Origin of the sequence: Bacillus sp. TH30 (assembly GCF_016650875.1) — a bacterium.
In the GTDB taxonomy this organism is placed as follows: domain Bacteria; phylum Bacillota; class Bacilli; order Bacillales; family Bacillaceae_G; genus Bacillus_A; species Bacillus_A mycoides.
Genome location: NZ_JAEKEY010000002.1, coordinates 2,447,501 through 2,497,500 on the forward strand (window position 1 = coordinate 2,447,501; position 50,000 = coordinate 2,497,500).

Consider the following 50,000-nt stretch of genomic DNA (forward strand, 5'->3'; position numbering starts at 1 on the left):
TTGCAAGTTCACGCGCTTCTTCTACACTCATTGGATTCCAGAAATCTGCTCCAGAGTGTTGCTTAATTGCATCTACCATATGAAGACGTGTCCATTCTGGCTCTAGATTAATTTCATAATCACCATATTGGATTGTTGTTGTACCCAATACTTTTTTCGCGATATGAGCAACCATATTTTCTGTTAGTTTCATAATATCATTATAATCAGCGTACGCTTCATATAATTCAATCATCGTAAACTCAGGGTTATGACGAGTTGATACACCCTCATTACGGAATACACGGCCGATCTCATAAACCTTTTCTAATCCACCCACAATAAGACGTTTTAAATGAAGTTCAATTGCGATACGCATATATAATTCCATATCTAACGCATTATGGTGTGTAGTGAAAGGACGAGCAGACGCTCCACCTGCAATCGCGTGCATCATAGGCGTTTCCACTTCAAGATAACCGTTGTCATCTAAATATCTTCTCATTTCACGAATGATTTTACTACGGGTAACGAACGTTTCACGGCTTTCCATACTTGTAATTAAGTCCAAGTAACGTTGACGATAGCGTTGTTCAACATCTTTTAATCCATGGTATTTATCCGGTAATGGACGAAGGGATTTCGTTAAAAGTGTAAATCCTATTGCTTTTACTGAAAGTTCTCCAACGTTTGTTTTGAACACTTTACCTTCAATACCTACTAAGTCACCTAAATCTGCTGTCGTAAATAACTCGTACTCTTCATCTCCAACAGTATCTTTACGAACATAAATTTGAACTTGCCCCTGTAAATCTTGAATATGCGCAAATCCCGCTTTTCCTTTACCGCGTTTTGTCATAATACGACCAGCGATAGAAACAGTGATTTCTTTCTCTTCTAATTCTTCTTTAGAGAATTCTCCATATAGACTTACTAAGTCAGTTGTTGAATTTGTGCGTTCAAATCGTTTACCGAACGGATCGATTCCTTGCTCACGTAAATTATGTAGCTTTTCACGACGAACAAGCAATTGGTCGTTTAATTCTTCGTGGTTCATGTTATCCATGATATTAATATCACTCCAGCTCTATTAATTTTTACAATATATACAGTATAGCATTTTCTACTCAACTAGAAAAACTGCCAGCAACTAACTGGCAGTTCTTCTTTCTTTCACGTAATTATAGGAAGTGTATAGAAGAATGTCAATCTCCTATGCCCCCTTATTAACCAACATAAATTGTTTGTTGTTTCGCTTCTACTTCTTCTACAAATGCACCTAATACATTCGCAAGGTCTTCACGTGTGTCGCAAGTATTGATACCATTACGCACACTCGCATTACCACGAACACCTTTTAAATACCAAGCTGCATGCTTTCTCATCTCTCTTACGGCAACATTTTCGTTCTTTAAATCGATAAGACGATCTAGATGCAACATACATACATCAATTTTCTCACGCACTGTTGGTTCCGGCATTAACTCACCTGTCTCTAAATACTTTACCGTACGATAAATCATCCACGGATCTCCAAGAGCAGCGCGACCAATCATAACACCATCTACACCAATTTCATCAAGCATACGCTTTGCATCTTGTGGTGTTTCGACATCACCATTTCCGATAACCGGAATATTTACAGCCTGCTTTACTTGTTTAATAATATTCCAATCCGCTTTACCTTCATACATTTGCACTCGTGTACGCCCATGAACAGCTATCGCTTGTCCACCAGCACGCTCAACAGCTCTAGCATTTTCTATTGCGAAAATATGTTCTTCATCCCAACCAATACGCATTTTAACTGTAACTGGCTTTTCAACAGCATCTACAACCGCCGCTACCATCTCATATATTTTATTTGGGTCTAAAAGCCACTTTGCTCCTGCATCACACTTAGTGATTTTCGGTACTGGGCACCCCATATTAATATCAATAATGTCTGCTGTCGTATATTTATCTACGTATTTCGCAGCATCTACAAGAGTTTCTTTCTCTCCACCAAAAATTTGTAAACTTAATGGCTTTTCTCTCTCATCGATATATAACATATCTAATGTTCTTTTGTTATTAAGTAATATTGCCTTATCACTTACCATTTCAGCACAAACTAAACCTGCACCAAATTCTTTTACCGTCAAACGGAATGCAGAGTTACACACTCCCGCCATCGGTGCTAGTACAACTGGATTTTTCATCTCAATATTTGCAATCTTTAACACCCGACTTACTCCTTCCTTTACGGTCACTTTGGCATCAATTCGTCTATTGAAACGTTTAATGTTTTAGCGACTTCTACTACAAAATCTTGGGAAGGTGATCTATTGCCCCTCTCAACTTCACCTAAAACCGATACAGATACCCCTAATTCTTTCGCAAAACCTTCTTGCGTATAGCCTTTTAGCTTTCGAAAAGCACGAATGCGTCTTCCCCATTTTTCTGCTTCCATACCGTTACTCCCTCTCGCCTTTTCATTTCTTCTACTTGTGAACGTGAAATGTCTTGTTTTATATCTTGATTGATTTCTAACAACGGAACGATAACAAAAGCTCTTTCGAACATCCGCGGATGCGGAACAATAAGATTCTCTGCTTCAATATTTTCTTGATTATATAGTAAAATGTCAAGGTCGATGGTCCTCGGGCCCCATCTAATTTCCCTTTTTCTTCCTAGGTCATTCTCTACCCTTTGTGTTACTTTCAATAATTCTTGCGGTGATAAATTGGTAGAAATTTTTATAACTAAATTTAAAAAGCAATTTTGGTCAGTATAGCCAACCGGATCAGTTTCATATACAGACGAAACATCATCAACTTGGATATGCTGGTTTTTATTTAAAAACTGAATCGCTTCAGTTAAATAAGTATAACGCTCCCCAATATTGGAACCTAATGCAATGTACGCTATATTATTCATGGACGCTCTCTCGTAATTTCTACCGCTACAGCACGATAATGTCCTGGTATCGGCGGATCCGGTTTAATTACCTTAATTGTACACCGTGAAATACTCTCATATTGTTTCAATATATCTGTAGCGATATTTTCAGCGATACTCTCTACAAGCTTATACGTTCTATCTTCAACAACTTTTCTACACAGCTCAAAAAGTTCCCCGTAATTGACAGAATGCTCTAAGTCGTCACTTTCTCCTGCGCGTTTTAAATCCAACTCCACCGTTAAATCTACTTTAAATCTCTGACCTAATTTATTCTCTTCTGGGAATACACCATGATAACCGTAAAACTCCATATCATGGATATAAATTTTATCCAATTACTTTACCCCCTTACCAATCATCGCGTCCATCATCTTAGCCATACGCGCCATTTCTTTCACATCATGAACACGGATAAACTCACAGCCCTTTTCAATACCAAGACAAACGGTAGCTCCCGTTCCTTCAAGACGTTCCTCCACTGGTAAATCTAACACATGGCCAATAAAGGACTTTCTTGAAGTACCTAAGAGAACTGGGTAACCCAGTACATTTAACTGTTCTAAATTGCGCATCGCTTCTAAATTTTGCTCAGGTGTTTTCGCAAAACCGATACCTGGGTCTAAAATAATATTCTCATCTCGCACACCAGCATCTTTAGCAATTTTAATACTTTCATACAAATCAGCAATCATATCGGCCATTAAATTGCGGTAATTCATATTATCTCGGTTATGCATTAAGATAATGGGCACATCATAATAGGCTGCAACTTCAGCAATCCTCGGTTCCGCCTTCGCTCCCCAAATATCATTAATAATATGAGCACCAGCTTCAATCGCTTGTTTCGCAACCTCAGCTTTATACGTATCAATAGAAATAGGTAGCTTTACTTCTTTTGACACTGCCTGAATCATTGGAACAACTCGCTTTATTTCCTCTTCTACTGAAACTTTAGCGAAACCCGGACGGGTAGATTCGCCGCCAATATCAATAATATGGGCACCTTCACTTTTCATTTCTTTCGCATGTCGCACCGCAGCATCTACTTCGTTGTAACTCCCACCATCAGAAAATGAATCTGGCGTTACATTTAAAATCCCCATAATTAATGTCTTTTCATTTAAGTTCAATGTATATTCGCCGCAGCGCAAATCATAATCCCACTTCAAACTACACATCTCCTCTTCGCAATTCATTTCTGCTCCACAATTTCTCTCTCTGCACTCCATAAAGATCCATAAGTCTTTTTGTAACCACTCCCACTTTACCCGGGAAATCTTTCTCCTCTATACGATAAAGGGGGACAATCTCTTGAATAGAGTTCGTTACGAACACTTCATCCGCTGAAAGCAATTCATCTTTTGTAAAGAAACCTTCCTTTACTTCTATATCTAGCTCTTCAGCAGCCTTTATAATAAACGCACGAGTGATTCCGTTTAAAATCCCTGTTTCTAATGAAGGAGTATATAAAATATCTCCTTTAACAAAAAAGAGATTCGAAACAATACCCTCTGCAACATAACCTGTTTCGGTAAGAAAAATACCTTCCTTATTCACAACATTTCCAATTTCGCGTTTCCCTAAAATATTATTTAAATAATGATGGGACTTCAAGCGAAATGCACCCTCTGGTGTATTTCTCACTTGCTTTAAAATAACTCCTTCTTTTTCCACTACATTCCCTGGAGCTGCTAAAGGTTTTATAAAAACAATAACAGACGGTTCTTCATATACTTCCGTTTGTAATCCTATTTCATCTATACCCGCCGATACATTTAAGCGCACATATGCATGCTTTAACCCATTCTTAACAAGTAGATTCTTTAAAATAAGCATCACTTCATCTTTTGTCATTGTCCATTTGATTTGCAATATATTGAGCGCATCCATTAAGCGTTCATAATGATCATCCAATAAAAAGAGATGACCATTATAAATACGAAATGTCTCAAAAACCCCAAGTCCATATAGGTAACCGTGGTCATAAGGAGAAATTTTCGCTTCACTCGCTTCTACATACGCGCCATTTACGTAAATTAACACGATGTCACACTTGGGCTATATTTGCGAATGAAATTCTGTAGCAATTCTTTCCCGTGAGAAGTCATAATAGATTCCGGATGGAATTGTACCCCTTCAATCGGCAACGTTTTATGACGAAGCGCCATAATTTCACCTTCTTCAGTCCAAGATGTTATCTCTAAACAATTCGGTAACGTCTCTTTTTTAACGATAAGAGAGTGATAACGTGTCGCGGTAAATGGATTTGGGATATCAGAAAAAATCGTCTGCCCATCATGATGCATTAAAGATGTTTTTCCATGCATCAAACGCTCTGCCCTGACAACATCCCCTCCAAATACTTGTGCAATTGATTGATGTCCAAGACAGACCCCAAAAATCGGAAGCTTACCTGCAAAATATTTAATAACATCCATACTGATTCCCGCCTCATTAGGACTACATGGACCTGGCGAAATCATTAAAAAATCCGGTTTCATATTCTCAATATCCGAAATAGTAACTTCATCATTACGCCTAACAACAAGCTCTTGTCCAAGTTCTCCAAGAAACTGCACTAAATTAAATGTAAAAGAATCATAATTATCAATCATTAATATCATTTCTCTCACCTAACCGTTTCTTCGCTACTTTCTTTTGCACGCCATAAAGCGATTGCTTTTTTTAACGACTCTTTATATTCATTTTTTGGATTTGAATCAATTACAATACCCGCTCCAGCTTGCACATGCGCTTGTCCATCTTTAGCAAGTAGTGTTCGGATTACAATATTCAATTCCGTATCTCCAGAATAACCAATCCAACCAATTGACCCTGTATAAATTCCTCGGCGAACAGGTTCTAATTCTTCAATAATTTCCATCGTACGTATTTTCGGGGCACCGGTAATTGTCCCACCAGGAAATACAGCCTTCACCAAATCGAAAGCATCTTTATCTGCTTCCACCTCACCACGCACATTAGAAACAATATGCATAACGTGTGAGTATTTTTCAATCACCATAAATTCATCTACTTCAACAGTGCCATATTTACAAACCCGGCCCAAGTCATTTCGTTCTAAATCCACAAGCATTACATGCTCTGCTCTTTCCTTTTCATTTTCAATTAATTCTTTCGCTAATTCTTCATCCTCTTGCTCACTTGCTCCTCGAGAGCGCGTACCAGCAATCGGTCTTGTACTCACTTCTTTTCCTTGCTTTTTAATTAGCAATTCAGGCGAAGCACTAACAATTTGAAAATCTCCAAACTCCAAGTAACCCATATATGGAGATGGATTAATTTCACGAAGACTTGTATATATTTCTAGTGGATGTGTTTGTAATGTTCTTTCTTGTCTTGTCGACAAGTTTACTTGAAACACATCACCCGCTCCAATATATTCTTGAATACGTTCAACGGCCTTCATAAAGCCCTCTTCCGTAAAAGCGACTGCTTCATTTTTCTTTTCAGGAGATTCAAACGGCATAGTCACTTCGGGGGCTCCTTTCATCCAAAGACCCTTCCATTCATTTAATCGTTCTTCTGCCTCTTCACACTCATCTACATAATGCGTAATAATCCATAATACTCTCTCCTGTTGATCATACACAAACACGTCATCAAATAACAAAAAGAATATGTCAGGTATATTAATATCATCCTTCGCAAGAGAAGAAAGTTTTTCAATATAACGGATACAATCATAACTAAAGTATCCAATTGCCCCACCCTGAAAAGGTGGGTACTCCGGATTATAATCCGTTTTCCATTTCTCCATATACGCTTGCATTAAATCTAACGGATTCCCTCGCTTTATTGTTTCCTTACCACTTTCACTTATATGTAACGTCTCATTCTTACCCTGAATTACCGCTACTGGATCCAGCCCAACAATATTATAACGACCACCACGTCCACTTTCTAACAAAATATGTTGCGGCTTATCCTGAGAAAGAAATTTATATTGCTTAAAGAAATCTAACTGATATGGAATAGAAAGCGCTAAAGATTTTCTTCGTTGCATATCAACACCCCGTCTTCTGTTATCCCACCCTCTTAAGCCAATCAAATCAAACTACATAAAATTATTTATATAGAGAATGATTATACTTGAGGGCTAGTGAAAATAAATTAATTATACTACTTCTTATTTTACATGAAGTTTTCTAGTCATTCACTCTTTTCCTTTTTCCAATCAAAAAAGAAAAAGCATCCTTTTTTAAGGATGCTTTTCAAATCACATTCACTTATGACTCAAATTGATAAAGTGGTGTACTTAAATAACGTTCACCGTTACTTGGGATAATAACAAGTACCTTTTTCCCTTTACCTAATTTCTTCGCAACTTCTGTCGCTGCATAAACGACTGCTCCCGAAGAGATACCAACTAAAATACCTTCTTCTTTAGCCACTCTTCTCGCATATTCGAACGCTTGCTCCGTTTTCACTTGAATAATTTCATCATATACCTCTACATCCAATGTCTCCGGAACAAACCCCGCTCCAATTCCTTGAATCTTATGTGGTCCTGGCTTTCCACCAGATAATACTGGTGAATCCGCAGGTTCTACCGCGTAAATTTTGATATCTTTATAAGCCTCTTTCAGCACTTCACCAGCACCCGTAATTGTTCCACCTGTACCAATACCTGCGATAAACGCATCTAATTGATCACCCATCTGTTCAACAATTTCTGGACCTGTTGTTATACGATGGATTTCTGGATTCGCTTGATTTTGGAACTGTTGTGGTATAAAGTACCCATGTTCTTCTGCTAATTCAGTTGCCTTTCGAATTGCTCCGCCCATTCCTTCAGGTCCTGGAGTCAATACTAATTCAGCACCGTAAGCGCGTAATAAATTACGACGCTCAATACTCATTGTTTCTGGCATTACTAAAATTGCCTTATATCCTTTAGCAGCTGCTACCATCGCTAAGCCAATACCTGTGTTACCACTTGTCGGCTCAATGATTGTATCGCCCTCTTTTAATAATCCTTTATTTTCAGCATCTTCAATCATAGCTAACGCGATACGATCTTTAACACTGCTCCCCGGATTCATAAATTCTAATTTTAAATATACATCTGCGCTGTCTGATTCTACGATGCGGTTCAACTTAACGATCGGCGTTTTCCCGATTAATTCTGAAACTGATTGTGCCACTCGCATTCCTGTCACTCCTAACACCGAGTATTTTTATTGGTTTTATCTATATTTAGATTTTGTCAGAAAATTCCCTGTTTGTCAATCTATTTGGGCGGCTGATTCTCCACCTAAACTTCTTTATTACAGCTTCTCAATTAGACTTGTAATATCTTCTTTAGCGAATTTATGTCGTTCATTACAGAAGTGACAGTGAACTTCCGTCTCTTCTTCTTCTGCACGAATTTGTTCTAACTCCGCTTTACCTAAACTAATTAGCACACTTTCAATACGCTCACGTGAACATGTACAATTAAATTGAACATCCATTGTTTCTAGCACTTTCACTTTATCTTCTCCAAGCACTTCATACAGTAATTCTTCTGGAGAAAGACCTTGTTCGATTAATTGTGATACCGGCGGGATTTGTTGAAGACGCTCTTCAATAAATGAAATTGTTTCTTCCTGCGCACCTGGCATAATTTGAAGAATGAATCCACCCGCCGCTAATACGCTATCATCTCCATTTACAAGAACACCAACACCTACAGAAGAAGGTGTCTGCTCAGAAACCGCGAAATAATATGTGAAATCTTCCCCTAGTTCTCCTGAAACAATGGGAGATTGACCAATAAACGGTTCACGCATACCGATATCTTTAATTACCGTTACAAATCCTTCTGTACCTACCGCTTGATATACACGTAATTTTCCTTGTTCCGTTCCTTCAAAATCAACATGCGGATTCGTTACATAACCACGTACATCCCCATTTGCATGAGCATCGACTAAGATAGGACCAATCGGGCCGTTACCCTCTACTTTAATCGTTAACTTCTGCTCGCCTTTTAACATAGCACCCATCATTGTACCCGCAGTTAAAGAACGACCAAGTGCCGCTGAAGCTGTTCTCCATGTATCATGACGCTTTTGCGCCTCACTTACTGTATTTGTTGTACGTACACTATAAGCACGAACCTCTCCATTAAACGCTAACGCTTTTACTAAATAATCTTTCATACTTATTTATTCACCCTTCTCATGTTGTAAATTTGCATTACGCTCATATAACATATACAAACCTTTTAACGTTAAAAACGGATCTACAATATCAATTACATTTGATTCTTCTGAAATTAATTTTGCTAATCCACCTGTTGCAATAACTTTCGGTTCCTGCTTAGCTTCTTCCTTCATACGCTTAACAATACCTTCCACTTGTCCAACGTATCCATAAAGAATACCTGATTGCATTGCACTTACTGTATTCTTCCCGATAACACTACCCGGTTTTGTAATTTCAATACGAGGAAGCTTTGCTGCCCTGCTATATAAAGCCTCTGCCGAAATCATAATTCCTGGCGTAATGACGCCACCCATATAATGCTTCTCTTCGTTAATATAACAATATGTAGTAGCCGTACCAAAATCAACAATAATAAGCGGACTTCCATATAAGTGGATTCCTGCTACTGCATTTACAATTCGGTCCGCGCCTACTTCACGTGGATTTTCATATTTAATATTCAAGCCAGTTTTTATCCCAGGCCCCACTACAAGCGGTTTAATTTTAAAATACTTTTCACACATACGCTCTAAAGCGAACATAATTGGCGGTACGACTGAAGACACAATAATACCTTTCACATCTTCAAAAGAAAGACCTTCATGCTCAAGTAACTGCTTTACAAGCATCCCATACTCATCTTCTGTTTTATGACGATCTGTTTCCATGCGCCAATGCTGACGAAGTTCTCCCTCTTCAAACACACCTAGTACCGCATTTGTGTTCCCTACATCCAATACAAAAATCATATTCTCACCACTTATCTTATTTAATCTATATTTGCGCAGTATGTATAAAACTTATAAAAACATCATATCACACATACTTATATAATCAGTTTTTCTATACTCATCATTGTACAAAAAGATTACTCTCTATTTCAATTTTTAATACTAGTTTCATTCAATTTTTTTTGCCACTTAAATTCATTCCACAAAAAAAAGGAGTGACTATTGTCACTCCTTTTTTTCTTACTTATCTTCTGTATCTTCATCGTCTTTCTTCATATTGATGTTTACTTTCACATCATCTGAAGATGTTGGACGCTCAGGTAATCTGCCATAATCATATAAATGATTAATTTGCTCTGCATCTAATGTTTCTACTTCAAGTAACGTTTTCGCGATAATATCAAGCTTATCTCGTTTTTCAGTAAGAATTTGTTTCGCACGAGCATAACAGTCTTTAATAATTATTTGCATTTCCACATCAATTTCATGCGCGATTGCATCACTGTAGTTTTGTTCTGAATGGAAGTCTCTTCCTAAGAATACCTGACCACCTTGTGAGCTACCAAATTGCATCGGTCCAAGCTTATCACTCATCCCGAATTCTGTAACCATACGTCTTGCAATACCAGTCGCACGTTGGAAGTCGTTGTGAGCACCTGTACTTGCTTCACCAAATACAATCTCCTCAGCTACTCGACCACCAAGTAAACCAGTGATTTTATCAAGTAACTCTGGTTTTGTCATGAAGTAACGATCTTCCTTCGGAAGCATTACCGCATATCCACCAGCTTGACCACGAGGGACAATTGTTACTTTATGAACGATATCTGCTTCATCAAGGACAACACCAATTACAGTATGGCCGGCCTCATGGAATGCAACGATATTACGTTCTTTTTCAGAGATAACGCGACTTTTCTTAGCTGGACCTGCAATAACACGATCCGTCGCTTCATCGATGTCACTCATATCAATTTTCTTCTTATCTTGACGCGCAGCTACTAAAGCAGCTTCGTTTAATAAGTTTTCAAGATCGGCACCAGAGAATCCTGGTGTACGAGTTGCAATTGCTCTTAAGTTGACATTCTCATCAAGCGGTTTATTACGAGCGTGTACCTTAAGTACAGCTTCACGACCATTTACATCTGGACGATCTACTGTAATTTGACGGTCAAAACGACCTGGACGTAATAACGCTGGATCAAGAATATCAGGACGGTTTGTCGCAGCGATGATAATAATACCTTCATTTGCACCGAATCCATCCATTTCAACAAGCAATTGGTTCAACGTTTGTTCACGCTCATCATGACCACCGCCAAGACCCGCGCCACGTTGACGTCCTACTGCATCAATTTCATCAATGAAAATGATACAAGGAGCATTTTTCTTTGCATTTTCAAATAAATCACGTACACGGGATGCACCGACACCGACGAACATCTCTACGAAGTCAGAACCACTAATAGAGAAGAACGGAACGCCTGCTTCACCTGCAACAGCACGTGCTAGTAAAGTTTTACCTGTACCTGGAGGTCCCACTAATAGAACACCCTTCGGAATACGGGCACCAACTTCAGCGAACTTACGAGGGTCTTTCAAGAATTCAACTACCTCAACAAGTTCTTGTTTCTCTTCATCCGCTCCAGCAACATCTCTGAAACGAATTTTTTTCTTTTCATCATTGTATAGCTTCGCCTTACTTTTCCCGAAGTTCATAACACGGCTACCGCCGCCCTGAGCTTGGTTTAATAAGAAGAAGAATAAAATGAAGATAATGACAAACGGAATGATAGAAGTAAAGAACGTTACCCAAGCACTTGTTTCTTCTGCTGGTTGATACTTAACTTCAGCCCCTTGCGCTTTATCATTAATTTTCTTTTGTAATTCCTCAGTATTTGGTGCATAAGTAACAAATTGTTCTCCTTGGCTAGAAGTCTTGAATTGTCCCTTTACCTCAAACACACCATTTTTCGGTTGAAGCTGCACATTACGCACTTCACCTTTTTCAAGTTGAGTAATGAATTTATCGTAGCTAACTGATGTCGTTTTTTGCGTCGAACCATTAAAATAGCTCACGATTCCAATTACTACTAAGAATATCAGTAAATAAAAGATGGTATTACGGAAGATACGATTCATTCCTAACCTCCTCTCACGGCATAAACACTATAGTAAATCGTAACATAAAAAAAATTTCCTATACAATTGTAACGCCTATATTTAATTAATTTGAGTAAACACTTGGTTTTAATACTCCTACATAAGGAAGATTACGGTACTGCTCTTTATAATCTAATCCATATCCTACAACAAATTCATGAGGAACAGTAAATCCAACATAATCTGCTTTCAGATCAACCTTACGGCCTGTTGGCTTATCTAATAAAGTAACAATTTTTACAGATTTCGCTTTACGATATTTAAACAGATCCACTAAATAGCTTAGTGTAAGACCGCTATCAATAATATCTTCAACGATTAAAATATCGCGACCTTCTACCGAAGTATCAAGATCTTTTAAGATTTTTACTTCGCCTGTCGAAACTGTAGAGTGACCGTAGCTAGATACAGCCATAAAATCCATTTCAAGATATGTATCTGTTCTCTTTAATAAATCTGCCATAAATGGCATTGCACCCTTTAGTACACCAATCGCAAGAGGTACTGTATTTTTGTAATCCTCTGCAATAACTGCACCTAGTTCGTGCACCTTTTCTTGTATTTGTTCTTCAGAAATTAATACTTTTTCGATATCTTGATTCATCATTTCATTATCCTCCCGGAAGACTCCTTGCTTTTGTAGTGAATAATCATGTATTTACCCTTCTTTGCTAGCTCTTTCGAAGTAGCAAACGCAGATCGTTTCAACAAGGGTACCCAAATAATATTTCCACTTGCGTCACAAACGATCGGCCATTCTTCTCTTTTTTCTTTTGGTACTTTCGCTTCGATAAAAACAGCTTTTATCTTTTTTGTACCATCCATACCTTGCATTGACATGCGATCTCCATTTTCCCTAGACCGAATACGAAGTGGATACGATATATCATTATACTTAGCAACAAATACTGTTTCATTCATGTTACTCGGTATATCTTCGCTCACCTCTGTTACAAGTTTATCCCCATTCGGCAATATAATTGTCCCAGGTACTGATAAATCTTGCGAAAAAGGAGAAACAATTTCTTGTTTAAATCCAAAACCACATTCTTCGTATGTGCGAACAATTTTCAAACCACCTGGAAAATCTAGTGAACCTGAAGGTTGTGCCCGCTTAAAAAATTCAATCACCTTGTCAATATGTATAGAAGAAAGCGAAGATGGAATCTTATATTCATAAAGATAGTTTAATATTAGTTGAATCCCTCTTCTTTGTAAAGGCATAGACATGGATTCAAAGGCAGGAATTGATAAGCTAATTTGTTTATCGCTTTTTTTTGTAATTACTTTATTCATTTTCTCAAAAGCTAATTCCTGCAAATAAGCCTCATCCTCTTGCATCTGCACGCTAAATTTTTGAAATTTCTCATGCATTTGTGGATTTTCTTCTTTCAAATAAGGAAGGACATATTTACGTAATCGATTCCTTGTATATACTTCTTTTTTATTACTCGGATCTATACGCGGAATAACTTTTAATTTATTACAGTAATCAACAATTTCTTCCTTAGTTACCCCAAGTAACGGCCTAATTAAATATCCATTATGAAAAGATCGCTTCACTGCAATTCCTGCGTATCCTTTCGGAGTACTCCCTCGTACAAGGCGCATTAAAATCGTCTCTACTTGATCATCTCCATGGTGACCAAGAGCTACATACCTCGCATCATATTTCTTCATTATTCTTTCCAAAAATGCATATCTGCATTCTCTAGCTGCAACTTGTGCATTCATTCCATATTGCTGTTGATATTGCGACACATTAATCCTTAGCGTTTCACAAATAACTCCTAGCTCTTTGCAAAGACCCTGTACAAACTGTAAATCCTCATAAGATTCATTACCTCTAAACATATGGTCCACATGTGCTACTACAATTTCTAGCTGTTTTTCTGCCCTTTTTTCTAACAAATAATATAAAAGAGCCAAAGAGTCAGGACCACCAGAAACCCCTACAACAATTGTTGAATGTTTCTTTAATACATCATGCTGCTTTACAAAGTCATCTACTTTTTCAACAAATGCATCTTTCAACTTCGCAATCACCTTTCATTAAACAAGAACAACAACATTAGTTACCTTGTATATAATGGTACAACTTTTACAAACATTGTGCAAAAAAAAGATGTACAAAATCCATATTTTTATCTTACATCCCTCCTGTATATTTAACAAAGTAATCACATTACCTTTTTAATCAAAAAAACCTAGGCATCTACCTAGGTTTTTTGATTATTTTATTGCGCCTGCATTCCTACTATTGGAATCGTAGCCCACTTCGGCATATTTTTCTTTACTTTCGCCACCACAATAGTCATATCATCATTTATATAACCATCACCAGAGCGAATTACTTCTTCCATAATAATATCAGCGATTTCCTGTGGGTCCTCTGTTTGTAGTTCTTTAATTTTACGTTTTATCCATAATTCGTGATTCTCCACATGTTGCGCTCCCTCAAAGATGCCGTCACTCATCATGATAAGAAGATCACCCGTTTTTAATTGCTCACCAACCACATCAACTTCAACATCTTCAATGATTCCCATCGGCAAATTACTTGCCTCAATTTTCAAAATATTATTTCCGCGTTTAACAAAACTCGGCGTCGATCCAATCTTTAAAAACTTCGCACTCGCATCCCGTAAATCTACCATAGCCAAGTCAAGCGTTGTATACATCTCCTCTGTCGTCCTTAAAGAAAGAATCGAATTGATGGACTTAATCGCTATTTCTTCATCAATACCTGATTGAAGTATCTTTTGTAATAATTTTACCGTTTCCCTACTCTCCATATGAGCCCTTTGTCCATTTCCCATACCATCACTAATCGCAAGTGCATATTTACCAACGCTCAAATCCATCATCGCGTAGGAATCACCTGAAATAAACCCACCACCTTTTGCAGCTGTGGCCAATCCTGTATCAAGAGAATACGTCTTCGCTGAACCAAATGATATTAAACTGTGCCCATTTGGATATGAGGATTTCTCTTCATGCTTAACGACGATATTCTCTTTTAAAATATCTGAAAGCATTGGAGCAACCAACTTCTCACATTCCCCATGTTCATTAGATGCAGCCGGAATCAACATTTCAATATCAATACTTCCTCTATCTAAACAATAAATATCAACATGCTCCACTTCGACACCAAAATCACGAAACGCTTGTAAAATTTGCTCCTCCTGCGCTTGATGGTTCTCTCTTTCTCGTTGTATCTCCTTAGCGAAATCCTCCATCACTTTTGATACACCTAGTAATTGCTCCGCTACAATTCTACGATTTTCCTTCATTTGTTTTCTTAATTTCTGCCCCTCATAGAAGTGATCTAATTCACCCGCTACTAAATCCGTTACTTTCTTCCCTCTCACACAATGCTTGTCCCATTCACGAACTAACTTCCGATTATGCTGCAGCGTTCCTTCTTCTGTTTCACTCATTATTTGTTTCATATAATCGTATGTTTTATCAAAATTAACTACCCAACATTGATCCTTCTTAAAGCATGTTTGACATGTTTTTGCAGTAATTGTACTTAAAAATAAATCAGCTTCTGTTTCTTTATCTTCCTCCTCCACATACCCGTATACAGAAAAGCTATTAGACAAAGCAGCAAATACATTAGCAAATTGATTGATTTTGTTTGCTGTAACATCGCGCACTCTTCTTAAATATTGTTGTTGATCCTGTGAATGTTCCTGTGTACCCGGCATAAATTTAGCAATACGATCCATAACAAGCTTCGGTGTTAATAAGAAGAAAACAATCGCTACACCAGATTCAATTAAAGTTGTTACAATACTTGTTTGCTTGTCTACATATAATGTAATTAAGCTTGTACCAATTAATAAACCTAAACTAACTCCTATACGCTTCCCTTCTTTTAACAATCCCCCAAGCAATCCTGAAAAGGCAAGGAGACTAAGTTGAGACAAGCTCGCCACATTTGCTAAACTTAATATTAACCCAGTGACAACTCCTACCGTGGACCCTGTAGCTGCCCCTGCAATAAAGGCAAATACTAATACTAAATATCTAGTGAAAATATGTTGAATAGAAGCATCATAAACAAACCAATCCGTTGTGCCCGTTAAAACAGATGCTAGTAATATAATTAAACAAACAATTTCTTCTGTTTCTAACGCTTGTTGCTTCCCTTTCCTTTCCACTAAAAGCGGAACACTTTGTAAAAATATCATCGTTAATACGAAGCTAAGCCCCGCTTCGATCGTACTGACGAGCAGATCATACATGGTGACGGTTTGCTGTGCAAAATATACAACAACTAAATGTGCGGTTAATGCGGAGATAAATACTTGGAATGGTACAAGTCCAACAGTTTTACGTGTAAACCGACTAAAGAAGATATTATAAATAAAGAAGGTAAAGATAGATGCAAAAGTAAAAAATAAATTATCTATTGAAACTGAAAGTGCTCCCCCCATTAGGGCTAAGAACGCGAGCGGCATTTTATCTCGCTTCATAACATAAACAGCAGCAAAAAACGGCAATGCAAACGGTAAAATGTTTGTTAATATATATGCTCGTCCCAAAAGAAAACCAATAACAGCAATAATGAATCCCCATCTAAAGAAAACTTTTTCAAACTTCATTCGCAACTTACTCGTCCACTTTATTGTTCCTAGCTGACTTTCATTCATCGCCAATGCACTTGTATTCATAGTATTCCTTCCTGCTTTAGGCATATTTTTAACACCACCTGCATAGTTTAATTACTGTTATTATAAAAGATGATTATTGGTTTTTTTGTCAAAACAACAGTTTTGACTTTTATAATCGTTCGACTTTTTATTCGAAATAAATCTACATATATACATAGTATTTAATTTATTTAAAGTGAGTTGAAAGAATGTTCAGAAAATATAGGGTGATTTTGTAGAAGTATTGTACGTCTTAATTTATATTTAACAAAAAAAGACCATGCAAATTTGCATGATCTTTTTAGATGACCCGTACGGGATTCGAACCCGTGTTACCGCCGTGAAAGGGCGGTGTCTTAACCACTTGACCAACGGGCCGTTAAATTAAATATAGCGGCGGAGGGGATCGAACCCCCGACCTCACGGGTATGAACCGTACGCTCTAGCCAGCTGAGCTACACCGCCATGTCGTCGTATTTAACGGACAATTAGTATATTACATCAGATATATTTTAAAGTCAATACATCTCAAAAACTTTTTTAAAAATATATTCTCTCACATAAAAAAGTACCCGAGTAATTACTCTGGGTACCTCTCTATATGTTAAGAATTAAACGGACTTATTATCCGCGACGTGCGCCACGGCCACCACGTTTAGATTCTGTGTTACGCTTTAAAGAAGTTAAACGATCTTCACTATCTTTTAAAAAGCGTGCCATCTTTTGCTCAAATGTTTCTTTTGGAGCTCGTTCGTTACCGCCACCGCGGTTATCTCTGTTGGAAGAACGATTATTACGTTGTGGACGTCCAGAACGTTGTTGATCACCACCACGTTGGTATTCACCACGTGGACGATCTCCTTCTGTTTTTTCACGTTCTTTCGCTTTCTTAATAGATAGGCCAATTTTGCCATCTTTTTCAACATTGATAACTTTTACTTCTACTTGGTCGCCTACTTTTAAGTGATCGTTAATATCTTTCACATAATTATCAGCAACTTCACTAATATGAACAAGACCTGTTAAGCCTTCTGGCAGCTCCACAAAAGCCCCAAAATTTGTAATACCTGTTACTTTACCCTGTAACTTGCTGCCTACCTCGATTGACATAAAAAAAATGCTCCTCCTTAGTGGTTAAAAAGTCAAATTTTACTTTATTATATATAATCCTAAAATGTAGTGTCAATAAGACATACTCTACTTAGAAACAGGAAAAATTATCTCCCCTTTTCCGGAGAAGAAATAATCCCTTCTAGCAATCTTTAAAACGTACTCTTCATCATTCAACTTTTGAACTTCATCTTTTAGATTCTTTTCTTTTTTCGTTAATGAATCCAGTTCTTTTTTCATGTCCTTAACTTTTGCTTCTTTTGCTTTAATGGAACTGTTTTGTTGATAAAACGTCACACTAATACTAGCAATAATTGTAAAAGCAAAGACAAGAAAAACCGCTAAACGGCGATAAAGTCGCTTCCTGTTCTCATCCGTTTGTATTATATGTTCTTTAACAGGATTTGGACTCTGTTTGTCGATTGTTCTTTGTCTCAGTTCCCTCATTTCCGAGGTCCCCCTAACTTCTTTTTTATACGCACCCATAATTGGAAGATATGTCCCTTCAATTTTGCTACATATTGCAGGAACCCTACATGCTTCATTATAAAAAGTTTAACACGATTAGGGAGAAGTTTCCATATGAGCGAAGCAATAAACCGAACAGGCGAGAAAAAAACTTTCCATATGAAAAGTAATATCCAAATCACCATTTTCCATAACACATGTCCAATTGAAAGCAGTATACGAAATAAGAATAATATAAATGCAATAAATAGCTGTGCTATAATAATAACAGGTTTTATCATGAGTAGCTGTATAATTCGAACAAAAAATTGTGTTGTTTGTACAAAAATATAGATGAGAAAATTTAACATCTTCATGTATAGTGCTTTCAATAAGCTTTGATATGCTGCAAAACCACATAGTAACGCCAAAAATACATATATACGTAGTTCGGCTTCATTTACACGCAGTAATACATAAAAAACGAATAATGCTTGGACAATCCAAAATAGTATATCATGTATAAATACAAGCCAACGTTTACGCTCTTGGCGTTTTAAAAACCGTTGGTATGTATCTAAAGAAGCACCAATCCAAGCACCCATTCCAATCATCGAAAGCATTGTATACAACTGAATTGTTAGGCTCATTTAAACAGCTTACTAAAGAAGCCTTTAGTTTTCTCCCCTTGGTTCTCATCAATATACAGCATTTCATGAACTTTCCCTTTAATTGATACAACACCCTTTTCTACATCTAAATTCTTCATTTGCAAATTTTGACCACGAATTGTTAAAAAACCCATTACAGTCTCGAGTAAAAACTCTTCGCTATCAAAACTCTCTACTTGCTTTACACCAGTAATATCGATTACACGCCTGCCACGCATGATAATATCATGCTCTACAGAAACATTTTGTTGATTAGAAGACATAGGTGAGTAACCATTATTCACGAAAATCCCCCCATAGCTTTATACTAGCTAATAGTAATGTATGAAGGGCTAACCTATTTTAGAACAAGCCTTCTTCCGCTTTCACTTTTTCCTCACGAACGAGACTATACATGTTTGCTGCATCTTCTTTTTTAGTTGTTTCTTTCAATTCATTTACTTTCACAGTTACTATTTTTTGCCCGAAACGAATTGTTAATTCATCCTCTACCTTCACATCTGAACTCGCTTTTGCCACTTGGCCATTAATCGAAATTCTTCCTTGGTCAGACACTTCTTTTGCTAATGTTCTTCTTTTAATTAAACGTGATACTTTCAAAAATTTATCTAGACGCATATCAAATCCCCCTATTAACGCTCTGTTTGTTTTGCCTCTTCCCATAAAATATCTAACTTTTCTAATGATAAATCTTGCATTTCCTTATTCATTTCAGCTACTTTTGCTTCCATGTATAAAAAGCGATCCATAAATTTCTCATTAGTTGAACGTAACGCTTCTTCTGGATCTAATTTATAATGACGAGCTATATTCACAAATGCAAATAGTAAATCACCAAATTCACCTAGCATCTTTTTCTCATCCATGTTTACAACTTCTTGTTGGAATTCTTGCCATTCTTCTAAGGCCTTCTCTATCATCGGCTGCACATCAACCCAATCAAATCCAACCTTTCCAGCTTTCTTCTGAATTTCATAAGCACGCATTAGTTGTGGCAAGCTTTTTGGAATACCCGCTAAAACAGATTCTTTCACGAATCCCTTTTCTTGTTTTTTAATTTCTTCCCAATTTGCAATCACTTCATCAGCATTATTTACATCCGTATCCCCAAACACATGCGGATGACGACGAACCATTTTCTCAGCTAAAGTCCGAATAATATCATCTATAGAGAACCAACCTTCATCCTCTCCAATTTGGGCATGAAGCATAACTTGTAATAATATATCACCTAGTTCTTCTACTAAATGATCATCATCCTCTTCATCAATTGCTTCTAGCACTTCATACGCTTCTTCAATTAAGTATTTCTTTAAAGATTGATGAGTTTGCTTTTTATCCCATGGGCAACCATTCGGTCCACGAAGATCAGCAATAATTGCTCTAAGCACATCAAACTGCTGATATAAGGACGCACGTTCCTTAACTGGCGGTACATACACACTCGTTAAATTATTTAATTCTGTTTCGTGATCTAACATGTATAACGATACCTTTTTCACTTGCTCGAATGAAGTCCCTGCAGCTGTTACGATATACACTTCGTAATCATCTGGCAAAATCTCCATTAACGTTAGCTTCACATCTGAAGCAACGAATGCATCATACACTTGGCAAAAGATTAAATGTTGACGTAATTCTAATTGTCCTCTTTCAAATGATGTAGCATCAATTAATTGGAACCCTTCAATCGGATCAATTTTTAGACTTGCAAACATCGGATCAAGGAAACTTTGTCCACCTTCAATTCGCACTTCAATATTTGCTGCTTCTCCTTTTTCCAAAAGTAGCTGAACTGTTCTTTCTGCTACAAGCGGATGACCTGGAACAGCATAAATAATTTCTGCGCCTTTAGCTTGTTCTAACAATGTATTCGCAATTGTTTCATATACGATTTCAAATGTATCATGTGCCTCATATACATTATCAAAGGCCGTATACTTTATAGCTTCTTTCTCCAATTCTTCTATAACTGGGTGTTCCTTCGTTCTAACAAACATATGGTCCGCTTCTTTTATCTTTCGATATACACCCATCGTTAACTGATCTAACTCACCAGCACCTAATCCTAAAATAGTAATGATTCCACTCACAACCAGTCACCTCTATCCACTCTTCTTCAATGAACCTTCTTTTTTCTCTTGTTTCATAACGGTTCCTAATTCTTCTTTTGTAAATACACGTAATTTTAAAATTAAAAACATATATGCTAATCCACCGATAGCTACACCTAACAGCGCTTCAAGCGTCGCAATTCCTCTATGTCCTGTATCAATTACTAATCCGGACATTCGCAACATACGCATAAAGATTATTAATACAAACCCCATACCGATACCACTAATAGCTACACCTAACATATTCCGCCTATCAATAAGCGGCTCCGATACAGCTCGCATAAGTAACACACTATTTAGCAAGGCAATTACAATAAGCGCAACTAAAGTTGCAATTGCAGCTCCCTTTACACCAAAATACGGCATTAATATATAGTTTAAAACTAACTTCAAACAACCTCCAAATACAACGAATATTGCTGGTTTTAATGTTTGTCCCACTCCTTGCAAAATGGAAGCAGTTGTAATTGACAATGAACTAAATAAAATAGATAAAGATAAAATCGATAACACATCTGATCCATCACTATTTTCAAACAACATAATATTTGTAGGTTGAATAATACAAGTTAATCCAATAGCAGCTGCAGATCCAATAACAAATGTTATTTTCATTGCTAACTTTACCTTTTCTTGAATAAATGAAAGATCTCCTCTTTCTTTCGCCGCTGTAATAATAGGAATAAGTGACAATGAGAAAGAAGTTGTCACAACAGTACCTAATTGCATAAGCGGGATACTTCTATCATAAACACCTTTTAGTACCTTTGCATTTTCAACTTGCTCTCCCGCACGAATGAGCAAAGTATACAAGGAAATAGAATCCGCCATTTGTATAAAAATAAGGACTAAATTACTAACACAAATCGCTAATCCCTGCCAAAAAAGGATTCGAACAATCCCTTTTTTATTTCTAATTCCCTTCCATCTTTTGAAGAAAATAGCATGGAAATCATGACGCATATAAAGTAAAAGTACGATAATCCCAATAAGCCCGCCTGCAATTGAACCTAGCATGGCACCCGCACCAACTGTATATAAATCAAATCCATGAGCAATAAGGAATAGTGATAAAAATACAATAATAGAAACACGAATCGTTTGTTCAATTACTTGCGAAACAGCCGTCGGCATCATATTATTGAAACCTTGAAAATATCCTCTCGCTACAGATAAAAATGGCATTAGTAGGAATGAAAACGAAATAACACGTAATAATTTATCTAAATGTATATCGCCCATAGCCGATGCAATTGTTTCGGCCCCAAAGAATAATGTGAAAAACCCTATAAATCCAATTCCTAATAAAAACCAAAAAGATACACAAATAATTTCTTCTGCTTCTTTTTGTTTTCCTCGTTCTAATCTTTCTGCGACCATTTTTGAAATAATAATGGGAAACCCATAAGTAGCTAAAATCAAACAAAATCCATAAAACGGATAAATTTGTTGGTAAATATAAAAACCAACATCACCCGCTATATTTTGATATGGAATACGGTAAAAAGCGCTTAATACCTTCGTAACAAAACTTGCGATTGTTAATATAATAGCCCCACGCCAAAAGGCTTGGTACTTCTTCGCTTCCATACAAGAAAACTCCTTTTTCTATTCTCACCCCTCGTATTATATCACAAAGAAAAACTGGCTCTCCTTCATATTCCTTACATTCACTGACTTCTTTCAACAGCAAAAATATTCAATGAAAAAAGGTAGCAAAGCGCTACCTTCGTTCAATATACTTATATCTCCAAATAGTTAATTTCTCAAATAGAAATATCATAATTAGGAAAGATTGCTACTTATAGAAATTACACTTCGCTACTGCTCCATTTGTTTCGCTAAAAAGCTTGCAGCTGTATTTACTGATTTATGCTCTACTTCACTTATAATAGCCTCTTTAGAGAAGATAACGACAGCTCCGATTGGATCTCCATTTGCAATAATCGAGCCAATTGTATAAGAGCTCACTTTTTCTGTTACTCCATCAATAATTGAAATTTCGCTTTCATCTGTCATAATTACAGACTTACGCTCTTCCATTGTCTTCTCAATTAAATCGCCAACACTTTTATTTAAGTATTCTTTTTTAGATGCGCCTGCTACTGCGATAATAGAATCACGATCGCATACAAGCACATTATGTCCTAAGCTATCGTATAAAGCTTCCGTATATTCCTTTGCAAAATTACCTAGTTCACTAATTGGAGAATATTTTTTCAAAATCACTTCTCCATCGCGATCAACAAATATTTCTAGTGGATCTCCCTCACGAATACGTAAAGTTCTACGAATTTCCTTCGGAATTACTACCCTGCCTAAATCATCAATTCGACGTACGATTCCAGTTGCTTTCATTCTAATGCTGCCTCACTTTCTACTGATGATCAAAGTGGTGAATTTACCTGTTCATGTAAAAATCACCAACTATTAAACATAGTATTTTACACATTAGTTCTTCTATGCACGTCGAATTGTATTTTTTATCTTATATTAGGCATTTATTACTTCTTTTTTTACATCTGGCAAGCCTTTTAATAAATTTTCAGCAATTGTTAACCATTTCGACGTCTCTAATCCATTCGTTTTCATCACAATTTTCAATTGTGACCCCTCCATACCAAGACCGATCATACGGCCAAAACTACTTCCTAGCATGAATAATTTTCCACCATCTATATTTTGGCTCGCTTGTTCAGAAAACAGGAACGTTACTTCAAATTTATTTTGCTTAATTAACTCAATTTGTTCTTTCATTGCCAACACTTTAATATTTGCAATTTGTAATAAATAACCAACTTCTTGTGGATAATCACCAAATCTGTCGATCATCTCTTCCTGCAACTCTTCAATATCTTCAATTGCAGAAATACCTCTAAATTGTTTATACATCATAATTTTTTGTTTACTATCTGAAATGTACGCATCCGGTAAATATGCATCTACTTCTAAATCAATTTCAACATTAACGGTATTTTCAACTCCGTCTGTTCCTCTACGTTGCTCAATTGCATCTTTTAACATTTGAGAATATAGATCAAATCCGACAGAATCAATAAATCCATGTTGTTCTGCCCCTAACAAATTACCCGCACCACGAATTGATAAGTCTCTCATCGCAATTTTGAAACCAGATCCAAGCTCTGTAAACTCTTTAATTGCTTGCAGACGCCTCTCTGCAACTTCCGATAACACTTTATCACGTTTGTATGCAAAGTATGCATACGCGACGCGATTAGAACGCCCAACACGACCACGAAGCTGATACAACTGCGATAATCCCATACGATCTGCATCAAATACAATTAATGTATTTACATTCGGAATATCTACACCCGTCTCAATAATTGTTGTACTTACAAGAACATCATGCTGCCCTTCTAAAAACGATAGCATAACAGACTCTAATTCACCTTCATTCATTTTCCCATGTGCGTATGTTACACGAGCATCTGGAACTAACATCGAAATTTCATCTGCTTTTCTTTCAATATCCTCCACACGGTTATATAGGAAGTAAATTTGACCGCCTCTTGCTAACTCCCGCTCTATCGCTTCTCGCATTAACGCTGGATTATACTCTACTACATATGTTTGTACTGGGAAACGATTCTCTGGTGGTGTCTCAATAACAGATAAATCGCGCACACCAAGCATAGACATATGAAGTGTACGTGGAATCGGAGTTGCCGTTAATGTTAACACGTCAACATTTGCTTTCAATTGTTTAATTTTTTCTTTATGTGTAACGCCGAATCTTTGTTCTTCATCAATAATAAGAAGTCCTAAATCTTTATAAGTAACATCTTTAGATAAAATACGATGCGTTCCGATTACAATATCCACCGTTCCATCTTTTAAACCTTTAATCGTTTCATTTTGTTGTTTTCGTGTGCGGAATCTACTTAGTAACCCTATATTAATCGGGTAATCTTGAAAACGCTCTCGAATTGTTTCATAGTGTTGTTGTGCAAGGATTGTTGTTGGTACTAAAATCGCAACTTGTTTTTCATCCATAATTGCTTTAAATGCCGCACGAATAGCTACTTCCGTCTTTCCATATCCTACGTCACCACAAAGAAGCCTATCCATCGGACGTCCGCGTTCCATATCTTTCTTAATCTCTTCAATAGAACGTAATTGATCCTCTGTCTCTTGATATGGGAATAAAGATTCAAACTCTTGTTGCTCTGCCGTATCTGGTGTATATGCATAACCTTTCGAAGCTTCACGCTCGGCATATAATTTAATTAGGTCATCTGCAATGTCTTGTACAGATTTTTCAACTTTCGTTTTGACCTTCTTCCAATCATTTCCGCCTAATTTATAAACTTTTGGTTCCTTACCTTCAGACCCTACGTATTTTTGCACTTGATCAATTTGTTCAATTGGAACGTATAACTTATCATTACCTTGATATTTAATATTTAAATAATCTTTATGAACACCATTAATCTCTAATGTCTCAATACCTAAAAATTTACCTATACCATGATTTACATGAACTACATGGTCTCCAACTTTTAATTCCGAATAACTTTTAATACGTTCAGCGTTAGATAACTTTTGCTTACGTTGTGATTTTTTAACCTTCTTATGAAAAAGCTCCTTTTCAGTAATGACAACAAACTTTTGCATCGGCATTTCAAAGCCTGCATGTAAATCACCTACAGCAATTTGTAACCTTCCAGGCAATAAGATATCTGTTGCCTCTACAATATCTGCATCAATATCATAATCACTTAAAATATGTTGTAGTTTTTTTACACGTTCATCATCTGTTCCAAGCACAACGGTCGTAAAATTACCTTCATTCCATCTATCAATTTCAGTTTTTAACAAATGCATCTGTCCGTGGAAATCTTGCATCGTTTTACATGTCACATTTACAATATTTTGAGGATGTGTGTGTGCTATATGGCGTAAGAATAACGTTAAATATACAAAACTTCTTTTTTTATTATGAAGAAACTCCTCAAACGAGTGGGAGAAAGATAAATCCTGAATAATTGTTCCTTCGCCAAGAAGTGAGATATACCATTCCGCTTCTTCTGTTTCAAGATGTGATGCTGTTTCTTGAATACGGGAAATCTCATCTAAAATTACAACACCATTTTCTGGTAAATAATCTATCAGACTAGCAGGTTCTTTATAGAAAATAGATAAATATTTAAACATTTGTTCTATACTTTGCCCGTTTTTCAACATTTCAAGTTCATGACTAACCGTCTCAAGCACAGTAGTCTTTAATTTATCATCGGAAAGCTTTTGCATCGTCTTAGTCAAACCTTCTTCAAGATGCTTAATTCCCGATTTCAATTCTTCCTGTGAAAATAAAAACTCTGTTGCCGGACCAAACCGAACACTTTCCCTTTTATCTTGAGAGCGCTGTTCTTCCACATCAAATAATCGAATAGAATCAACCTGTGTATCAAAGAATTCAATACGAAATGGTAATTCTTCAGTTAATGGGTAAATATCTAATATTCCCCCGCGTAGACTAAAATCTCCTGGAGCTTCTACCATCGACTTACGCTCATAACCAATATGATGTAAGGTATGCAAGAGTGCATCTAAATCAATCTCTTGCCCTAGATTGATTTCAATTTGCCTTTGCTTCCATAATTCTTTTATTGGTAAAAACCTACGCAGCCCTGCAACTGGCGCTACAATAATCCCATTCTCTCCTGCAGCTAAGCGATTTAGCACTTCAATACGCTGTGCCTTCAATTCTGGACTTGCAACACCAACCTCCGATGCTATCAATTCATTTACCGGATATAGCCAAACATCTTTTTCACCAAGTAACGCCACTAAATCTTCATGTACTTTTTGTGCTTGGTATAAATTGTGCGTCACGATAAGTTGTGATTGCTTTGTCTTTTTATATAAAGCTGCCATTAATAATGAACGAGAGGATGTTGCCATACCCGATACAAGTTGTTCTTTCAACCCATCTTCTAGCCCATTAATAACCGATTGTATTTCTTCATTTTTATAAAATTGCTCTAATAAACCTATCATTTTCAAAACTCCTCTCAACATAAAGAGCAAGTTACTATATTTTATGCAAATATTTTGGAAAAAGAAAACAGAAAAATGCTTTGGACACGCCAAAGCGACAACATTTTATTGCAGAAATTTTTCATATTCATAATACTCAGGATAAGATGCGAGCGTTTCTTGACACGATTCACAAATCGTTTTTATATATATATTTCCATTCTCATGAAAATGAATCATATCCACTACTTCTTGCTCTGTTAGTTGAAACAAAACGTCGCTATATACTTTTTCTGCGATAATGGAGCCCACATTACTTCCACAATGTCTACAGTAATAATAACCTTCCATACTAGCCTCCTAAATATCCAATTGCTACTAGTATGGGATAAAACAAAATAAAATATTCCAGATTGTGCGCTTAACTATTAAAAGTATTCATGATTTGGAGAAAAGGTTTATTTAACCATTCCTCACATGCATCTGCTGCATTTTCAATGGATTGATTAACGCCAGATATTTCTTCAGATGTAAAACGTCCTAATACGTAATCCACTACTTTTATCCCATTTTTCGGACGATCGATTCCCATGCGGATACGTTGAAATTCTTGTGTTCCTAAATGTGAAATTGTTGACTTCACACCATTATGTCCACCCGCACTACCTTTCATGCGAAGGCGTAATTTACCTACAGGAATATCTAAATCATCGTACATAACAATGAAGTCCTCGACATCAATTTTATAATAATCCATGAGTGGACGGATACTTTCCCCAGATAAATTCATATATGTAAGTGGCTTTAGTAAGATTACTTTTTCCCCATTAACAAAACCTGCGCCAAATACCCCTTTAAACTTTTGTTCATTCAAAGAAATACTCCAACGTTTTGCAAGTTCATCGATTGCCATAAATCCAATATTATGCCTTGTTAATTCATATTCTCTACCTGGGTTCCCAAGTCCTACTATTAATTTCATTCTTGTACCACTACTTTCTTTTTTCGATACGAAAAGACGTAACCAAGCTTGGTTACGTCTCATTCTATCCAATTAATTGAATAATACACTTACAGATTCTTCTTCGTATACACGAATGATTGCTTCTCCGATTAATGGAGCAACTGAAAGTTCATGTACTTTATCAATTTTCTTCTCTTCTGGTAATACGATAGAGTTCGTTACAACTAACTCTTTAATATTCGAATTTTGAATACGCTCAATTGCTGGACCAGATAATACTGGGTGTGTACAGCAAGCATATACTTCAGAAGCACCGTTCTCAACAAGAGCGTTTGCCGCTAATGTAATTGTACCAGCTGTATCAATGATGTCATCAATTAAAATTGCTGTTTTGCCTTCGATGTTACCGATAATGTTCATTACCTCAGATACATTCGGACGAGGACGACGCTTATCAATAATAGCGATTGGCGCTTTTAGGCGATCTGCCATTTTTCTAGCACGAGTTACACCACCGTGATCAGGAGATACGATTACGATATCTTTAAGGCCTTTTGCTTCAAAGTAGTCTGAAAGAATCGGTACACCCATTAAGTGGTCAATCGGGATATCAAAGAATCCTTGAATTTGCGGAGCATGTAAATCTAGAGTGATTACACGAGTTGCACCTGCTGTTTCAAGCAAGTTTGCTACAAGTTTCGATGTAATTGGTTCACGAGAACGCGCTTTACGGTCTTGACGCGCATAACCATAGTAAGGAATAACAATATTAATTGTTTTTGCAGATGCACGTTTTAATGCATCAATCATAATAAGTAATTCCATGATATGTTCGTTTACTGGGAAGCTTGTAGATTGAATAATGAATACATCGCAACCACGGATACTTTCTTCAATGTTAATTTGAACTTCTCCATCACTAAAACGATCAACAGAACATTTTCCTAGTCCTACTCCAATATGCTTTGCGATTTGCTCAGCAAGTTCCTTATTAGAGTTTAAAGAGAATACTTTCAAATTAGAATTTAGATATTGAGTCGACATCTAGATTAACCCTCCACATTATGATTTTTTCTTATTCAGCAATTGATCAACATAGTCTTCTTTGTTAACTTGACGTGCACGTGCTACTGATAATGCTTTTGATGGAACATTCTCTGTTATTGTAGAGCCTGCTGCCACATAAGCACCATCTTCAACTGTTACAGGCGCAACAAGGTTTGAATTACATCCAATAAATACCCCGTTACCAATTACAGTTTTAAATTTATTCTTGCCGTCGTAGTTCACCGTAATTGAACCACAACCAAGATTCACGTCTTCTCCAACTTGTGCATCCCCAATATAACTTAAGTGTGAAGCTTTACTTCTATTACCAAAAACAGTTTTTTTGATTTCTACGAAGTTTCCAACGCGCACTTCATCTCCAATAACTGAATCTGGGCGAATATGTGCAAATGGACCAACTGATACTTCTGTACCAAGTTTGCTGTCATGTACAGTAGATTGACGAATTACCGTACGATCTCCAATTTCACTATCGCGAATTACTGTATGCGGTCCAATTTCACAATCAGAACCAATTACAGTGTTCCCCTCAATAACCGTTCCTGGGTGAAGAACTGTATCACTACCAATAACTGCATCCGCAGAAATGTATGTGTTACTTGGATCAATAATTGTAACACCATTTACCATGTTCTTTCTGTTGATACGATTTTTCATAATAATTTCCGCTTGCGATAGAGCGACTCTGTCGTTAACACCTAACGTTTCATCGAAGTGCTCTGTTTGATAAGCTGATACAATATGACCTTCATTTTTTAAAATTTCAATAACGTCCGGAAGGTAATATTCGCCCTGTACATTATCATTTGAAACTTTAGAAAGTGAAGCAAATAAAGCTTTATTATCAAAACAATACGTACCTGTATTGATTTCTTTAATAGCTAATTCTTTTTCATTTGCATCCTTATGCTCAACAATCTTTTCAACATGACCATTCTCATTACGAACGATACGGCCATATCCAGCAGGCTCTTCTATGTACGCTGTTAGTACCGTCGCCATTGCTCCCGCTTCTTCGTGTTGCTGAAGCAATGCTTCCATCGTTTCAGCAGTTATTAGAGGTGTATCACCACAAATAACTAAAGTTGTTCCCTCTTCATTTGCAAGTACACTTGCAGCTTGATCAACAGCATGAGCTGTACCAAGTTGTTCTGCTTGTAATGCAAACTCACTTACGTTTCCTAGCTGTTCTTGTACCTTTTCAGCACCATGTCCAACGACTGTTACAAGTTTCTGCAATCCTAATTGAGATACTTCATTGACTACATGTTGTACCATTGGTTTTCCACATACAGGATGCAGCACTTTGTATAGCTTGGACTTCATACGTGTGCCTTTACCTGCAGCTAGAATCACTGCAAATCTGTTTGACATATAGACCCTCCATCGCAACCTATTTATCCATTAACGATATTATCCTAAATCATCATATATTTCAAGAAACACATTATAACTATTAAATTTTACCATAATTCTTATAAGATGTTTTACTCTTTAGTATCTTTTTTAAGGAATAAGCTATACTATTTTAAATGATTTTGAAAAAATTAGAAGTTTTTCATCTTTATTTTTTCAAAATATGAATTTTTATAATTAGAAACGTGTATTATTCAAAAAAAAAACAAACTCCTGTAAATGCTTACAGGAGTTTGCTACAAAATTATAAGACTTTCTTTCAAAAGCCCTTTTCATTCGAATTTTACGAAGCGCCTGCTTCTTCAAACTCAACCTCTTCTAACTCGCCTAAACGATGATACTCTGTTAAAACCGCATCTTGAATTTTAGAGCGTGTATTAGAATTAATTGGATGTGCAATGTCACGGAATTCTCCATCTGGAGTACGTTTACTTGGCATTGCTACAAATAATCCATTATTACCATCAATTACACGAATATCATGAACAACAAATTCATGGTCTAGAGTAATAGAGGCAATTGCTCTCATGCGGCCTTCTGTGTTTACGCGGCGTAATCTTACGTCAGTCACTTCCATCTTGTGTTCACCACCCTTTTCTAAATAAGCGATATATTTGTATAAATTCCACAAAATTTCTATTTTCCCTTTAATTTTTTAAAAATTTTTAAGATAAAAATTTTTATTGTAGTTGAATATAAGGATTAGTAGAGGTTATCGCTTACAAAGAGTTACTTAACTAGGGCAATTACTTCGATTTCAACAGAAACATCTTTCGGTAATTTTGCTACTTGTATACAAGAACGCGCTGGTTTATGAGTAGAGAAATAAGAACCGTATACTTCATTAACAGCATTAAAATCATCCATATCCTTCAAGAATACTGTTGTTTTTACCACTGTATCAAATGAAGCACCTGCTTCTGCTAATACCGCTTGTAAATTTTCAAATACTTGCTCTGTTTGTACTGTTACATCTCCTGTTACAAGTTCTCCACTTGCCGTTAACGGAATTTGTCCTGAACTATAGAACATATTATTTACAATAATCCCTTGTGAATATGGTCCGATTGCCTGTGGTGCTTTGCTTGTTTGAACAACTTTCATACTTTTCACCCTTTTATTATTTATTTTTACTCTTTAAAAATAGTGTACCAAAGGCAGTTTGTCCATCTATTTTGTAATTTATAAATAGGAATAAAAAAAGGTAAAGCTATCTGCTTTACCTTTTTACTCAGCCTCTACAAGCCCTTTATCAAATGGTGCAAGTGCATAATTCCCCTTTTCCACTTGAATCGCTTTTTCTTTCACATCAACTTCTGACAGACGAATTAATGATACAAAGTTATTAATAAGTCTTTCTTCAATATCCGTAGACTCTACTAATACGCCAATCCCAACAACATTAGCTTTAAACTCTTCTAGCATGCTCATCATACCTTGAATGGTTCCGCCAGCTTTCATAAAGTCATCAATAATTAAAACATTGGACCCTTCTGGAAGGCTACGCTTTGCTAAAGTCATCGTTTGGATTCGCTTAGAGGAACCTGATACATAGTTAATACTAACAGTGGGTCCTTCTGTTACCTTATTATCTTTTCTCGCAATTACTACCGGTACATCTAAGTAGTTCGCTACTGCATAAGCAAGCGGAATTCCTTTTGTCGCTACCGTCATAACCGCATCAATTGGTTGCCTAGCAAAAACAGAAGCAAATAAACGACCTGCGCCATTAATCTGGCGAGGATTACTTAAAAGATCCGTCATATATAAGTAACCGCCAGGCAAAATACGGTCTGGGTTTTCAAATAAGCTACAAAGCTCGTTAATAATCAGATTTGCCTCTTCTTCACTTATATAAGGAATATATTTCACTCCTCCTGCTGCTCCTGGTACCGTTTGCAATGTGCCGACACCTTGTTGTTCAAACGTTTGCTTAATAATAACTAAATCTTCACTAATGGAAGATTTAGCCGATTGATACCTTTCAGCAAAAAAAGTGAGAGAAACTAGCTGACGAGGATTTTGTAACAAGTAATACGTCAGATCGACCAATCTTGTACTTCGTCTAATTTTCATACTCTCACCCCAAATCACGAATATTCTAAACAAATCATAACGTATTATACGTCTTTATTCAAGCGTTTCTCGCTCTCCTAATAAACGCACTGCATATACTTGCTCGCAAAATCCTTTTAACCCGTTATATATGCGGTGCATTCGCGAATCATGGTGTACAAGACCAAATACAGTTGGGCCACTTCCACTCATTAATACGGCATCTGCCCCAAAGCGTTTCATCTGTGATTTAATACGTGCAACCTCGGGATGCATCGCAAACGTCACATCTTCTAAAACGTTACCAACAGTATCACAAATTCCTTTATAATCGCCATGGTTAATGACTTCAACCATTTTATCTACATTTGGATGAGTAACACGATTTAATTTTAAATTTCCGTACACGTCAGCAGTAGATACACCAATGTGGGGCTTTGCTAAAACAACCCAACAAGAAGGCGGAGTCTTTATATGTTCAATTTCTTCTCCTCTTCCAGTGGCAATAGCAGTTCCACCATATACACAGAACGATACATCTGATCCAATTTCTGCGCCAAGCTTTGCTAATTCATCGATAGTTAGCCCTAAATTCCATAACTTATTAAGGCCACGTAATGTCGCTGCTGCATCACTACTTCCACCTGCTAATCCAGCGGCTACTGGAATCGTTTTTTCAATAGTAATAGACACACCTTTTTTTACATTAAACTTCACTTTTAATAATTTCGCTGCTTGATAAGCTAAATTGCGTTGGTCGTCTGGGACATACCGATTATGGGACAAAATTTCAATACGGTCTTCTGCTAATTCCGTTAGCTCTAAACGATCTGCCAAGTCGATTGTTGTCATAATCATTTTCACTTCATGATATCCATCTTGTCTTTTTCCCAGTACATCTAACGACAGATTAATCTTTGCTGGTGCTTTCACTAGTAGCTTCAATCTATTCACCCACTCTATGTACTCAATCTTTTATCGTTTATTTTACCATAAATTTATAGTAAGACGATGACACTTCCCTAATTATATCGAAAAGCATTCAGAATGAAACTACTTATGTCAAATGATGGCACCTTTTAGCGTGCAAAAAGCCGAGGAATCTCTCCTCGGCTACCGTAGCATAGAAAGTATCTTACAACTACTGGTTTCGTTTCATTAATTGCTGTTCTGCAATTTCTATAGCACGTTTCACCATATTACCAGCATCTTTCGCACGAATTCCGCCCCATCCTTCTTTCTGAACAACATCATAAAATCCAAGCTCTTTTGCAAGCTCTTCTTTAAATTGATTTGACATGACTCCTCTTCGTCTACTCAATGCAGAGTCCCTCCTTATTTTGCTACGGTATAATTAGTATGCAAAATAATATAGCTTTTCATTTATGGGAATATATGTAACAAAAAATACATTAATTATAAAATACTTCATTTTGAGATTCATCGTAAAATGTTAGCTCTACTGTCTCTGTTAAAACATCTGCATAACTATAAGATACACGTTGCAATGCATCTTCTTGCTGGTCTAATTGTACAACAAACACAGAACGATACGTTTCTGCAAGTACACCTGATTGCTCCACAGTTTTTCTTCTCCCACTATTTGCCTTTAACATAAGTCGCTGTCCAAGATGGTGATCTAATTCGCTTTTAATTTCATCTAAACGTTTTGACATATACTTTGCTACACCTCGCTGTAATTTAGATTGAACACTTAAAACACGATATATCTATCCCAATTATTAACCGCAATTCACAGACAATATCATTATAAAAGCATCATGCGTTCAAATAGATAGAAGAAATACTATATTCTAAAAGTATCATTGTATAGTCTGCACGTTCTTGCCGCTTTTTATCCAGACTCATTTAAATCATTTCCACATAAAAAAGCAAGATACGTATGTACCTTGCTCATTCGTCATAATGTTGAAAGGGCAATCCTGTTCGTAAAATCCCTCTTGTTTCAATTCCGCCTAGTCCCTTTTCGCCAGTAATTGTATTACGCACAACGTCCCATACATTTACTCTTTCCATAAATGAAGTGAAACTAATTTTGCCAACTACATATACAGGATCTAGAGCATGAATATTAATTCTAGACGGTGAACTAGCAAAATTAGCACCTGCCCGAATCAACGCCTCAAAGTGTGATTGACAAGCCCCAGCAAAAATAACGAGTTGATCTAACGATGGATACTTTTTCCGCACTTCTCGAACGGCCTGTACAAAATGTCTAGAATGTCTATATGCTGCTAAATCTCCCATAACTCCTTTTGACTTTGTATATGCATCATGTCCTGTAATAACTAAAATGTCTGGGCGAAAATGATCTATTAAGTCTACTACCTTTTCATGCATCTCCGTTTCCTTACAATGAATACCTTGAACAGGAACGCCTATTTTATTATATAAATCTAAGCACTTGCGCAAATATAAAGGATCTCCATCTATATGCAATACACGTCCTGGCATTTGAAAATAATTCACTTCACTTGTATATCCACCAGTTGAATTATGTTCATGTCTTTGTTTCATCAACACGTAATCTTGCTGAAACAACCGGTAAGTACGCTCCATCGTTTCTTTTTCACGCTTCACTCTATTTTTATGTTCTCGTTGATCTATACTAACTAAATCTGCAAGTGGTGCATCCGCCACAAGTCTAATTTCCTCTCCAAATAATATTGCCATATCGCCTTTTATTTCTATAATACGAAAAAGAATATCCCTATTATGAGAATATCGTTCAACTAATTCTCCAACATGTAAATCCATTCTCCTACCTCCAAACTCCAAACTCGTTAGGCCATCTTACCTGTTTTTAAAGTATGAATTTAGGAAAGGAAAGGTGACAAAAGGGACAGCTCAAGTTGAACTGTCCCTTTCATATTCTTATGACAATTTATGAAGAATTAATGCATTACTTAATGTTGCAAACTCTTCGATAGATAGCGTTTCGCCTCTTCGCTTCGGATCAATTCCTACTTCTGTCAAAATTCGATCCAACAGCTCTTTATCTTTCGGGAAACCATTTAAATTATTTGATAAATTATTCATTAAAGTTTTACGACGCTGTGCGAAACTTGCTCGTACTACTTCAAAGAAGAAAGTTTCATCTGTCACTTCCACAACTGGTTTAGGACGCTTTAGAAGACGGATAATCGCAGAATCAACATTTGGTTGTGGCACAAACACTGTACGCGGTACAGTCATAACTGTTTCTACCTCTGTATAATACTGAATGGCAATTGATAAAGAACCATACTCTTTCGTTCCTGGTTTAGCAGCTAAACGATCCCCAACTTCTTTTTGCATCATAACAACAAATCCACGAACCGGTAATTTTTCTTCAAGCAATTTAAATAAAATTGGCGTTGTAATATAGTATGGTAAGTTAGCTACTACCATTACATCTTGCCCTTCTTCAAATTGCTCACTAAACACTTCATGTACATCTGCTTTTAGTACATCTTTATTTATAACTGTAACGTTGCTATATGGAGCTAACGTCTCGTCTAAAATTGGTAATAATCTCTGATCAATTTCAAAAGCCACTACTTTTTTAGCACGCTTTGCCAATTGCTCTGTTAACGCACCGATACCTGGTCCAATTTCAATTGCGCCACTTTCTGAACCGATTTCTGCGTGATCAACGATACGATTTAATACATTCGTATCAATTAAAAAATTTTGTCCTAAACTTTTTTTGAATGAAAATCCATACTTTTCAACAATGTCTTTCGTACGATTTGGTGTTGCGATATCCTTCATTTTTTTTCCTCCTGTATTACTTGCTTATAAGCTTCTGCAAATGATTCCTTTGAAACCTGAAACATTTGTAAACGTTTATGTAACTGTTTTGCGTTTGTATAACCAATCTTTAATAGCTTACCCACTCTTTCTCTGCGACTCTTTGCCATTTCTCCGCCCACTAAGCCCGCATCGACTAGATCACTCCAACTAATTTCACTTGTGTAAGCTTCCATTTCTTCATGTATATTCTCTAAAGCACGGCGAATCGACTCATTAGAAGCATGTTCGATTCCAACACCTTTTTTCCTTTTAGCAAGTGCTTCTTCCTTCGTTAAAAAAGCATGCTTACATCCAGGAACCTTGTCAGAAATAATTTTCCGAATACGCTCTCCAGGATAATCCGGATCTGTGAAAATAATAACGCCTCGTTTTTGCTGCGCTAATTTAACTTGCTCAATAACGTGATCACCGATTGCTGAACCGTTCGTTTCGATTGTATCCGCATCAACAGCACGTTTAATCGCAACTGTATCATCTTTACCTTCTACAACGATAATCTCTTTAATTTTCATGCTTGCCTCCACACTCTTTTCATCTCTACTTAGTAAAACAAAAAAATGACGACTTTTCCATTATTATTTTCCCAATCGTACATTTTAAAAAGTAGAAGAGAAAAATCTTTGTTCACTATCCTTATTGTAACACTTCTATCTCCATCTTAATTTATCCGCAATATTTCTACACTTATGTTATGAGTAAATAGTTGGTTCTTATCACTTCTACTATCTCTCTTCTCAAAAAATAAAAAAAGAATGGGACTCCCCATTCTTTTTTATTCAACACCAAATAAGGATTTGGCATTCTTTGTTGTTACTTGTGCTACTTCGTCATAAGAAATTCCTTTTAAATTCGCAATTTCTTCTGCTACCAGTTTTACATAACTAGGTTCATTTCGTTTCCCTCGAAATGGGTGTGGTGTTAAATACGGGCAATCTGTCTCTATCAATAATTTTTCTAACGGAATCTCCATAGCAACTTCTTTCGGTTTCTTGGCATTTTTAAATGTTACTGGCCCACCTAATGAAATTAAAAAGTTCATATCGACACATCGCTGCGCTACTTCTACACTACCGCTAAAGCAATGCATAATGCCCCCTACTTCAGCTGCATTCTCTTCCTCTAGGATATCAACAATATCTTGAGTTGCATCGCGGTTATGTATAATAATCGGTAATTTCACCTTTTTCGCTAATGCAATTTGTTTACGGAATACTTCCTTCTGTATTTCTTTTGGAGACTTATCCCAGTGATAATCTAATCCCATTTCCCCAATTGCAACTACTTTAGGATGAGCCGCTAATTCTTCTAACCAAGCTAAATGTTCTTCTTTCATATCGATTGCATCAACAGGATGCCATCCAACTGCAGCGTAAATAAAATCATAAGCCTCTGCTAATTCAATTGCTTTCTTTATCGTTACTTCATCAAATCCAACAACAACTGTATATGTAACTCCCGCTTCTTTCATTCTCGCGATAACTTCTTGTAAATCTTCTTCAAATTGCTCTGCATTTAAATGTGAATGTGTATCAAACAACATAATAAATAACTCCTTTTATATTGAAATCAATTCTCTCATAGAAAAACTACACTCTTTCTAACTTAACGATAACAATACTTCAATTTTAATGCAAAAAACGGAATGTAAAAAGAAAAAAGACGCTTCACCAATGTTACACGTGAAACATCTCTTTTCTTGTCTCAATTACTTGATTTTTGTACCATTTGGTAAATTATGGTCAATTGATGCTAATGACAATACGCCATTCTCTTCACCTGCTAAAATCATACCTTGTGATAATTCACCACGTAATTTTACAGGTTTTAAATTCGTTACACAAATAACCTTTTTACCTTTTAGTTCTTCTGGGGAATAGAATTTAGCAATCCCAGAAACCACTTGGCGCTTCTCTGTACCTAAATCAAGCTGAATTTTTAACAACTTATCTGCTTTTTTCACAGGTTCAGCGGATATTACTTCAGCTACTCGTAATTCTACTTTAAAGAAATCATCAATTGTAATTTCTTCTGCCTTTGGTTCTTCTGCTTTTTTCTCTTCTACTTTAGGAGCAGAACCTTGCATTTGTTCTTTAATATACCCCACTTCTACTTCCATTTCCAAACGAGGGAAGATTGGGTTTCCTTTTTCTACTTTTGTTCCAGCTGGAATACATCCAATTGTAGATAGGCTTTCCCAAGATTTATGCGCCTCTTCAGTAAGTCCAAGTTGAGCAAACATCTTACTTGGTGCTACTGTTAGGAATGGCATAAGCATAATACCTGTTTGACGAAGTACCTCAGCTAAGTGGGCCATTACAGACGCAAGTTTTTCGCGATCATTCTCATCCTTCGCTAATACCCACGGCTGCGTTTCATCAATATATTTGTTCGTACGGCTAACTAATTGCCAAATGGAACTTAGCGCTACAGAGAATTCCATATTCTCCATTGCCTCTTCTACTTTTTTCAATGTATCTTTGGCAAATGTCACTAACGTTTCATCGAACTCAGTTACATTTGCTTTAAATGCAGGGATTTCCCCGTTAAAGTATTTATCAATCATAGCTACTGTACGATTTAATAAGTTACCTAAATCATTCGCTAAATCAAAGTTGATTCGTTCAACAAATCCTTCTGGTGTGAATACTCCATCAGATCCAAATGGAACTTCGCGAAGTAAGTAGTAACGCAATGCATCTAATCCGTAACGATCAATTAGTGTAACTGGATCTACTACGTTTCCTTTTGACTTACTCATTTTTCCATCCTTCATTAAAATCCAGCCATGAGCAAAGACTTTCTTCGGAAGTGGTAAATCTAAAGCCATTAAAATAATTGGCCAATAAATTGTGTGGAAACGAACGATTTCTTTCCCAACTAAATGGACATCTGCTGGCCAGAATTTTTTATACTTCTCTTCATTTTCTGTTCCGTATCCTAATGCAGTAATGTAATTAGACAACGCATCTACCCATACGTAAATAACGTGTTTTGGGTTACCTGGAACACGAACTCCCCAGTCAAATGAAGTACGAGAAACAGCTAAATCTTCTAATCCTGGTTTAATGAAGTTATTAATCATTTCATTTTTACGGGACTCCGGCTGAATGAAATGTGGGTTATCTTCATAGAACTTTAATAGTCGGTCTACATATTTACCCATTCTAAAGAAATAAGACTCTTCGCGAACAAGTTCTACAGCGTGACCACTATCTGGGCTTTTTCCGCCAACTACTTTGTCACCTTCCATAATTGGATCTACTAATTGATGCGCTGTATAGAATGTTTCATCTTGTACAGAATACCAACCTTCATATTCATCAAGATAAATATCGCCTTGATCTACTAGCTGCTTGAAGATTTTCTCAACAACATCTTTATGACGATCTTCAGTTGTACGAATAAAATCATCATAAGAGATATCCATCTTCTCCCAAAGTTCTTTAATCCCTGATACAATGTTATCCACATATGCCTGTGGTGTAACATTTAGTTCTTCTGCTTTCTTTTGGATCTTCTGTCCATGCTCATCAGTTCCTGTTAAATAATGAACATTGTATCCTTGCATACGCTTATATCGTGCCATCGCATCTCCTGCTACTGTCGTATAAGCATGTCCAATGTGTAACTTTCCACTTGGATAATAAATTGGGGTAGTAATATAAAAGGACTTATTTTCCTCTTTCATCGTTTTGGACCTCCCGAATAACCTCATATGTATTTATAAACAGTATATCAAAAACTCATATATAAAGTGAAACTTTAATCCGTGGAGAGGGTTCATCCCCCATGGATTATTAGCCCACACCAATCGGGCTTTTACGAGCAGCCCGACTCCCACTTAACTTCTTTGCTCCGGCTAAATTTTAAAGTGGGAGTCTTACTGCTCGCAAATAGCGGGATAAAAACGAGTTAATGCTCGATATCTTTATCATCTATTACTCATATTCAAAAAAAATATACAATATATTTCCCGAAAAGTATAAACATTACAAAAAAATACAAAACAATTGTAGAAATGACTTACATTCTATCATATATAAGAAGTATAAAAATCTATAAATCTTTTTTTAAAATATAGAATTTAATAATTGACGGAAATGTAAATGATTGGTATCATATGTCCATAGGGTATTTTGTCGAAAAATGACGAATCAAAAAAATAGACTCGAAACTTATAAACTATTTATTTAGGAGGAAAAGAATTATGAAATCTACTGGTATCGTTCGTAAAGTTGATGAATTAGGTCGTGTAGTAATTCCAATCGAATTACGCCGTACTTTAGGTATTGCAGAAAAGGATGCTCTTGAAATCTACGTTGATGATGAAAAAATCATCTTAAAGAAATATAAACCAAACATGACTTGCCAAGTAACTGGTGAAGTATCTGATGGTAACCTATCTTTAGCTGAAGGTAAAATTATCTTAAGTAAAGAAGGCGCTGAACAAGTCTTAAACGAACTTCAAGATTATATCGAAACAGCAAAATAAGCTTCTCAATTATGAGAAGCTTATTTTTTATCCACATGATAGATTTGATATACGTCTCGTTTCGACAAATCTCGATCTTTAGCGACTGTTTTTATCGCTTCTTTTGAATTCATACCTTTTTCATTTATATAATGTTCAATATGATTATATACTGAAATAGCTTCCCACCATTGTTCTTCTGGAGTAGGTTCTTCTGTTGAACCTGCTACTAAAATACAAAACTCACCACGAACTTCATTTTGCTTCGTCCACTCAATCGCTTCTTCAATTGTTCCACGAATAAACTCTTCAAATTTTTTCGTTAGCTCACGACATAATACGATTTCCCTATTTCCTAATACTTCTTGCATAGAGATTAAAGTATCATCTAAACGATGTGGCGCCTCATAAAACATCATTGTAGTTGGAATATAGCGTAGTTTTTCTAATTCAAGCTTACGTCCCTTTTTATTTCTTTGCAGGAAACCATAGAAATAAAAATGTTTTGTCTCAAGTCCTGATGCAATCAATGCTGTAAGGGCTGCATTTGCCCCAGGAAGCGGGATAACATGATATTGTTCTGCTACAGCCTCTACAACGATATCATAACCAGGATCTGAAATACATGGCATACCAGCATCGCTCACAATGGCTACAGTCTTACCTTCTTCTAACTTATCTAAAATTTTCCGTCCACTTACTCCTTTATTATGCTCATGATAACTCATAACTGGTGTTTCAATTTCAAAGTAATTACAAAGTTTCTTCGTTTGCCTTGTATCTTCCGCTGCAATAATGTCTGCCTCTTTTAAAATTCGGATTGCACGAAATGTCATATCCTCTAAATTTCCGATTGGAGTCGGTACTAAATATAAAACTCCCTTTTCATTTTGCTGAAAGCTTTTTTGCTGCCACATAGCGTTCTCCTTTTTGCATGTATTCTTCTTTTTTTTTCCTCGTTAACTGCTTAAAGTGATACTCAGCTTGCATAGCTGTTCGTTTATCCTCGTGATCCTCTACATATTTTAAAACAACTGGAAGTCTAGCGCGTGTATATCTAGCACCTTTTCCACTATTATGGGTCTGAATCCGTTTTTCTATATGATTCGTGTATCCAGCATAATAACTTCCATCAGAACACTCCACCACATAAAAACAATGCTTATTCTTCTCCATATAAAATTGAACGAAGCTCCTTTGTATATTCATTGTTTTCTTCATATACAAAAAGAGGTGGTAAGATTTTTAAATCAGCATTCCCATCCTTAATTCCTTCAATTAACAATGTATTCGCTTCTTTACCAGTCTTAGGATAAACAAATCGCACACGTTTCGGTTCAATTTTGTATTTACGCATTAATGTGACGATGTCGAGCAAACGACCTGGACGATGTACAAATGCTACTTTCCCACCCTGTTTCACTAGCTGGCTACTTGCGTATACAACATCTTCTAGTGTGCACATAATTTCATGACGAGCTATCGCTAAATGTTCATTCATATTCTTCTCAGAAGTTTGTGGTGTTTGAAAATAAGGAGGATTACATGTTACAACATCATATTGATGACGTCCAAGTTTCTCCGGCATATCTTTCAAATCTCCATGGATTAAATGAATTCTTTCTGCTAAATTATTGTATTGAACGCTTCTTATTCCCATATCATATAAGCGCTCTTGAATTTCTACACCTGTAATCTTCCCTTTTGTCCTTGTACTTAATAAAAGAGGGATAACTGCGTTACCTGTACACAAATCAAGTAAATTACCTTTTTGAATTGGCACCCAAGCAAAATCTGCAAGTAAAACAGCATCCAAAGAAAAATTAAATACTGATGGACTTTGTACAATCTTCATATCTTGCGCTAATAAGTAATCTAAACGCTCATCTTCATATAAATTCATATATTGCTCCCTTTCTTACACTTAACCTACCCTATTTCATCTTCTATTAATGTAAAAATAAATTTCATTCTACTCTCATGTATAAAAAATTACCTTTCCAATTATATTGGAAAGGTAATCTCACTTTTTATTTAAAAATGACAGACAGAATAAACAATCTCCCTCTTTACGTACACTTCCATAATGTAGATTGCAAATATGAAAACCTTCTTGATATAGTCTCGCTAGATTATCGTAGCCTTCACCAATATCTGTCTTCGCCTTCATTTCTTTGCGTTTTTGAGTTTTTTGTTTTTCCTTGTTCTGCACTTCTTCAAAACGATGTCGCAAATTTTCATTTTCCATTTTTATATGTTGGTTTTCTTCCAATAATTCTGCAAGATGTTGTTTTAATTCTCCCAACTGTTTGTATAAATGTCCAATTTGCTCTTCCATACTAGAAACCGATGCAAAAATATCCTTTTTCTCCACAAGCACCCACCTCATTAATCTGTGGTTTGACTCGAAACGACCCCTTTATTCATTAATTCATCTAACGTATATTCTACTATCCGTTCCTTGTCTACTAGTTCCACTTGAATTAATCTTTCTAAAATATTTAATCCGATAACACGGCCAGTACCGTGCGGTGTTTGTATACGTTGATCTAAATCAGGAAGTTGTTCCTTTGCTGCCTCATATTCATCATTCTCATATTTTAAGCAACACATTAAGCGACCACATAAACCAGAGATTTTTGCAGGATTTAATGATAAATTTTGATCCTTTGCCATTTTAATGGATACAGGTTCAAAATCTCCTAAAAAAGTAGAACAACAAAGCATACGACCACATGGACCAATACCACCTAGCATTTTTGCTTCGTCACGAACGCCGATCTGTCTCAGCTCAATTCTTGTCCTAAAAATTGCCGCTAAGTCTTTCACTAGTTCCCGGAAATCAATCCGACCATCCGCAGTAAAGTAAAAAATAATCTTATTACGATCGAACGTATACTCTACATCTACAAGCTTCATATCAAGATTATGTTCTCCTACCTTTTGTTGACAAACTTGATATGCTTCTTTCGCAGCATGCCTATTCTCTTCAACAATGGTACGATCATTTTCATTTGCAATACGAATAACTTTTTTTAGCGGTAATACAACGTCATTTTCATCAACTTGCTTTTTGGTAATAACTACTTTTCCGTACTCAATACCTCTTACCGTTTCTACAATTACAAACTCATTTTCTGAGATATCGAACTGATTTGGATCAAAGTAATATACCTTTCCGGCCTTCTTAAAGCGAACACCTACTACATCATACAAAACGGTCATCCCTCCTGCAACCGCAACACTAACTGTTCGAACACAAGCTGCGCATTTACATTAGCGTTGATTCTATTTTTTGCCTCTAATATATTAAAGAGAGCTGATACAATGCGCTTCTGAGCATAAGAAAAGGATTCAAACATCTCTTTCTGCTCATGAAAAACAAGACGATCTTCTTCTCCAAGTTGAACATATAATAAATCCTTATAAATAAGGAGTAACATATCTAAGCCTTGCTGTAATTGTTCTTTCTCTCCAAAGTGCTTCCCCCATTTTTCTTGTACAAAAAAAATAGAGGCCTTATCTTTTTCGAGCGCTTCACATAATTTTATCACTAAAGCTCTCGCTTGTGCAAACCATTCATCATTACACATTAATAAAGCTTCTTCAAAACTATTTGTAAGCTGCGCAGCAAGTGTAGATAAAGAAACTGTAATACCTTCTTCCTCTAACCTCTTAATTAAAGATTCTGTAGGCAACGGCCTAAACGTAACAACTTGACAACGAGATAAGATTGTATTTAAAATCTGATGACTTTGTTCAGTAAGTAAAATAGCTGTTGTATCACTACTTGGTTCTTCTAAAAACTTTAAAAGCGTATTCGCTGCATTTGCTGTCATACGATCTGCATGCTCAATAATATATACTTTTTTATTTGCTTCTAATCCTGTCTTTGAAAACTCTTCTTGTAAATCATGAATTTGCTGTTTTTTAATAGATAATCCATCTGGTTTTACAATATGTAAGTTTGGGTAGTTACCTGAATCAATTCGGCGACAATTCGTACATACATGACAAGGCTCTACACCATTTCTTTGTGAACAGAGAAAACTTTTTGCCATTTGAATTGCTGTGGCGAACTTCCCGGTCCCTTTCCCTCCCTCTAACAAGTAAGCGTGGGATATACGCTCTTTTGCAATGCTATTCATCAACATTTTGACACCGATGGGCTGTATAGCAGAAAGCTGCTCCCACGTATTTATCATACTGCATACCTCACTTATTTCATTCTTTCCTTCTATTATAACAATTTATCTTCTATAATCTGAACAACTTCTTCTATAAGTTTTTTCATTGGTTGATCAGCATTTACTAATACAATGCGATTAGAGAAACGCTCTACAACTTGTAAATACCCTTCACGCACACGTTTATGGAAAGAGATATCTTCCATATCTAGTCGATTTACTTCACGTCCTGCATCTTTTCCAATTCGTGCTAAACCTACCTCTGGCTCAATATCTAAATAGATTGTTAAACTAGGCATACAATCTTCCGTTGCGAAACGATTAATTTCAAATACTTTATCCATACCTAAGCCTCTTGCATATCCTTGATATGCTAAAGAGCTATCTATAAAACGATCACATAGTACAAGATAGTTTTCCTCAAGTGCTGGCATAACTTTTTCCACTAAATGTTGTCTACGTGCAGCAGCATATAAGAGCGCCTCTGTACGTGCTTCCATCATCGTATACTCTTGTTTATGTAAAATTGTTCTAATATCTTCAGAAATTGCAATACCACCCGGTTCTCTGGTCGCCATTACCTTTTGTTCCTTTTGCTCAAAATATGGTAATAAACTTTTAATTAATGTTGTTTTACCCGAACCTTCTGGCCCTTCAATTGTTACAAATAATCCCTTCATCCTAAAACCTACTTTCTATATCATACACGTTCATATATTTCGTACTACCTTGAAAACGAGCCCCTGTTTTCTCTAAATGAGTAATTTGCTTTGTATGTTCTTGAGTAATTCTCTCTCCATACATGATCAATGGAATTCCAGGTGGATACGGAATCACCATTTCTGCAGCTATCATACCAACGGCTTCTTCTATAGATACTAACTTCGTTTCGTATCTCTCTAATTGTTTATACGTATACGGTAAAGGGGAAATCTCCCCTTTATAAGTATAACGAATTGATGCTGTCTTGTCTTTTACCTTATATTGCTGCATAGCTAATCGAATGATCTCTATAGCTTTCATATACCCCTCATTTACTTGTAACGGTAATATAAATAGGACGTTATATGGATCTGCCATTTCCGTATATATACCGACTTTTTCAAATACAGACTGTAATTCATACCCCGATAACTGACAGCGAGTTTGCACCGTAACTTTTAATTCATCTTGCGATGGATATTGCAAAATGGCTATTTGTGGGATAGATCGCAATCCTTCTTTAAATCGGCGTAAAAACTCAACGATTTCATCATGACCCTCTTCCTTTATAACTGCTATTGCAAAACGTGCTATATCAAGAGAAGCCATAATTGGATACGATGGGCTACTAGATTGTAGCATACTTAAATAGGAGGAAACTTTTTCTTCGCTCACCAAACGGCTATTTATATGTAAATAAGATCCCATTGTCATCGCAGGTAATGTTTTATGTGCGGAATGAACCACAATATCCGCACCATAAACTAATGCTGACTTCGGGAAGGGGTCCCCTATACAAAAATGCGCCCCATGGGCTTCATCTACTAGAACAGGAATTTTATGTGCATGTGCGTAAGCGATACTTGCCTCTAAATCCATTCCCATACCATAGTAATTAGGATGTGTTAAAATAAGTGCTTTTGCATTTGGATACTTTGTAATTGCCTCCTTAATAATTTCATCATGAACACCTACTGGTACGTTATGTACTTCATCAATCCATGGATTTAAAAAGACCGGATTAGCCCCTGCTAATTTCAAACCATTAATGATCGATTTATGACAATTTCTTTGTACGAGGACAATATCATGTTCGCCGCAGCAAGACAAAATCATTGCTAAATTTCCAACTGTTGAACCATTAATTAAAAAATAACTTTTGTGCACGCCATATACTTCAGCTAATAATTGCTGTGCTTCATCTATACATTCAAACGGACTATGTAAATCATCTAATCCTGTTAACTCTGTTATATCAATTGATAATATGTCCTTAAACCCCCCTGAAGCTTTCTGAGGGAAGTTTAAACCATTCTTATGACCCGGAACATGAAAAGATAGTAGTCGCCTTTCTTTAAATTCCATTAGCGCCTCATATAAAGGCATACGATTTTGATTCATATATATCTCTTCCTTATTATTCATTCTGTATCTATTATACAGATATTAGGGCAAAAAAATAATAGGCATAATGCCTATTTAAAAATATGATACTTCTAACTTTCGCAGTTGTTTTAAATAATGTATATACTTCGGGTCAGTTGTCTCAGTATTCACCAGATTTCTTTCGCACTCGTAACATATTAAATTATTATATACATATATTCCTTCCCCTCTTTTTGTCTCACAAACGATGCAAATTTCACTTGGTAATTTCATAATCTTTCCTCCCTTTTTAAATAAACATATTATATACCTCTATTCCTTAACAAATTTCCGGAAAATATACATCAATTTTTTATATAATATGATTTATTCTTGGGCAACGTGTTTGTATTACTTATGTATTCCCTTTACTTCTTTCATGTACTGTTTAAAAACAAAAAAACACAAGTCAAAAGACTTGTGTTTTTATCTTGCTTGGCGACGTCCTACTCTCACAGGGACAAGGTCCCAACTACCATCGGCGCTAGAGAGCTTAACTTCCGTGTTCGGTATGGGAACGGGTGTGACCTCTCTGCCATCATCACCAAACTATGAAGGTATATTCCTTCAAAACTAGATAACATTTGCTTCATATTATATGGTTAAGTCCTCGATCTATTAGTATTCGTCAGCTCCACATGTCACCATGCTTCCACCTCGAACCTATCAACCTGATCATCTTTCAGGGATCTTACTAGCTTACGCTATGGGAAATCTCATCTTGAGGGGGGCTTCATGCTTAGATGCTTTCAGCACTTATCCCTTCCGCACATAGCTACCCAGCTATGCCCTTGGCAGAACAACTGGTACACCAGCGGTGCGTCCATCCCGGTCCTCTCGTACTAAGGACAGCTCCTCTCAAATTTCCTGCGCCCACGACGGATAGGGACCGAACTGTCTCACGACGTTCTGAACCCAGCTCGCGTACCGCTTTAATGGGCGAACAGCCCAACCCTTGGGACCGACTACAGCCCCAGGATGCGATGAGCCGACATCGAGGTGCCAAACCTCCCCGTCGATGTGGACTCTTGGGGGAGATAAGCCTGTTATCCCCGGGGTAGCTTTTATCCGTTGAGCGATGGCCCTTCCATGCGGAACCACCGGATCACTAAGCCCGACTTTCGTCCCTGCTCGACTTGTAGGTCTCGCAGTCAAGCTCCCTTATGCCTTTGCACTCTACGAATGATTTCCAACCATTCTGAGGGAACCTTTGGGCGCCTCCGTTACACTTTAGGAGGCGACCGCCCCAGTCAAACTGCCCACCTGACACTGTCTCCCGGGTCGATAAGACCCGTAGGTTAGAATTTCAATACAGTCAGGGCGGTATCCCACCAGCGCCTCCACCGAAGCTAGCGCTCCGGTTTCAATGGCTCCCGCCTATCCTGTACAAACTGTACCAAAATTCAATATCAGGCTACAGTAAAGCTCCACGGGGTCTTTCCGTCCTGTCGCGGGTAACCTGCATCTTCACAGGTACTATAATTTCACCGAGTCTCTGGTTGAGACAGTGCCCAAATCGTTACACCTTTCGTGCGGGTCGGAACTTACCCGACAAGGAATTTCGCTACCTTAGGACCGTTATAGTTACGGCCGCCGTTTACTGGGGCTTCAGTTCAGAGCTTCGCTTACGCTAACCCCTCTCCTTAACCTTCCAGCACCGGGCAGGTGTCAGCCCCTATACTTCGCCTTACGGCTTCGCAGAGACCTGTGTTTTTGCTAAACAGTCGCTTGGGCCTATTCACTGCGGCTTTCCGTTAAGAAAGCACCCCTTCTCCCGAAGTTACGGGGTCATTTTGCCGAGTTCCTTAACCAGAGTTCTCTCGCACACCTTAGGATTCTCTCCTCGCCTACCTGTGTCGGTTTGCGGTACAGGCACCTTTTATCTCGCTAGAAGCTTTTCTTGGCAGCGGGGAATCAAAGACTTCGCTCCATAAGGAGCTTCCCCATCACAGCTCAGCCTTCACGATAAGCGGATTTGCCTACTTATCAGCCTAACTGCTTGGACGTGCACAACCAATCGCACGCTTCTTCTATCCTTCTGCGTCCCTCCATTGCTCAAACGATAAAGAGGTGGTACAGGAATATCAACCTGTTGTCCATCGCCTACGCCTGTCGGCCTCGGCTTAGGTCCTGACTAACCCTGAGCGGACGAGCCTTCCTCAGGAAACCTTAGGCATTCGGTGGACGGGATTCTCACCCGTCTTTCGCTACTCATACCGGCATTCTCACTTCTAAGCGCTCCACCAGTCCTTCCGGTCTGACTTCACTGCACTTAGAACGCTCCCCTACCACTGATACCATTGGTATCAATTCGCAGCTTCGGTGGTGTATTTAGCCCCGGTACATTTTCGGCGCAGAGTCACTCGACTAGTGAGCTATTACGCACTCTTTAAATGGTGGCTGCTTCTGAGCCAACATCCTAGTTGTCTAAGCAACTCCACATCCTTTTCCACTTAATACACACTTTGGGACCTTAGCTGGCGATCTGGGCTGTTTCCCTCTTGACTACGGATCTTATCACTCGCAGTCTGACTCCTAAGGATAAGTCATTGGCATTCGGAGTTTGACTGAATTCGGTAATCCGATGAGGACCCCTAGTTCAATCAGTGCTCTACCTCCAAGACTCTTACACTTAAGGCTAGCCCTAAAGCTATTTCGGGGAGAACCAGCTATCTCCAGGTTCGATTGGAATTTCTCCGCTACCCACACCTCATCCCCGCACTTTTCAACGTGCGTGGGTTCGGGCCTCCATTCAGTGTTACCTGAACTTCACCCTGGACATGGGTAGATCACCTGGTTTCGGGTCTACGACCACGTACTAAACGCCCTATTCAGACTCGCTTTCGCTGCGGCTC

Annotated in this window: 50 protein-coding genes, 2 tRNA genes and 2 rRNA genes (2 of these 54 running past the window's edge); 1 reads left to right on the forward strand and 53 read right to left on the reverse strand. The window is 37.0% G+C overall.

The features are described from left to right. From lysS to metG, 42 genes are all read right to left on the reverse strand, one after another. Positions 1-1,045 carry the 5' portion of a lysine--tRNA ligase gene (gene lysS, locus JFU20_RS14740; RefSeq protein WP_002009709.1) on the reverse strand. Its footprint begins 455 nt before the window's first position, so the window shows 1,045 of its 1,500 coding nt (coding positions 1-1,045); it begins with the start codon at positions 1,043-1,045; its stop codon lies beyond the left edge, outside the window. 160 nt (positions 1,046-1,205) lie between these two features. Beyond that, positions 1,206-2,204, reverse strand: coding sequence for a tRNA dihydrouridine synthase DusB (gene dusB, locus JFU20_RS14745; protein ID WP_002009708.1), 999 nt, complete (start codon positions 2,202-2,204; stop codon positions 1,206-1,208). 23 nt (positions 2,205-2,227) lie between these two features. Next, complete coding sequence (locus tag JFU20_RS14750; RefSeq protein WP_002009706.1) at positions 2,228-2,431, reverse strand: helix-turn-helix domain-containing protein; 204 nt, start codon at positions 2,429-2,431, stop codon at positions 2,228-2,230. Further along, the gene (gene folK / locus JFU20_RS14755) at positions 2,383-2,898 is read right to left on the reverse strand and encodes a 2-amino-4-hydroxy-6-hydroxymethyldihydropteridine diphosphokinase (RefSeq protein WP_002138868.1); all 516 of its coding nucleotides are present in this window, start codon (positions 2,896-2,898) and stop codon (positions 2,383-2,385) included. Before folK ends, JFU20_RS14750 begins: the two co-directional genes overlap by 49 nt. Further along, positions 2,895-3,257 (reverse strand): dihydroneopterin aldolase, encoded by a 363-nt coding sequence (folB, locus tag JFU20_RS14760; RefSeq protein ID WP_000358063.1) that lies wholly within the window; start codon positions 3,255-3,257, stop codon positions 2,895-2,897. The genes folK and folB overlap by 4 nt, the downstream gene beginning before the upstream one ends. Continuing rightward, a complete protein-coding gene (gene folP, locus JFU20_RS14765; RefSeq protein ID WP_002091558.1) occupies positions 3,258-4,118 on the reverse strand; it encodes a dihydropteroate synthase in 861 nt (286 codons plus the stop codon). It lies immediately after the preceding gene. Then, entirely contained in the window at positions 4,093-4,965 is an 873-nt protein-coding gene (gene pabC, locus JFU20_RS14770) for an aminodeoxychorismate lyase (RefSeq protein WP_002166362.1), read from the reverse strand. Before pabC ends, folP begins: the two co-directional genes overlap by 26 nt. Next, positions 4,959-5,546 carry an aminodeoxychorismate/anthranilate synthase component II gene (pabA, locus tag JFU20_RS14775; protein ID WP_002029312.1) on the reverse strand — a complete coding sequence of 196 codons (588 nt, stop codon included), beginning with the start codon at positions 5,544-5,546 and terminating at the stop codon, positions 4,959-4,961. The genes pabC and pabA overlap by 7 nt, the downstream gene beginning before the upstream one ends. A gap of 5 nt (positions 5,547-5,551) precedes the next feature. Further along, complete coding sequence (trpE, locus tag JFU20_RS14780) at positions 5,552-6,949, reverse strand: anthranilate synthase component I (RefSeq protein WP_002009697.1); 1,398 nt, start codon at positions 6,947-6,949, stop codon at positions 5,552-5,554. A 223-nt stretch (positions 6,950-7,172) separates the two neighbouring features. Beyond that, positions 7,173-8,096: a cysteine synthase A gene (gene cysK / locus JFU20_RS14785; protein WP_002130221.1), complete on the reverse strand. Its 924-nt coding sequence runs from the start codon at positions 8,094-8,096 to the stop codon at positions 7,173-7,175. A 117-nt stretch (positions 8,097-8,213) separates the two neighbouring features. After that, the gene (gene hslO / locus JFU20_RS14790) at positions 8,214-9,089 is read right to left on the reverse strand and encodes a redox-regulated molecular chaperone HslO (RefSeq protein WP_002009693.1); all 876 of its coding nucleotides are present in this window, start codon (positions 9,087-9,089) and stop codon (positions 8,214-8,216) included. Positions 9,090-9,095: 6 nt separating this feature from the next. After that, on the reverse strand, positions 9,096-9,884 hold the full coding sequence (locus tag JFU20_RS14795) for a type III pantothenate kinase (protein WP_002009692.1): 789 nt from the start codon (positions 9,882-9,884) through the stop codon (positions 9,096-9,098). 222 nt (positions 9,885-10,106) lie between these two features. After that, positions 10,107-12,008: an ATP-dependent zinc metalloprotease FtsH gene (gene ftsH / locus JFU20_RS14800; protein WP_002091565.1), complete on the reverse strand. Its 1,902-nt coding sequence runs from the start codon at positions 12,006-12,008 to the stop codon at positions 10,107-10,109. Positions 12,009-12,093: 85 nt separating this feature from the next. After that, positions 12,094-12,636, reverse strand: coding sequence for a hypoxanthine phosphoribosyltransferase (hpt, locus tag JFU20_RS14805; protein WP_002124550.1), 543 nt, complete (start codon positions 12,634-12,636; stop codon positions 12,094-12,096). Then, positions 12,633-14,063: a tRNA lysidine(34) synthetase TilS gene (gene tilS / locus JFU20_RS14810; protein WP_002107305.1), complete on the reverse strand. Its 1,431-nt coding sequence runs from the start codon at positions 14,061-14,063 to the stop codon at positions 12,633-12,635. Before tilS ends, hpt begins: the two co-directional genes overlap by 4 nt. 203 nt (positions 14,064-14,266) lie before the next feature. Further along, on the reverse strand, positions 14,267-16,738 hold the full coding sequence (spoIIE, locus tag JFU20_RS14815) for a stage II sporulation protein E (protein ID WP_002091571.1): 2,472 nt from the start codon (positions 16,736-16,738) through the stop codon (positions 14,267-14,269). Between the two features lie 261 nt (positions 16,739-16,999). Next, positions 17,000-17,071, reverse strand: a tRNA-Glu gene (locus tag JFU20_RS14820). 13 nt (positions 17,072-17,084) lie between these two features. Continuing rightward, a tRNA-Met gene (locus JFU20_RS14825) sits at positions 17,085-17,158 on the reverse strand. A gap of 159 nt (positions 17,159-17,317) precedes the next feature. Then, positions 17,318-17,803 carry a S1 domain-containing RNA-binding protein gene (locus JFU20_RS14830; RefSeq protein WP_002009683.1) on the reverse strand — a complete coding sequence of 162 codons (486 nt, stop codon included), beginning with the start codon at positions 17,801-17,803 and terminating at the stop codon, positions 17,318-17,320. An 87-nt stretch (positions 17,804-17,890) separates the two neighbouring features. After that, positions 17,891-18,250: a cell division protein DivIC gene (gene divIC, locus JFU20_RS14835; protein ID WP_002091572.1), complete on the reverse strand. Its 360-nt coding sequence runs from the start codon at positions 18,248-18,250 to the stop codon at positions 17,891-17,893. Further along, positions 18,247-18,900, reverse strand: a complete 654-nt coding sequence (yabQ, locus tag JFU20_RS14840; RefSeq protein WP_002091573.1) for a spore cortex biosynthesis protein YabQ — start codon at positions 18,898-18,900, stop codon at positions 18,247-18,249. Before yabQ ends, divIC begins: the two co-directional genes overlap by 4 nt. Beyond that, a complete protein-coding gene (gene yabP, locus JFU20_RS14845; RefSeq protein WP_001059101.1) occupies positions 18,897-19,205 on the reverse strand; it encodes a sporulation protein YabP in 309 nt (102 codons plus the stop codon). The genes yabQ and yabP overlap by 4 nt, the downstream gene beginning before the upstream one ends. A 58-nt stretch (positions 19,206-19,263) precedes the next feature. Beyond that, a complete protein-coding gene (locus tag JFU20_RS14850) occupies positions 19,264-19,539 on the reverse strand; it encodes an RNA-binding S4 domain-containing protein (protein ID WP_002009677.1) in 276 nt (91 codons plus the stop codon). A gap of 14 nt (positions 19,540-19,553) precedes the next feature. Continuing rightward, positions 19,554-21,014, reverse strand: a complete 1,461-nt coding sequence (yabN, locus tag JFU20_RS14855) for a bifunctional methyltransferase/pyrophosphohydrolase YabN (RefSeq protein WP_201038709.1) — start codon at positions 21,012-21,014, stop codon at positions 19,554-19,556. Positions 21,015-21,026: 12 nt separating this feature from the next. Then, entirely contained in the window at positions 21,027-22,628 is a 1,602-nt protein-coding gene (locus tag JFU20_RS14860) for a putative polysaccharide biosynthesis protein (RefSeq protein ID WP_016119037.1), read from the reverse strand. A gap of 231 nt (positions 22,629-22,859) precedes the next feature. Beyond that, on the reverse strand, positions 22,860-23,396 hold the full coding sequence (spoVT, locus tag JFU20_RS14865) for a stage V sporulation protein T (RefSeq protein WP_002009670.1): 537 nt from the start codon (positions 23,394-23,396) through the stop codon (positions 22,860-22,862). A 135-nt stretch (positions 23,397-23,531) separates the two neighbouring features. Further along, positions 23,532-27,062: a transcription-repair coupling factor gene (gene mfd / locus JFU20_RS14870; RefSeq protein ID WP_002009668.1), complete on the reverse strand. Its 3,531-nt coding sequence runs from the start codon at positions 27,060-27,062 to the stop codon at positions 23,532-23,534. A gap of 105 nt (positions 27,063-27,167) precedes the next feature. Then, positions 27,168-27,392 (reverse strand): anti-sigma-F factor Fin family protein, encoded by a 225-nt coding sequence (locus JFU20_RS14875; protein ID WP_002091576.1) that lies wholly within the window; start codon positions 27,390-27,392, stop codon positions 27,168-27,170. 70 nt (positions 27,393-27,462) lie between these two features. Then, a complete protein-coding gene (gene pth, locus JFU20_RS14880) occupies positions 27,463-28,023 on the reverse strand; it encodes an aminoacyl-tRNA hydrolase (protein ID WP_087943057.1) in 561 nt (186 codons plus the stop codon). A gap of 72 nt (positions 28,024-28,095) precedes the next feature. Further along, entirely contained in the window at positions 28,096-29,049 is a 954-nt protein-coding gene (locus JFU20_RS14885; protein WP_002091580.1) for a ribose-phosphate diphosphokinase, read from the reverse strand. 18 nt (positions 29,050-29,067) lie between these two features. Then, positions 29,068-30,447 carry a bifunctional UDP-N-acetylglucosamine diphosphorylase/glucosamine-1-phosphate N-acetyltransferase GlmU gene (gene glmU, locus JFU20_RS14890; protein WP_002166365.1) on the reverse strand — a complete coding sequence of 460 codons (1,380 nt, stop codon included), beginning with the start codon at positions 30,445-30,447 and terminating at the stop codon, positions 29,068-29,070. 325 nt (positions 30,448-30,772) lie between these two features. Further along, positions 30,773-31,066, reverse strand: coding sequence for a septation regulator SpoVG (gene spoVG, locus JFU20_RS14895; protein ID WP_000454042.1), 294 nt, complete (start codon positions 31,064-31,066; stop codon positions 30,773-30,775). A gap of 152 nt (positions 31,067-31,218) precedes the next feature. Further along, positions 31,219-31,593, reverse strand: a complete 375-nt coding sequence (locus JFU20_RS14900; RefSeq protein WP_201038710.1) for a RidA family protein — start codon at positions 31,591-31,593, stop codon at positions 31,219-31,221. 123 nt (positions 31,594-31,716) lie between these two features. After that, positions 31,717-32,565: a pur operon repressor gene (gene purR / locus JFU20_RS14905; RefSeq protein WP_002091587.1), complete on the reverse strand. Its 849-nt coding sequence runs from the start codon at positions 32,563-32,565 to the stop codon at positions 31,717-31,719. A 54-nt stretch (positions 32,566-32,619) separates the two neighbouring features. Continuing rightward, the gene (ispE, locus tag JFU20_RS14910) at positions 32,620-33,489 is read right to left on the reverse strand and encodes a 4-(cytidine 5'-diphospho)-2-C-methyl-D-erythritol kinase (RefSeq protein ID WP_012260164.1); all 870 of its coding nucleotides are present in this window, start codon (positions 33,487-33,489) and stop codon (positions 32,620-32,622) included. 196 nt (positions 33,490-33,685) lie between these two features. After that, positions 33,686-33,865: an acid-soluble spore protein SspF gene (gene sspF, locus JFU20_RS14915; RefSeq protein ID WP_002094215.1), complete on the reverse strand. Its 180-nt coding sequence runs from the start codon at positions 33,863-33,865 to the stop codon at positions 33,686-33,688. A gap of 91 nt (positions 33,866-33,956) precedes the next feature. Further along, entirely contained in the window at positions 33,957-34,220 is a 264-nt protein-coding gene (veg, locus tag JFU20_RS14920; protein ID WP_002009653.1) for a biofilm formation stimulator Veg, read from the reverse strand. A gap of 238 nt (positions 34,221-34,458) precedes the next feature. Then, positions 34,459-35,322: a sporulation peptidase YabG gene (gene yabG / locus JFU20_RS14925; protein ID WP_002009651.1), complete on the reverse strand. Its 864-nt coding sequence runs from the start codon at positions 35,320-35,322 to the stop codon at positions 34,459-34,461. 117 nt (positions 35,323-35,439) lie between these two features. Beyond that, positions 35,440-36,318 (reverse strand): 16S rRNA (adenine(1518)-N(6)/adenine(1519)-N(6))-dimethyltransferase RsmA, encoded by an 879-nt coding sequence (gene rsmA, locus JFU20_RS14930; protein WP_002091590.1) that lies wholly within the window; start codon positions 36,316-36,318, stop codon positions 35,440-35,442. Continuing rightward, positions 36,315-36,872: a ribonuclease M5 gene (gene rnmV, locus JFU20_RS14935; RefSeq protein WP_002029323.1), complete on the reverse strand. Its 558-nt coding sequence runs from the start codon at positions 36,870-36,872 to the stop codon at positions 36,315-36,317. The genes rsmA and rnmV overlap by 4 nt, the downstream gene beginning before the upstream one ends. 260 nt (positions 36,873-37,132) lie before the next feature. Next, positions 37,133-37,900, reverse strand: a complete 768-nt coding sequence (locus JFU20_RS14940; RefSeq protein WP_002009645.1) for a TatD family hydrolase — start codon at positions 37,898-37,900, stop codon at positions 37,133-37,135. A 165-nt stretch (positions 37,901-38,065) separates the two neighbouring features. Then, positions 38,066-40,048, reverse strand: coding sequence for a methionine--tRNA ligase (gene metG / locus JFU20_RS14945; protein WP_002009643.1), 1,983 nt, complete (start codon positions 40,046-40,048; stop codon positions 38,066-38,068). A gap of 519 nt (positions 40,049-40,567) precedes the next feature. On the opposite strand from metG, the gene JFU20_RS14950 reads away from it, so the two are divergent. Beyond that, positions 40,568-40,852, forward strand: a complete 285-nt coding sequence (locus tag JFU20_RS14950) for a transition state genes transcriptional regulator AbrB (RefSeq protein ID WP_000843037.1) — start codon at positions 40,568-40,570, stop codon at positions 40,850-40,852. A gap of 20 nt (positions 40,853-40,872) precedes the next feature. Here JFU20_RS14950 and rsmI read toward each other — a convergent pair whose 3' ends face one another. The 11 genes from rsmI to JFU20_RS15005 all read right to left on the reverse strand — a co-directional run. After that, positions 40,873-41,748, reverse strand: coding sequence for a 16S rRNA (cytidine(1402)-2'-O)-methyltransferase (gene rsmI / locus JFU20_RS14955; RefSeq protein ID WP_002143972.1), 876 nt, complete (start codon positions 41,746-41,748; stop codon positions 40,873-40,875). Next, the gene (locus JFU20_RS14960; protein WP_002130207.1) at positions 41,717-42,007 is read right to left on the reverse strand and encodes a GIY-YIG nuclease family protein; all 291 of its coding nucleotides are present in this window, start codon (positions 42,005-42,007) and stop codon (positions 41,717-41,719) included. The genes rsmI and JFU20_RS14960 overlap by 32 nt, the downstream gene beginning before the upstream one ends. Beyond that, positions 41,994-42,734, reverse strand: coding sequence for a tRNA1(Val) (adenine(37)-N6)-methyltransferase (locus tag JFU20_RS14965; protein WP_002009640.1), 741 nt, complete (start codon positions 42,732-42,734; stop codon positions 41,994-41,996). The genes JFU20_RS14960 and JFU20_RS14965 overlap by 14 nt, the downstream gene beginning before the upstream one ends. A 120-nt stretch (positions 42,735-42,854) precedes the next feature. Further along, positions 42,855-43,205 (reverse strand): DNA replication initiation control protein YabA, encoded by a 351-nt coding sequence (yabA, locus tag JFU20_RS14970; RefSeq protein WP_002009639.1) that lies wholly within the window; start codon positions 43,203-43,205, stop codon positions 42,855-42,857. Between the two features lie 14 nt (positions 43,206-43,219). After that, positions 43,220-44,047 (reverse strand): PSP1 domain-containing protein, encoded by an 828-nt coding sequence (locus JFU20_RS14975; protein WP_002009637.1) that lies wholly within the window; start codon positions 44,045-44,047, stop codon positions 43,220-43,222. A 5-nt stretch (positions 44,048-44,052) separates the two neighbouring features. Then, positions 44,053-45,036, reverse strand: a complete 984-nt coding sequence (gene holB, locus JFU20_RS14980; RefSeq protein WP_002009636.1) for a DNA polymerase III subunit delta' — start codon at positions 45,034-45,036, stop codon at positions 44,053-44,055. 35 nt (positions 45,037-45,071) lie between these two features. Continuing rightward, positions 45,072-45,698, reverse strand: coding sequence for a dTMP kinase (gene tmk, locus JFU20_RS14985; protein ID WP_002009634.1), 627 nt, complete (start codon positions 45,696-45,698; stop codon positions 45,072-45,074). Position 45,699: 1 nt separating this feature from the next. Then, the gene (locus tag JFU20_RS14990; RefSeq protein WP_002166367.1) at positions 45,700-47,121 is read right to left on the reverse strand and encodes an aminotransferase class I/II-fold pyridoxal phosphate-dependent enzyme; all 1,422 of its coding nucleotides are present in this window, start codon (positions 47,119-47,121) and stop codon (positions 45,700-45,702) included. A 78-nt stretch (positions 47,122-47,199) separates the two neighbouring features. Then, positions 47,200-47,379, reverse strand: coding sequence for a sigma factor G inhibitor Gin (locus JFU20_RS14995; protein ID WP_002130199.1), 180 nt, complete (start codon positions 47,377-47,379; stop codon positions 47,200-47,202). A 199-nt stretch (positions 47,380-47,578) separates the two neighbouring features. Next, positions 47,579-47,694 (reverse strand): 5S ribosomal RNA (gene rrf / locus JFU20_RS15000). Positions 47,695-47,743: 49 nt separating this feature from the next. Next, positions 47,744-50,000, reverse strand: a 23S ribosomal RNA gene (locus tag JFU20_RS15005) (it continues 665 nt past the right edge of the window).

Bases quoted from the DNA above. Each gene is read 5' to 3' on its own strand.
- JFU20_RS14750 (WP_002009706.1), bottom strand. From the start codon at position 2,431: ATGGAAGCAGAAAAATGGGGAAGACGCATTCGTGCTTTTCGAAAGCTA.
- folK (WP_002138868.1), bottom strand. From the start codon at position 2,898: ATGAATAATATAGCGTACATTGCATTAGGTTCCAATATTGGGGAGCGT.
- folP (WP_002091558.1), bottom strand. From the start codon at position 4,118: ATGAATTGCGAAGAGGAGATGTGTAGTTTGAAGTGGGATTATGATTTG.
- pabA (WP_002029312.1), bottom strand. From the start codon at position 5,546: ATGATATTAATGATTGATAATTATGATTCTTTTACATTTAATTTAGTG.
- trpE (WP_002009697.1), bottom strand. From the start codon at position 6,949: ATGCAACGAAGAAAATCTTTAGCGCTTTCTATTCCATATCAGTTAGAT.
- cysK (WP_002130221.1), bottom strand. From the start codon at position 8,096: ATGCGAGTGGCACAATCAGTTTCAGAATTAATCGGGAAAACGCCGATC.
- hslO (WP_002009693.1), bottom strand. From the start codon at position 9,089: ATGAAAGATTATTTAGTAAAAGCGTTAGCGTTTAATGGAGAGGTTCGT.
- JFU20_RS14795 (WP_002009692.1), bottom strand. From the start codon at position 9,884: ATGATTTTTGTATTGGATGTAGGGAACACAAATGCGGTACTAGGTGTG.
- ftsH (WP_002091565.1), bottom strand. From the start codon at position 12,008: ATGAATCGTATCTTCCGTAATACCATCTTTTATTTACTGATATTCTTA.
- hpt (WP_002124550.1), bottom strand. From the start codon at position 12,636: ATGATGAATCAAGATATCGAAAAAGTATTAATTTCTGAAGAACAAATA.
- spoIIE (WP_002091571.1), bottom strand. From the start codon at position 16,738: ATGCCTAAAGCAGGAAGGAATACTATGAATACAAGTGCATTGGCGATG.
- JFU20_RS14830 (WP_002009683.1), bottom strand. From the start codon at position 17,803: ATGTCAATCGAGGTAGGCAGCAAGTTACAGGGTAAAGTAACAGGTATT.
- divIC (WP_002091572.1), bottom strand. From the start codon at position 18,250: ATGAGGGAACTGAGACAAAGAACAATCGACAAACAGAGTCCAAATCCT.
- yabQ (WP_002091573.1), bottom strand. From the start codon at position 18,900: ATGAGCCTAACAATTCAGTTGTATACAATGCTTTCGATGATTGGAATG.
- JFU20_RS14850 (WP_002009677.1), bottom strand. From the start codon at position 19,539: ATGCGTCTAGATAAATTTTTGAAAGTATCACGTTTAATTAAAAGAAGA.
- JFU20_RS14860 (WP_016119037.1), bottom strand. From the start codon at position 22,628: ATGGAAGCGAAGAAGTACCAAGCCTTTTGGCGTGGGGCTATTATATTA.
- spoVT (WP_002009670.1), bottom strand. From the start codon at position 23,396: ATGAAAGCAACTGGAATCGTACGTCGAATTGATGATTTAGGCAGGGTA.
- mfd (WP_002009668.1), bottom strand. From the start codon at position 27,062: ATGATAGGTTTATTAGAGCAATTTTATAAAAATGAAGAAATACAATCG.
- JFU20_RS14875 (WP_002091576.1), bottom strand. From the start codon at position 27,392: ATGGAAGGTTATTATTACTGTAGACATTGTGGAAGTAATGTGGGCTCC.
- pth (WP_087943057.1), bottom strand. From the start codon at position 28,023: ATGAAATTAATAGTAGGACTTGGGAACCCAGGTAGAGAATATGAATTA.
- JFU20_RS14885 (WP_002091580.1), bottom strand. From the start codon at position 29,049: ATGTCGACTCAATATCTAAATTCTAATTTGAAAGTATTCTCTTTAAAC.
- glmU (WP_002166365.1), bottom strand. From the start codon at position 30,447: ATGTCAAACAGATTTGCAGTGATTCTAGCTGCAGGTAAAGGCACACGT.
- spoVG (WP_000454042.1), bottom strand. From the start codon at position 31,066: ATGGAAGTGACTGACGTAAGATTACGCCGCGTAAACACAGAAGGCCGC.
- JFU20_RS14900 (WP_201038710.1), bottom strand. From the start codon at position 31,593: ATGAAAGTTGTTCAAACAAGCAAAGCACCACAGGCAATCGGACCATAT.
- purR (WP_002091587.1), bottom strand. From the start codon at position 32,565: ATGAAAATTAGACGAAGTACAAGATTGGTCGATCTGACGTATTACTTG.
- veg (WP_002009653.1), bottom strand. From the start codon at position 34,220: ATGTCAAAACGTTTAGATGAAATTAAAAGCGAATTAGATCACCATCTT.
- yabG (WP_002009651.1), bottom strand. From the start codon at position 35,322: ATGGATTTACATGTTGGAGAATTAGTTGAACGATATTCTCATAATAGG.
- rsmA (WP_002091590.1), bottom strand. From the start codon at position 36,318: ATGAAGGATATCGCAACACCAAATCGTACGAAAGACATTGTTGAAAAG.
- rnmV (WP_002029323.1), bottom strand. From the start codon at position 36,872: ATGAAAATTAAAGAGATTATCGTTGTAGAAGGTAAAGATGATACAGTT.
- JFU20_RS14940 (WP_002009645.1), bottom strand. From the start codon at position 37,900: ATGTTGTTTGATACACATTCACATTTAAATGCAGAGCAATTTGAAGAA.
- metG (WP_002009643.1), bottom strand. From the start codon at position 40,048: ATGAAAGAGGAAAATAAGTCCTTTTATATTACTACCCCAATTTATTAT.
- JFU20_RS14950 (WP_000843037.1), top strand. From the start codon at position 40,568: ATGAAATCTACTGGTATCGTTCGTAAAGTTGATGAATTAGGTCGTGTA.
- rsmI (WP_002143972.1), bottom strand. From the start codon at position 41,748: ATGTGGCAGCAAAAAAGCTTTCAGCAAAATGAAAAGGGAGTTTTATAT.
- JFU20_RS14960 (WP_002130207.1), bottom strand. From the start codon at position 42,007: ATGGAGAAGAATAAGCATTGTTTTTATGTGGTGGAGTGTTCTGATGGA.
- JFU20_RS14965 (WP_002009640.1), bottom strand. From the start codon at position 42,734: ATGAATTTATATGAAGATGAGCGTTTAGATTACTTATTAGCGCAAGAT.
- holB (WP_002009636.1), bottom strand. From the start codon at position 45,036: ATGATAAATACGTGGGAGCAGCTTTCTGCTATACAGCCCATCGGTGTC.
- tmk (WP_002009634.1), bottom strand. From the start codon at position 45,698: ATGAAGGGATTATTTGTAACAATTGAAGGGCCAGAAGGTTCGGGTAAA.
- JFU20_RS14990 (WP_002166367.1), bottom strand. From the start codon at position 47,121: ATGAATCAAAATCGTATGCCTTTATATGAGGCGCTAATGGAATTTAAA.
- JFU20_RS14995 (WP_002130199.1), bottom strand. From the start codon at position 47,379: ATGAAATTACCAAGTGAAATTTGCATCGTTTGTGAGACAAAAAGAGGG.